The 57,671-nt window shown below is 42.5% G+C and carries 43 protein-coding genes, 1 tRNA gene and 1 pseudogene (2 of these 45 only partly in view); 28 read left to right on the forward strand and 17 right to left on the reverse strand.

What is annotated here, in order from left to right; genetic code table 11:
- Window positions 1-661, forward strand: partial view of an alpha/beta hydrolase family protein gene (locus tag N8A86_RS07990; protein ID WP_273568561.1) — the 3' portion only. The gene continues 233 nt to the left of window position 1, outside the view; 661 of the gene's 894 nt are visible here — the last part of the coding sequence; its start codon lies off the left edge, out of view; it ends in the stop codon at window positions 659-661.
- Between the two features lie 12 nt (window positions 662-673).
- On the opposite strand, the gene N8A86_RS07995 is transcribed toward N8A86_RS07990, so the two are convergent.
- A complete protein-coding gene (locus tag N8A86_RS07995; protein WP_273568562.1) occupies window positions 674-1,519 on the reverse strand; it encodes a universal stress protein in 846 nt (281 codons plus the stop codon).
- 143 nt (window positions 1,520-1,662) lie between these two features.
- Between N8A86_RS07995 and N8A86_RS08000 the strand changes: the two genes are divergently transcribed.
- A complete protein-coding gene (locus N8A86_RS08000; protein WP_273568563.1) occupies window positions 1,663-2,769 on the forward strand; it encodes a DUF6920 family protein in 1,107 nt (368 codons plus the stop codon).
- Window position 2,770: 1 nt separating this feature from the next.
- Here the strand turns inward: N8A86_RS08000 and N8A86_RS08005 are convergent, their stop codons facing one another.
- Complete coding sequence (locus tag N8A86_RS08005; protein ID WP_273568564.1) at window positions 2,771-3,502, reverse strand: sulfite exporter TauE/SafE family protein; 732 nt, start codon at window positions 3,500-3,502, stop codon at window positions 2,771-2,773.
- A 343-nt stretch (window positions 3,503-3,845) separates the two neighbouring features.
- Here N8A86_RS08005 and N8A86_RS08010 point away from each other — a divergent pair, with 343 nt between their 5' ends.
- The 12 genes from N8A86_RS08010 (at window position 3,846) to N8A86_RS08065 (ending at window position 18,400) form a co-directional block, all read left to right on the forward strand.
- Window positions 3,846-5,231: a tryptophanase gene (locus tag N8A86_RS08010; RefSeq protein ID WP_273568565.1), complete on the forward strand. Its 1,386-nt coding sequence runs from the start codon at window positions 3,846-3,848 to the stop codon at window positions 5,229-5,231.
- A 9-nt stretch (window positions 5,232-5,240) separates the two neighbouring features.
- Window positions 5,241-6,389 (forward strand): iron-containing alcohol dehydrogenase, encoded by a 1,149-nt coding sequence (locus N8A86_RS08015; RefSeq protein WP_273568566.1) that lies wholly within the window; start codon window positions 5,241-5,243, stop codon window positions 6,387-6,389.
- Between the two features lie 9 nt (window positions 6,390-6,398).
- Window positions 6,399-7,103 carry a ribulose-phosphate 3-epimerase gene (locus N8A86_RS08020; RefSeq protein WP_273568567.1) on the forward strand — a complete coding sequence of 235 codons (705 nt, stop codon included), beginning with the start codon at window positions 6,399-6,401 and terminating at the stop codon, window positions 7,101-7,103.
- A gap of 4 nt (window positions 7,104-7,107) precedes the next feature.
- Window positions 7,108-7,533 (forward strand): PTS sugar transporter subunit IIA, encoded by a 426-nt coding sequence (locus N8A86_RS08025; RefSeq protein WP_273568568.1) that lies wholly within the window; start codon window positions 7,108-7,110, stop codon window positions 7,531-7,533.
- A 12-nt stretch (window positions 7,534-7,545) separates the two neighbouring features.
- Entirely contained in the window at window positions 7,546-8,604 is a 1,059-nt protein-coding gene (locus N8A86_RS08030) for a PTS fructose transporter subunit IIC (RefSeq protein WP_273568569.1), read from the forward strand.
- A 16-nt stretch (window positions 8,605-8,620) separates the two neighbouring features.
- Window positions 8,621-8,929, forward strand: coding sequence for a PTS fructose transporter subunit IIB (locus tag N8A86_RS08035; protein WP_273568570.1), 309 nt, complete (start codon window positions 8,621-8,623; stop codon window positions 8,927-8,929).
- A 5-nt stretch (window positions 8,930-8,934) separates the two neighbouring features.
- The gene (locus tag N8A86_RS08040; protein ID WP_273568571.1) at window positions 8,935-9,198 is read left to right on the forward strand and encodes an HPr family phosphocarrier protein; all 264 of its coding nucleotides are present in this window, start codon (window positions 8,935-8,937) and stop codon (window positions 9,196-9,198) included.
- A gap of 22 nt (window positions 9,199-9,220) precedes the next feature.
- Window positions 9,221-10,831: a phosphoenolpyruvate--protein phosphotransferase gene (ptsP, locus tag N8A86_RS08045; RefSeq protein WP_273569046.1), complete on the forward strand. Its 1,611-nt coding sequence runs from the start codon at window positions 9,221-9,223 to the stop codon at window positions 10,829-10,831.
- A 112-nt stretch (window positions 10,832-10,943) separates the two neighbouring features.
- Window positions 10,944-14,000, forward strand: a complete 3,057-nt coding sequence (locus N8A86_RS08050; RefSeq protein WP_273568572.1) for a DUF6797 domain-containing protein — start codon at window positions 10,944-10,946, stop codon at window positions 13,998-14,000.
- Between the two features lie 213 nt (window positions 14,001-14,213).
- On the forward strand, window positions 14,214-14,933 hold the full coding sequence (locus N8A86_RS08055) for a hypothetical protein (protein WP_273568573.1): 720 nt from the start codon (window positions 14,214-14,216) through the stop codon (window positions 14,931-14,933).
- A gap of 235 nt (window positions 14,934-15,168) precedes the next feature.
- Window positions 15,169-16,413: a M1 family aminopeptidase gene (locus N8A86_RS08060; RefSeq protein ID WP_273568574.1), complete on the forward strand. Its 1,245-nt coding sequence runs from the start codon at window positions 15,169-15,171 to the stop codon at window positions 16,411-16,413.
- 211 nt (window positions 16,414-16,624) lie between these two features.
- Window positions 16,625-18,400 (forward strand): serine hydrolase, encoded by a 1,776-nt coding sequence (locus tag N8A86_RS08065; protein ID WP_273568575.1) that lies wholly within the window; start codon window positions 16,625-16,627, stop codon window positions 18,398-18,400.
- A gap of 18 nt (window positions 18,401-18,418) precedes the next feature.
- On the opposite strand, the gene N8A86_RS08070 is transcribed toward N8A86_RS08065, so the two are convergent.
- The 7 genes from N8A86_RS08070 to N8A86_RS08100 form a co-directional block, all read right to left on the reverse strand.
- Window positions 18,419-18,823: a hypothetical protein gene (locus tag N8A86_RS08070; RefSeq protein ID WP_273568576.1), complete on the reverse strand. Its 405-nt coding sequence runs from the start codon at window positions 18,821-18,823 to the stop codon at window positions 18,419-18,421.
- Window positions 18,824-19,141: 318 nt separating this feature from the next.
- On the reverse strand, window positions 19,142-21,055 hold the full coding sequence (locus tag N8A86_RS08075) for a penicillin-binding transpeptidase domain-containing protein (RefSeq protein WP_273568577.1): 1,914 nt from the start codon (window positions 21,053-21,055) through the stop codon (window positions 19,142-19,144).
- A 177-nt stretch (window positions 21,056-21,232) separates the two neighbouring features.
- Window positions 21,233-22,111, reverse strand: a complete 879-nt coding sequence (locus N8A86_RS08080; RefSeq protein ID WP_273568578.1) for a hypothetical protein — start codon at window positions 22,109-22,111, stop codon at window positions 21,233-21,235.
- A 2-nt stretch (window positions 22,112-22,113) separates the two neighbouring features.
- Window positions 22,114-22,845: a hypothetical protein gene (locus tag N8A86_RS08085; RefSeq protein ID WP_273568579.1), complete on the reverse strand. Its 732-nt coding sequence runs from the start codon at window positions 22,843-22,845 to the stop codon at window positions 22,114-22,116.
- A 165-nt stretch (window positions 22,846-23,010) separates the two neighbouring features.
- A complete protein-coding gene (locus N8A86_RS08090) occupies window positions 23,011-24,222 on the reverse strand; it encodes a hypothetical protein (protein ID WP_273568580.1) in 1,212 nt (403 codons plus the stop codon).
- 28 nt (window positions 24,223-24,250) lie between these two features.
- Window positions 24,251-24,451 (reverse strand): hypothetical protein, encoded by a 201-nt coding sequence (locus tag N8A86_RS08095; protein WP_273568581.1) that lies wholly within the window; start codon window positions 24,449-24,451, stop codon window positions 24,251-24,253.
- A gap of 290 nt (window positions 24,452-24,741) precedes the next feature.
- On the reverse strand, window positions 24,742-26,970 hold the full coding sequence (locus tag N8A86_RS08100) for a SulP family inorganic anion transporter (RefSeq protein WP_273568582.1): 2,229 nt from the start codon (window positions 26,968-26,970) through the stop codon (window positions 24,742-24,744).
- Window positions 26,971-27,336: 366 nt separating this feature from the next.
- On the opposite strand from N8A86_RS08100, the gene N8A86_RS08105 reads away from it, so the two are divergent.
- The 11 genes and pseudogenes from N8A86_RS08105 to N8A86_RS08155 all read left to right on the forward strand — a co-directional run bounded on the left by N8A86_RS08105 (window position 27,337) and on the right by N8A86_RS08155 (window position 44,168).
- Complete coding sequence (locus N8A86_RS08105; protein ID WP_273568583.1) at window positions 27,337-30,363, forward strand: type I restriction endonuclease subunit R; 3,027 nt, start codon at window positions 27,337-27,339, stop codon at window positions 30,361-30,363.
- Window positions 30,356-31,627, forward strand: coding sequence for a restriction endonuclease subunit S (locus N8A86_RS08110; RefSeq protein ID WP_273568584.1), 1,272 nt, complete (start codon window positions 30,356-30,358; stop codon window positions 31,625-31,627). Before N8A86_RS08105 ends, N8A86_RS08110 begins: the two co-directional genes overlap by 8 nt.
- 3 nt (window positions 31,628-31,630) lie before the next feature.
- Window positions 31,631-32,692: an AAA family ATPase gene (locus N8A86_RS08115; RefSeq protein ID WP_273568585.1), complete on the forward strand. Its 1,062-nt coding sequence runs from the start codon at window positions 31,631-31,633 to the stop codon at window positions 32,690-32,692.
- Between the two features lie 2 nt (window positions 32,693-32,694).
- Window positions 32,695-34,307, forward strand: a pseudogene (locus N8A86_RS08120) (type I restriction-modification system subunit M).
- 315 nt (window positions 34,308-34,622) lie between these two features.
- Window positions 34,623-35,471: an L-lactate permease gene (locus N8A86_RS08125; protein ID WP_273568586.1), complete on the forward strand. Its 849-nt coding sequence runs from the start codon at window positions 34,623-34,625 to the stop codon at window positions 35,469-35,471.
- Window positions 35,468-36,289: an L-lactate permease gene (locus tag N8A86_RS08130; protein WP_273568587.1), complete on the forward strand. Its 822-nt coding sequence runs from the start codon at window positions 35,468-35,470 to the stop codon at window positions 36,287-36,289. Before N8A86_RS08125 ends, N8A86_RS08130 begins: the two co-directional genes overlap by 4 nt.
- 10 nt (window positions 36,290-36,299) lie before the next feature.
- Window positions 36,300-39,173, forward strand: a complete 2,874-nt coding sequence (locus tag N8A86_RS08135) for an FAD-binding and (Fe-S)-binding domain-containing protein (protein ID WP_273568588.1) — start codon at window positions 36,300-36,302, stop codon at window positions 39,171-39,173.
- Between the two features lie 24 nt (window positions 39,174-39,197).
- Window positions 39,198-39,845, forward strand: coding sequence for a pyridoxal-phosphate-dependent aminotransferase family protein (locus N8A86_RS08140; protein ID WP_273568589.1), 648 nt, complete (start codon window positions 39,198-39,200; stop codon window positions 39,843-39,845).
- Window positions 39,791-40,309 (forward strand): pyridoxal-phosphate-dependent aminotransferase family protein, encoded by a 519-nt coding sequence (locus N8A86_RS08145; protein WP_273568590.1) that lies wholly within the window; start codon window positions 39,791-39,793, stop codon window positions 40,307-40,309. The genes N8A86_RS08140 and N8A86_RS08145 overlap by 55 nt, the downstream gene beginning before the upstream one ends.
- 108 nt (window positions 40,310-40,417) lie before the next feature.
- Entirely contained in the window at window positions 40,418-41,701 is a 1,284-nt protein-coding gene (locus N8A86_RS08150) for an APC family permease (protein ID WP_273568591.1), read from the forward strand.
- A gap of 91 nt (window positions 41,702-41,792) precedes the next feature.
- A complete protein-coding gene (locus N8A86_RS08155) occupies window positions 41,793-44,168 on the forward strand; it encodes a GH92 family glycosyl hydrolase (protein ID WP_273568592.1) in 2,376 nt (791 codons plus the stop codon).
- A 2-nt stretch (window positions 44,169-44,170) separates the two neighbouring features.
- Here the strand turns inward: N8A86_RS08155 and lacZ are convergent, their stop codons facing one another.
- Complete coding sequence (lacZ, locus tag N8A86_RS08160) at window positions 44,171-47,314, reverse strand: beta-galactosidase, LacZ type (RefSeq protein ID WP_273568593.1); 3,144 nt, start codon at window positions 47,312-47,314, stop codon at window positions 44,171-44,173.
- 323 nt (window positions 47,315-47,637) lie between these two features.
- Here lacZ and N8A86_RS08165 point away from each other — a divergent pair, with 323 nt between their 5' ends.
- Window positions 47,638-48,912: a PQQ-dependent sugar dehydrogenase gene (locus N8A86_RS08165; RefSeq protein ID WP_273568594.1), complete on the forward strand. Its 1,275-nt coding sequence runs from the start codon at window positions 47,638-47,640 to the stop codon at window positions 48,910-48,912.
- A gap of 32 nt (window positions 48,913-48,944) precedes the next feature.
- On the opposite strand, the gene N8A86_RS08170 is transcribed toward N8A86_RS08165, so the two are convergent.
- The 5 genes from N8A86_RS08170 to mce all read right to left on the reverse strand — a co-directional run bounded on the left by N8A86_RS08170 (window position 48,945) and on the right by mce (window position 54,057).
- Window positions 48,945-50,354: a purple acid phosphatase family protein gene (locus N8A86_RS08170; RefSeq protein WP_273568595.1), complete on the reverse strand. Its 1,410-nt coding sequence runs from the start codon at window positions 50,352-50,354 to the stop codon at window positions 48,945-48,947.
- Between the two features lie 403 nt (window positions 50,355-50,757).
- Window positions 50,758-51,465 carry a c-type cytochrome gene (locus tag N8A86_RS08175; protein WP_273568596.1) on the reverse strand — a complete coding sequence of 236 codons (708 nt, stop codon included), beginning with the start codon at window positions 51,463-51,465 and terminating at the stop codon, window positions 50,758-50,760.
- Window positions 51,417-52,940, reverse strand: a complete 1,524-nt coding sequence (locus N8A86_RS08180; RefSeq protein ID WP_273568597.1) for a flavin monoamine oxidase family protein — start codon at window positions 52,938-52,940, stop codon at window positions 51,417-51,419. The genes N8A86_RS08175 and N8A86_RS08180 overlap by 49 nt, the downstream gene beginning before the upstream one ends.
- Before the next feature lie 587 nt (window positions 52,941-53,527).
- Window positions 53,528-53,601, reverse strand: a tRNA-Ile gene (locus N8A86_RS08185).
- A 51-nt stretch (window positions 53,602-53,652) separates the two neighbouring features.
- The gene (gene mce / locus N8A86_RS08190; protein ID WP_273568598.1) at window positions 53,653-54,057 is read right to left on the reverse strand and encodes a methylmalonyl-CoA epimerase; all 405 of its coding nucleotides are present in this window, start codon (window positions 54,055-54,057) and stop codon (window positions 53,653-53,655) included.
- A gap of 51 nt (window positions 54,058-54,108) precedes the next feature.
- On the opposite strand from mce, the gene rbfA reads away from it, so the two are divergent.
- Window positions 54,109-54,501 carry a 30S ribosome-binding factor RbfA gene (gene rbfA / locus N8A86_RS08195; protein WP_273568599.1) on the forward strand — a complete coding sequence of 131 codons (393 nt, stop codon included), beginning with the start codon at window positions 54,109-54,111 and terminating at the stop codon, window positions 54,499-54,501.
- A gap of 10 nt (window positions 54,502-54,511) precedes the next feature.
- Window positions 54,512-55,714, forward strand: coding sequence for an ABC transporter permease (locus tag N8A86_RS08200; RefSeq protein ID WP_273568600.1), 1,203 nt, complete (start codon window positions 54,512-54,514; stop codon window positions 55,712-55,714).
- On the opposite strand, the gene dusB is transcribed toward N8A86_RS08200, so the two are convergent.
- A complete protein-coding gene (gene dusB / locus N8A86_RS08205; RefSeq protein WP_273568601.1) occupies window positions 55,711-56,706 on the reverse strand; it encodes a tRNA dihydrouridine synthase DusB in 996 nt (331 codons plus the stop codon). The genes N8A86_RS08200 and dusB overlap by 4 nt on opposite strands.
- 156 nt (window positions 56,707-56,862) lie before the next feature.
- Window positions 56,863-57,671, reverse strand: partial view of a M28 family peptidase gene (locus N8A86_RS08210; protein ID WP_273568602.1) — the 3' portion only. The gene runs 415 nt beyond the window's last position; only the last 809 of its 1,224 coding nucleotides appear in the window; its start codon lies off the right edge, out of view — the gene reads right to left on this strand; the stop codon is at window positions 56,863-56,865.

Consider the following 57,671-nt stretch of genomic DNA (forward strand, 5'->3'; position numbering starts at 1 on the left):
GGAAGAACTTTTGTCCGATGATGTGAATGCCATTGCCTATTTTTCAGAACAAATCGGAATTCCATTATCCAAAATTGGCATAAAAGGAAGTAGTCAAGGTGCAACCAAAGTTCCATATATTCTTAATGAGTTACAAGAATTGAGATATGGTATTGCTGTCAGTTGTCCGGGCAGTACATTATTGGAAAGCGACCTGAACGCTTGGAAGAACAATAATCCCGACATAAGTGAAGAAGGGGTGGAATTGCAAAGAAAAGTTTTTAAACATATCGCCGGGGACCTAAATAGGATTGAATTGAAGAAGTCAATCGAGTTGGAAAAATCCAAACCATGGTTTCAAAAAATATGGATTCCGAATCTTGACGAAGTTCAGGTAGACAAAAAATTGTTATACAGTCCGATGCCTTATTTTCCGAAAACCAAACAACCTATTTTGGTCATTCAAGGAACTTTGGACGAAATCATTCCCGAAAAAAGCCATGAGCTAATTTCAACCGCTTTGGAAGAAGCTGGTAACGAAAATTATAAAATTGTACAATTGACGGATGCCAATCATTCCATGTACCATGTCGGGCAGACCGATTTTCCATATTGGGCAAAACTACATAGCACTTATTTGAAAACTATAGAAGAATGGATATATAGTATTTCCAATACATAAATTAACCACTGTTTATAAATTCGCCTTATTAAAACTCAACAACGGAATAGAAATATGTGATTCCATGTGCTTCACAAGGTCTTTGTGGAATAACTTTTTAAAGAACGGCCCCTCATGTTTCCGCTCCATCATGACGAGCATGTCTGCATCATGCAGTTCCACAAAGGCTCGCAGGCCATGGTAAATCGTATTGGCCAAAAACGTGTGGAAATGAATGCCGGAATAATTCACTTTTTTCCGTACCATCGCTTCGAACCCCTCTAATTGTTCCTTACCAACGTATTCATCTATCGTTGGTATATGCACTACCCGAATCTTCGCTTTAAAGGGTTTTGCCAACTCTACTAGCTTTTTAATGGCAAAAATATCGGCCTCCTCAAAATCAGTGGCGTAAATTATCGTTTGTAATTTTCGAAAACGCAACGTATTTGGCACGATCAAAAGCGCACAACCGACTTTTTTCATCAATTTCTTTGCGATGTTCCCAGTAAACAATCCACGTTGTGTGTGCTCATCTTTCATTCCTACTAGTACCAAATCAGGGTTCAAATCCCTTGTTTTCTCCAGAATTCCATCACTTACTGCTGCATGTTCATGAACCTTTATTTCAACACGGTCACGTACCGATTCGTCTTTCAAATGCTTCACACAATAGTTTAGAACCGTGTCTCTTTTTTCGATGTTTAGCCTTTCCTTGATTTGTTTCGCCGACCGAATCGTAGCAACGGTAACAGGAGGAACCGAATATATATGTAGTACGATTAAATTAGCCTTCAAACCATTACTCAATTTATAGGCATATCGCAATGTGTAGACCTCGTGTTTAGAAAGGTCGGTAGCATAGAGCACTGTTTTCATCTTTATACAGGTTTTGATTTTTAATGTATGCGTACCAACAATAAACTACAATGACCAAGGTCATCTGGCCGCATATGGATATGATTCTTGTCATTTTTTCGAAAATTGTTGCCCCTTATTTTTGCGTCAGCATTATAGCAACCATGAGAATAGTCTTCATTATCCTTTTGCTTTTACATGCCTTCATACATCTCATGGGGTTTTTTAAGGCGTTTGAACTGTTGAAAATCGAACAGTTATCACAAAGCATTTCAAGACCAATAGGCCTTCTTTGGTTGTTTACGGCTATTCTGTTTATTTGCTCCGCTCTGGCCTATCTGCTTAAAAAAGATATTTGGTTTCTTATGGCTATTACCGCCGTTGTTTTATCCCAAATTTTAATCGTTCTTTTTTGGAAGGATGCAAAATTCGGAACCCTAGCGAATCTCATCATCCTATTGGTGGGTATTACGGCTTATGGGCATTTCAAGTTTAAGAACAAGGTTAAAACGGAAGCCTCGGAGTTGTTAGAAAGTGCCCTCCTTGAAAATCCATCGTTCATCACTAAAAAGGATATTGAACATCTTCCGCGAATCGTTCAAAAATGGATGGAACATTCCAGAGCACTTGGAAAACCTAGGACAACATCCGTCCGTCTAAGACAAAAAGGCGAAATGAAGACCAAACCTGATGGAAATTGGATGCCGTTTTCCGCGGAACAATATTTTAACACCCGAAACCCCTCCTTTGTCTGGATTACAAAAGTCGATGCCATGCCCTTGATTTATATGGATGGGAGGGACAAGCTCAAAAAGGGCCAAGGCGAAATGCTTATTAAACTATTATCATGGTTTCCAGTGGTCGATGAAGGAAAAAATGAAAAGATAAACTCAGGAAGTATGCAAAGGTATCTTGCCGAAATGTGCTGGTTTCCGAGTGCGGCAACCGAAAACTATGTCTCTTGGGAAACCATCGGAAAGCATTCGGCCAAGGCAATCATGACCATTGACGGGAAGCAAGTTTCCGGCATTTTTACATTTTCAGAAGAAGGTGATTTTGTTTCTTTTGAGACACAACGTTATTTTGGAGGCGGGGAAGCTGCCAAACTAGAAATATGGTTTATCGAAGCTAAGGATTACAAGGTTTTCAACGGAATAAAAATTCCTCATAAATGCAAGGTCACATGGAAATTGAAGGAAGGCGACTTCAATTGGCTAAACCTAGAAATTACCGATCTGGAATACAATCACACCGAACTTTGGCAAAAGTAATTTACCACATTTCTGAAACAATACTGGCAACACCGATTCCCAATATCAAAAAAAGCACAAAGTTTCGAAACTGCTCTTGGGTAATCTTGTCTAATATTTTTTTACCAATCCAGGTACCCAAAATACTGACCACCAAAAGGATGGGCACCAAATACAAATGCTCTTTGTGCATATAGCCATTAAAGTAGTAGATTACTGACCTACTAAGGTCGACTCCCAAATCAATAACGGCGGAGGTGGCGATGAACTTGTTCTTGTCCATTTTAAAAGCGGCCAAGGTAATCCCGCGAATGGCTCCCCCAGTGCCTAAGATTCCAGCGCTTAATCCTGAAAGTGAACCTCCGATCATCGCATTTTTTGTGTTCGGGTTGACGACCAAACTTTTAAATATCAGAAAGGCCAGACTTAAAATTATTAGAAAGGCCCCCAACAAATAGGTCAAAATCGTAGAATCCAAAAACTTGCTCAGCCAAGCCCCGACAGAAACGAAAATCACGGCGGGAATCCCCAAGGTCAACACGATTTTCTTATCGAATCCCTTTTTGAAAATGGCAATCTTTGAAACGTTGCTTGCCAAGTGAAAAAGCGCAGTAATGCCTAATACGGATTGAAAATCAAGAAAAAAATTGGCAATCGGCACAAAATAGACCGAAGACCCAAAACCTCCAACGGTTCCCAAAATCTCGGCCAGTATGGCCAAAATCACAAAAATAGGGAGGTAACGTTCTAGCATTTGCTCTTAAACTTTCAATTCACAAAGTTAGACTTGCGACATCAAGACTCAAATGATTATTATCACCCATGTATTTGTCTATTTATAACCCCTAAAGAAATTTCTTTTTCAGCACCTGCATGCAAATAAAAAATGCCAAGACTACCCTTATCGCTATTTCTCGAAAGTAAAATCAACTGAGTTGCTTTTGTATTGTACCACCCTTACGATTAGTTTAAAATATTTATTCTTACAAAGGTCGTATTAACAAGTTTTGTTACATTTACGATACCTTGTCTTTATGGCAATAATTTGGCAAAAACAGTGTCAGATAAACCAATTTCTAAACAAAAACCCGACTTTAATGAAATTTTTGAATGCCGAACCCTTTCGTATCAAAGTTGTAGAACCAATTAAGAAATCTACAAGAGCAGAACGAGAAAAATGGATAGAAGAAGCCTACTACAATGTTTTTAAATTACGGGCGGAAAATGTTTATATAGACATGCTCACGGATAGCGGAACCACAGCAATGAGTTCAAATCAATGGGCCGGCATGATGAGGGGCGATGAGTCTTATGCCGGGGCCAAAAGCTTTTTCACCTTCGAAAAAGCGGCACAAGATATATTGGGATTTCCTTATGTGCAACCTACCCATCAAGGCCGTGCGGCCGACTTTATCATGTCACAACTCTATGCTAAAAACGGGGGATACATTCCCGGGAACCTACATTTTGATAGCTTCAAGGGGCATGCCGAGTTGGCTGGGTCGATACCCATTGACCTGATTATCGAAGAAGGGAGAACCGCCAATACGATTGAACATCCTTTTAAAGGGAATATGGATGTTGAAAAACTCCAAGCCATTATTGACGAAAAAGGAAAAGAAAATATCCCATTGATCATCATGACCGTTACTTGTAACGGGAATGGCGGACAGCCCGTTTCTATGGCTAATATTCGCGAAGTATCGGCCATTGCCAAAAAATATGAAATTCCTTTTATGATCGATGCGGCACGCTTTGCCGAGAATTGCTATTTCATCAAAAAGAGGGAAGCCGGTTATGAGAACAAGACCGTTAAAGAAATTTCGCTTGAAATGTTCTCGTACGCTGACGGATGTGTCATGAGTTCCAAAAAGGACGGCATGGTCAACATCGGCGGATTTATTTGTACGCGCCATGAAGAATTGGTGCCCATGATAAATCTATTGGCCATTGTGAATGAAGGTTTCATTACCTACGGAGGTCAAAGTGGAAGAGATTTGGAGGCCTTGGCCATTGGACTTGACGAAGGCACCGAAGAGGATTATCTTGAATACCGAATCGAGCAGGTAAAATATTTAGGGGATGAATTGCATAAAAAAGGAATCCCGATTATAAAACCGACAGGAGGTCACGGAGTTTATATCGACGCCAAGAAATTCTATCCCCATATTCCGCAAAGTGAATTTCCGGGGCAGGCCTTGGTCGTCGAACTCTACAAAACCGGAGGGGTACGTGGGGTGGAATTAGGGTCGTGTGCCTTTTCCAAAAAAGACCCTGAAACTGGAGAAATCCATTATCCCGAATTGGATCTTGTACGGCTTTCCATATCGCGACGAGTCTATACGAACCGACATATGGATGTTGTTGTCAATTCACTGGCCGATGTGTATGAACGAAGGGATGAAATGAAAGGGCTTCGTCTGACCTATGAAGGTCCGATTTTAAGCCTACGCCATTTTACGGCAAAGTTTGAACTTGTTTAAAATCAGATTATGAATAGCTTTAATTTTTTTATGCCTTCGCAAATACGATTTGGCGCAGGTAGAATCAATGAGCTTGCAGCCATTTCCTCAGGGTTGGGAAGCAAATGCTTAATGGTCTCAAGACCGATAAATGGTTCACAAAAAGAAACGTACAAAAGAATCAACACCATTTTGGCCGAGGCCGGAGTTACCGTATTTCATTTTGATGAAATCGTACCCAACCCTACGACCGAAGGTGTCGAAAACGGAATCAAAAAAGCAGTTGAACACCAGGTCGATTTTGTATTGGGTGTGGGAGGCGGTTCTGTAATGGACAGCGCTAAACTTATTGCATTTTTCTATAACAAGGACGCAAAATTAAACTGGGATGAAGCCATCGAAAGATACTCGAACCCATTTGCAGTTGGCAAAAGTCCAGGCGAGGCGTTGCCTTTCGTAGCCGTCTCCACGACTTCCGGCACAGGGTCACAATCTACCCAAGCCGCAGTAGTAACCGATACGGCGAACAAGAATAAGGTGACCATTTTTCATTCGGGACTTTTCCCATCCGTATCCATCATCGACCCCGAACTTATGCTTTCCGTGCCCGCTCATGTGACTGCAGCTACCGGGTTTGATGCCTTTACCCATGCCTTTGAAAGTTATCTGGGGAATATGACTTCCCCATTGACCGAGACCATGTCGCTTCAGGCCATCAAAATCGTCTTTGATTATTTGCCGAAAGCGATTGAAAATCCTGCGGATATTGAAGCCCGTACCCAATTGGCGTGGGCCGATACTTTGGCCGGAATGTGTCTTGCGAACGGAGGTGCACAACTCCCTCATCCGCTCGGCGAAATCATCGGGGGAATCTGTCCGAGAGTACCACATGGCGAAACCTTGGCCATTGTGTATCCCGAATTTTTAAAATATAAGGAGCCCTTGGCACAAGAAAAGTTTGATCGGGTCGCGCGATATATCAATTCGGAAAATGATAACAGGTCACTACCTGAACGAATTATTGACTTGCTCGAAACTGTAAAGCTATCCGAAGCGCTCCAACGAACAAAGCTAACGAAGGAGGAATACGAAGAAATCACAAACCATCCGCTTTTGAATCTATTGCAGCCCGACAACGCGGATCAAATTAAAAACATGATGGCCAATAGTTTGGCTTAAAACGCAATTATGAAAAAAATCAAAATAGCAGCCGGCCTCGCCCACGTCGATTATGGTCATTTGGCGGATATTGTCAAGGAAGCCTCTGAAGCAGGTGCGGATTATATCCATTCGGATGCCGCCGATATGCACGATCTTAAGAACATGCAGTTGATGGGCGGCCATCAGGTCATTGAAGGCATTCGGCCCTATACTGATAAGCCCATTGAATGCCATATCTATACCGAGACCTGTGATTTGCTCTTTATCGAAAAGCTGGCCGAGGTCGGTACGAATATGTTGATCCTGCCAGCGGAACATTTTATCGGGGCGCCTTTGGCATATATTATCAATTGGTGCCGGGAGCGAAAAATGAAATTCGGATTGACAATCGGACTGTACACTCCGCTTTCTTTTGTTGAAGAATCGATCTATGACATTGACCGTTTGCACATTGTTGTGCATGGGGTCGATGAGACCGATGGAAAGGATAATTGGGGCTGGAGAAAATCTTGCCTTGATCTCTTGCGAAGGGCCAGGAAAATGGTCGATGAGAAAAATCCGGATTGTGAGATCGCCATCGACGGAGGTATCCGGGCGGATAATTTGGATAAACTGATTGCCTGCGACCCCGATGTAGTTATTCTTTCTTCCGCAATCTTTAAAGACCCGGATGGTATCACTGCCGGAATACAAAAATGTCGGGCCGCTATTGATGCCGCCCAGAAAAAATAATGGTATGATTCCGGAAGTTATCCTTGACCTGAAAGCCAAAAACAAAGAAGAAGCCATTGAAGAACTGGCCCAGGTTCTTTTTGAAAGTGGTAAAATCAATGATAGGGAAGGTTATGTGAAGGATATCATGAACCGTGAAAAAATATTATCTACGTACTGCGGAAGCAATATTGCGATTCCGCATAGCGTATCCGAAGTTGTGAATAAGGCCTCTTTCGCTTTCGGAAGATCACAGGGCCTTACCTGGGACGAAGATGACGATTTGGTCAACTTTGTCATTATACTCGCCATACCTCAACTTAAGGAAGGCGAGGATACCGTACATATTGAAATGATGTCGGCCATTGCCGAACTTGCTTTGGACGATGATATTCGGAAACTATGGGAAGACGCAACCACCGAGCAAGACATCATACATACCTTCAACTAAAGACCACCACTTATGAAATTCTGGGAAGAAACCAAGACCATCTTTAAAAATACAGGGCTCCATTTTCGAACCGGAGTATCCTATATGCTGCCCGTAATCCTTATAGGTGGGGTGGCCGGAAGCTTGGCTGTTCTTGGTGGCACCGAAATTGCAGATGGTACCGTTTGGAAAATCCTAAAGGATATTGGCGAAATCGGACTCCACTATTTTGTGCCTGTAATGGCGGCCTATACTGCATACAGTATTTGTGACACACCAGGTATTGCCCCAGGATTTATAGTCGGCATCTTGGCGCAGCAAATCGACACGGGGTATTTGGGTGCGCTCCTAGGAGGAATATTGGTGGGGTACGTGACCCATATGTTGCTAAAGGTTCAACTGTCAAGTATGCTACAGAGCACTTGGGGCTTTATGGCACCCGTCTTTAGTACGATTATCGTGGGCTTATTTTTGTTTTATTTGGTAGGCCCTCCGATAGCGGCACTCATGATTTTCTTGACCGATTTCTTGACCAATCTTGGCGAAGGGGGATCCGGTATTTTAGGAGCCGTAATGGGCTTTCTCGGAGGTATTGATTATGGCGGTCCTTTTAGTAAAACTCAAAGTACATTTGCCACTGCGGTAATGGATATCGACTTGTTCGTTCCGCTAGGTATTTGTGGGGCCATAGTTACCGTGCCACCTTTGGGCATGTGCTTGGCCACTTTTCTCAAGCCGAAACTATATACCAAGACCGAGAAAGAGTACGCCAAGAGTTCTTGGTTGTATTCAATAATTGGTGGATTCACGGAGATTGTAATCCCATTGGCCGCGGGCGATTTATGGAGGGTAACCGTTGCTACCGCCCTAGGGTCAACCGTCGCAGGGGTTATTGCCGGATATTTCTTGTTGGAATTGAGTACCCCCGTTTTGGGCGTAGCGCAATGGTTTTTCTATAACAAACCCTTAATTTTTGTACTTTCAGTGGTAGTAGGTTCCATTACCGTGGCCTTGGTGGCCAATCTACTTAAGGGTATCAGTAAAAGGGATATTGCCCAACTCGAACGCGAGGAGGAGGAAGAAATGGATTAACACAAAACAGAACACTATGAAAATAGCATTGGTAACAGCTTGTCTTGCGGGTGTCGCACACAGCAAAATGGCAGCGATGGCGCTTAAAAAGGAAGCCAAAAAAAGAGGCCACGAAATTGTGGTGGAAGAACAGGGCGGACATAAAGTTCCTGTAAAATTATCGCAAGAACAGATCGATGCCGCCGATGTGGTCATCATTGCAAAAATGATAAAGATATCGGGAGAATCTCGATTTGAAGGGAAGCCGATTGTCGATGTGAGTGTAAACAAAGCGGTCAGAAATCCCGTTTCGATAATGGATCAGGCCGAGGAACTTTTAAAATAACCTTCATGGTCAAAAATACGGTAACGGTCACTGATGAAATAGGCTTTCATGCTAGAACGGCATCCTTGTTCGCAAAAAAAGCGGGGAGCTTTGCTAGCACTGTTCAAGTCACATACAACGATAAAACGATCAATGGCAAGAGTATGCTGGCCATTATGACTCTCGGGGTAAAGAGCAATGCCACTGTTGAGGTATCGGCAGACGGCGAGGATGAATCGGAAGCCTTGCAAGCCCTGATCGAATTCGTGCAGAACAACTTTAATAGCTAATATTATTCTTATCTTAAAAGGAATACCGGCATCCCCGGGCTTCGCCCATGGTAGCGCGTTCTTGATCGAGAACGCAGCACCGCTCATCGTTCATAAAAAAGTTGTCGAAAATCCCGATTTGGAAATCGAAACCTTTAAGAAAGCACTGGTAGCTATAAAGGTTCAAATTGCCGGGGTTAAAGAAAAGATGGCCGAACGGCTTTCGGCAAATGAGCTTGAAATCTATGACGCCCATATTTCGATTTTAGAAGATCCCGAATTGATCGATAAGTCCATCGAAATCATAGCTGCTGAGCATACCAATGCCGATTTTGCCCTACATGCCGTCGCAAAGGAATTCATGGAATTGTTGGAGCAGCTGCACGACGAATACCTTAGCGCCCGGGCAAAAGACATCGACGAGGTCTCAACTGCCGTAATACGACATCTTCAAGGAAAATCAGATTTACATTTGAACCTTTCGAAGCCCGTAATCATCATTGCGGACAAAATTTCGACACATCAGATCTCAACAATTGATACACAATTCGTACTCGGAGTAGTTACAGCTCAAGGAGGTGCTACCGATCATTCTTCCATATTATACAATGCCATGGGAATTCCGGCGATCGTAGGCTTGGGCGATAGGCTTTTTTCCGTGTTGAAAAACGATACGGTGCTTCTTGATGCGGAAGTCGGAAAGATTGAGGTAAATCCAGATAATGAAATATTCAAGGCATTTCAAAAGCGATATGAAATATACCGTTTGGAAGAAGAAGAAAATCTTGAAAACAGCCATTTGCCCGCCCGAACATTATCCGGAAAGCAATTAAAGGTCTACGCCAATATCGGGGATGCCAAAGATGCCAAAGATGCCCAACTCAAAGGGGCCGATGGTGTCGGTTTATTACGTACCGAATTCTGCTTTTTGGAAAGAACTTCGTTGCCCACCGAAGAAGAACAATACGAAATGTACAAGGCGATGCTGGATGAACTTCCCGACAAAGAGATTGTTGTTCGTCTTATGGATATAGGTTCCGATAAAAAGGTCTCCTATATCGAAATGGAGGAAGAAGAGAATCCAGCTATGGGCATACGTGCCTTGCGTTTAGGTTTCAAACATTACGATGCGCTCCTCAAACCGCAAATACGGGCCTTGTTGCGGTTGTCGGCTTCCTATGATCTTCAATTTTTACTCCCTATGATTGCCACACCTCAAGATTTGCAAGCCGTAAAGAATGTCATTCAGAAAGAAACTTCGGAATTGGAATCCGATGGAATTGAAATCAAAAAATCCATCCCCTTGGGCATCATGGTCGAAATACCGAATGTCGCCTTGCTCCCTGAGTTGTTTGTAGACGATGTCGATTTTTTCTCTTTCGGCACCAATGACCTGGCGCAATACATGATGGCGGCGGACCGAACGAATACCTCTGTTTCGGAATATCTTCCCGAGGCCGTACCCGGCATTCTGAAGCTTTTGGAAAATGTGGTTCGAGTTGCGCACGCCAAAGGCAAGTGGGTCGGCATATGTGGGGGACTGGCGGCAGACATCAACTTAACGGAAACCTTTATTAATATAGGTGTTGATGAATTGAGCATGCCCGCATCCGTGATACCCAAAATGAAGGCTTTTATCAGAAAATTGGAATAGCTAATTTTATGTAGGGCCGTTCTTTACAAGTTCTCAGCAGGGTAAAGTTCTATTAAATGCATTCGTATGCAAAAGGAATTCTCGAAATAAAAGGTATTTTTAAAGGATAAGTATGAAGACCATGCCTAAATTGAGTAGCATTTTAAGATTACTACTAGTCGCCTCAAGTCTCGTTTTTCTTGGATGCACGCCAACCAATATTGAAGGATCTTGGGACTTTGAAGTTTCTTGGGACGAAGACAATTCTTCCTATGGAGTTTTAAAAATCATCAATGAAAATGGTAATCATTCAGCGATTTTGAATTCCTTTCAGATGGGAAAGCTTGAATTACAAAATCTTGCCGTTTCGGGCAGTTCGATTTCTGGTGATTTTGAAAAATGGGGCGATACTTTTGTGCTGGAAGGAAACTTTAGCGGAGATTCGTTCAAGGGAAATTTAAAAAACGAAGATGAAACCCATTCCTTAACTGCCCAAAGACAATCGGAAGACCTGGCAGTAATCGATCGCTCGGAAATCAAATATGTCTTGTCTGACAATGATCTTGAAGAGACCGAACTCAATATCGACCATGCGAAGTTAATAGAAGATTCAGGCCAAGAGTCTTTTCAAAGAGGTGAACGGATCTATAACTCGAATTGTATCAATTGCCACGGTAATCCGGAAATCGAGGGGTCTATTCCACTTTCCTTGAAATTTTGGGAGCAACCCTTTAAGGCGGGCAACGATCCTTATTCCATGTATGAGAGTATTAGTCGTGGCTATGCAACAATGCCCCCTCAATTGACATTAACTCCTCGAGAAAAATATGATGTCATCACCTATATCAGGGAAGCATATGTTCGAGAGAACAATCCCGATCAATATTTTAATGCTTCCGTTGGGTACTTGGCAGGTCTGCCGGAAGGCACTTCAAAAGGCCCTGAACCAAGGCCGTATCATCCTTGGTCGGATCAAGACTATGGCAATTTTTTCATCAATACCTATGAATTGGTGGATGCCGAAACCGGACCTGAACGTTACCACTCGCCTGGCCCGACACCATATGCCGATGAAGATTATTCGAAAAATAATTTTGCTTACAAAGGCATCGCCGTTCGTCTGGATAAAGGCGAAGGAGGCGTTGCTAAAGGAAAGGCATGGATGATCTTTGACCATGATGTCATGCGCGTTGCAGGAGGTTGGACGGGCGAGGGCTTTATCGATTGGGATGCCATTCTGCTTAACGACCGTCATGAAACCTATCCTCGTACAATCGGGAAACTTCATTTTGAAACTCCGGTCGGGCCAGGGTGGGCCAATCCTAAAACGGGAGATTTTAAAGACCCCAGATTCACGGCTCGGGATGGTAGAAAATTCGGCCCTTTGCCAAAGGAATGGGCTGATTACAAAGGCCTATACCATCATGGTAACGATATCATCATTTCGTATTCAGTGGGCGCTGCCGAAATTCTCGAACAATTGGGAAGGGAAGAAAGTGACGACCAAATCGTATTTACCAGAACACTGAATATCAGCCCTTCCTCTTCTTTGTTGAAGTTAAGAGTGGCCAAGGATAATATCAATGTCCGAATTTCAGGAAATGGCGCCACCCTTTCAAAAGAAGATGGCTATGTAATGATGACCGTGCAGCAATCACAAGCGGCCAAAATCAAACTTTTTATTGCAAACGCCACTGTCGATTTAGATGTTTTGGCAAAATCATCCGCTGCTCCGAAGTCGTTAAAACAATATACCAAAGGTGGACCAGCACATTATCCCGAGGAAATAAGCAGTGTTATTACAAAAGGGTCTGACGAAAACCTCTTCGCAGTGGATCAACTGAGTCCGCCCTATGACAATCCATGGAATTGCCGCATGAAATTGAGCGGCATCGATTTTATGAAAGATGGCAACAAAGCAGTGGCCTGCACGACCGACGGCGATGTTTGGTTGATTACCGGGTTGACCGATGGCGGCAACTCCCTAAAATGGAAACGAATCGGGGCGGGCTTATTCCAACCCTTGGGAATAAAAGTGGTCGATGAACAGATTTTCGTAACCTGCCGCGACCAGCTTGTTCGTCTTCGCGATTTTAACGGGGATGATGAAACCGATTTTTATGAAAGCTTCAACCATGACCATCAAGTAACAGATCATTTTCATGAATTTGCAATGGGCCTTCAAGCCGATGAGAAAGGAAATCTATATTACGCCAAGAGTGGGAGACATGCTCGGGAGGCTTTGATTCCACAGCATGGCACATTGATAAAGGTCAGCAAAGATGGTTCGGAATCAGAAATTATAGCCAAAGGATTTCGTGCCGCAAACGGCGTTTGCCTAAATCCCGATGGCAGTTTTTTGGTAACCGATCAACAAGGCTATTGGAACCCTATGAATCGCATCAACTGGATCGAAACGGATGGAGAAGCAAAATTTTATGGAAATATGTGGGGGTATAATCCGCCTAAAGATTCTACTCGGCTTGCCATGGAGCAACCCATGGTTTGGGTCGATATGGAATTCGACCGATCTCCTTCTGAATTATTATGGGTAGATAGTGAAAAATGGGGTCCTTTGGACGGTAGTCTTTTGAGCTTTTCCTACGGATATGGCAAAATTCAATTGGTCCTCAATGAGGAAGTTGAAGGTCAAAGACAAGGCGGAGTCATCGATATTCCGGGAATGAAATTCTATACCGGGGTCATGCGTGGCCGATTTCATCCTGATGACCAACACTTGTATTTATGCGGCATGGAAGCCTGGAGCACTTCGCAGAATATGCGGACCGGAGATCTATACCGTATTCGCTACACGGGCAAGACCATCCCGATGCCAATAGTATTGAACACGCTTGAAAACGGCATACAATTGACGTTTGCCTCAAAATTGGAAGCTGAAAGCGCTTCTACTATTTCAAATTACGAAGTGAAAACATGGGATTTAATCCGAAGTAGCAAATACGGTTCCGACAGGCACAATGTAAAAACCTTGAAAATTTCCGAAGCAAGACTGACCAAAGACGGTAAAGGGATAACACTGCTCACAGATGAAATAACACCTGTTGATGTGATGACCATAAGTTATGATATACTCGACGAATCAGGAGCGCCGTTAAAAGGCACCGTTCAGAACACCATTCATGTTTTGGGAAAAGATAAGTCCAGTAAAAAGTCCATAGCTATGGACTAAAATACCTATTGCCAAAAACCCTTCTGGCCCCCTGATATTTACTACAGTTTCGACAATCATTTTTTTGCCAAATTTTTTGAGCTTCTCCCAAAATATGTTATCAAAGATCCCGTTATAGTATAGTACCCTCTTAAATACTCCCTATTTGGAATTTTTACTTCAAAATCACTTTTAGAAGCATTTTCTAAAAACCATTAGACCAACACATCTAATATGGGGGCCAAACCATCGTACAACACATCGTGGAACATCGTGTATGCTTACCTAAAGGACCCAGGTAATGCCGAAAAACACAAGAACTTTTATCATGCCGTAGAACCGTTGATCAAACATTGGTTGTTACGATTTGAGCTAAAGGATGATCTCGAGGGCCATGCCCGAAGTATTTTTTCAGACCTCTATCTCAAAGAACAAAAAAGATACAAGGTCGGGAAGCTATCTACCGAAAAGTGTACCGCTCAAATTACCACCTATTATTTTCCGGTTATCAAGAATCTGTGTTTCGATTATGCGGGTGTGCTGAATCACAAAATGAAATATACTTCGGAGATTCTCCTTTCCGAAAGTGAATCGGAACCCGGTGTATTTGAAACCTTGTGGGGCGAACACAAGAATACGGTACTATCGGAAATGAGCCGTAGCGTTCAAGACTATATAGAGCTATCGAATTTCGAACAAAAGAAAAAGGAAGTCTTGCGGAAGCGTTTTATTGAAGGGTCAAAATTCCCGGATATTTTTATGGGTGTCGAAAAGAACGAATTTGAGGCGCAACGAAAATGGGCCTGTAGGCAAGGAAAGAAAATTGCGTTGAAAATCGCAAAGCACATACTTCCAGGAATCATCGATTGTTATCGAATTCCCATCAGCAAAAAAATAGATCCGAAAATTATTGAAAAGTATTTGTTGGGACTTCGGACTAAATTGGCTATTTGATTAACTGGAGGTCGATAAAATGATGTTTTTTTCAAACTACTCTTCAAAACGGTTGATTTATAGGACTATACATCCCGATTGAAAAAACATTAAATTCGTATTTCATCTTTTCCCACAATGCCAATGAAGCCCTTGGAGCGAAGGAAAATGTCCATTTAACAAAATGCAATTTTCCAAAATAGTTAGCACAATTTTTCTCTGGATATTATGTTCAGGGGGTTCTGTATTTTCTCAAATGTCATCGAAAACAAATGACCTAAATGTCTTAAGCTATGAACTACTGCTAAGTACGGACATGTCCAACGAAAGATTTACAGGAACCGTCAACATAAGTTTTCTAATCAGTCCGGAGGCAAGGGAGGTAGTCTTTGATTGTGGAAATCTTCAGATTACAGAGATTACCGGTAGCAAGGTCGCGGGCTTTACGCAAAAAAATAAAAAAGTAATCATCTCCTTAAACAGTAGGGACAAGACAGAAAATCACATCCAAATAACGTATTCCGGAAGTCCTTCTCATGGAATCGTTTTCATTCCCAAAAGTCAAAGTATCTATACTGTTTTTTCGACCAGTCAATGGATGGTGTGTAACGACTCCCCAAACGATAGGGCAACGTTTAAGATAGAACTATCTATTCCAAATGGCAGTCTGTGTATCGCTAGCGGGGTCTTAAAAAACACCTCTAATAAGGGTGACAAAACCCAATATTCATGGGTTCAGGATTATGAATCCCCATCGTATACCTACGGATTCGCAATAGGCCCCTTCAACAAATTCCAAGAAACCCATGGAAAAATCTCGCTCAATTACTACTCCACAAATCATACCTTAGAACAACTCAAAACAATTTTTCGGCCAACCGGAGAAATAATCGATTTTTTTGAGGCAAAATCGGGCATACCGTATGTTCAGTCCTCCTATTCCCAAATCCTAATCGGAAACCATTATCAAGAAATGTCTGGATTCTCAGTGTTGAAGGAATCATATGGCGAGTTAGTAATGAATGACAGTACGGAGACAAATCTAATCTCCCATGAACTGGCCCACCAATGGTGGGGAAACATGATTACCTGCGAGGACTGGAACCATTTTTGGTTGAACGAGGGGCTTGCGACCTTTATGTCTGCCGCCTTCAACGAACATAAATTCGGCAAGCACAAATACGAATCGGATATAGATTCGTATCGAAAGGTTTATGAGTCGGTTAAAAACAAGGGAAAGGATAAATCTTTGGTATTCGATGATTGGTTAAATCCCACAAGAGAGGATCGCAATCTTGTTTATTTCAAAGGGGCGTATGTCATACATCTGCTCAGAATGGAACTAGGGGAAAAGGACTTTTGGGGCGGAATAAAATTCTATAGCCAAGAATATTTCGGCAAGTCGGTCAATACCCTATACTTTCAAAAAGCGATGGAGGAATCTACAGGTCGCGACCTTAGCGCATTCTTCAATAAGTGGATAAATAAAACGGAAGGATAAGGACTACTAACATAAGGCGAATGAAAATAGCACCAATTACAACAAGGTAGCATTTTCAATATTTCGAAATTCTTAGCCAACCTTTCAACTAAATTTGTTCAAACCTTTGCAAAAGGACCGATTCAAGGCAAATGACACCTAGATGACACCTAGATGTCGTGCAGCTAACCAAGCGTTATCTATAGCTTTGTGACAACAAAATTTTATTTCAATGGAGAGTCATTCAATAGGAAAAAATCTAGTCTATCAAAGAAAGCGCAAAGGCTATACTCAAGAAGAACTATCGGCAAGAACCGAAGTAACGGTTCGCACCATTCAACGTATAGAGAAGGGCGATGTCAATCCGCATTTACAGACGATAAAATTGTTGGCCACCGCGCTCGACATTAATGTAGACGATCTCTTAGACTTGGAAAACCCCAAAGAGGAGGCCATTCAAAAAAAGTGGTTGCTCCTTTTGCATGGAACACCTTTGTTGGGGTTCATACTTCCTTTTTGCAATGTGCTTTTTCCACTTTTTCTTTGGATACACAAAAGGGAAGACAACGCACTTTATGACAAACACGGAGCCAAGGTTGTCAATTTTCATATCACCGTACTACTACTTTACGTGTTTTCATTTATAGCCTTATTGACCATCGAAAAATGGGGTTTTATAATTTTTGTTTCAGTCATTCCACTTTGCGTTTTGATTGTTTTGGCCAATATCATATACGCCGTAAAAAGTTATAAATGTTATTATCCGCTTTCAATCCCAATTTTGAGGAGTAAAGGTAGAAACGCCGCAAAGTCCTTTATACTCTTATTTGCGCTTTTGGTATTTACAAACTGTGCATCACAAAACACCAAAATGATTACTCGTATTGACGATTCAAAGATTACAACTACGGAATTGAGTCAAAAAATTCAAAAACTTGTTGATACGGCCAACGTTACCGGAATTACGGTTTCTATTTTCAACCAAGATACCCTCGCCTATCAAGAAGCGTTCGGTTACGCTAATTATGACAAAAAAGATAACCTTCAGGTAAATCAGGTATTTTATGGGGCCTCGTTAAGCAAATCGGTGTTCGGATATATCGTGGCACACCTTGTGAAAGACGGAGTCATTGATTTGGACAAGCCCTTACAAAGCTATTTGGACACGCTTATTCCCGAGCTGTATTTTGAAAAGGAATGGAGGGGTTTTAAGAATCTCAAAGAAGATAAAAGATATGAAAAGATAACGGCAAGGATGTGTCTTTCACATACTACGGGCTTTCCAAACTGGAGGTGGATAAGTAGAATAGGTGAATTCCAACGAGAGGGAGAAATCCAAATTTATTCCGACCCTGGAACTCGGTACAGTTATTCTGGAGAAGGAATTCGCTTGCTGCATATCGTGATCGAAAAAATTACGGGCAAAGGCTTGGAAGAACTGGCCCGAAAAATTGTTTTTGACCCATTGAAAATGGATATGACCAGTTACGTATGGCAACCTCGTTTTGAAGGAAAATACGTTCTTGGGCACACCATTGATCAAAAAACCATTCCTAAGGACACCGAAGACGAAGCCGGTGCGGCAGGTTCTATGGAAACCACCCCAGTAGACTATTCAAAATTCTTGGAGCACATACTTGCTTTAGAGTCACAAGATTCTCCAATAACCGAGCTGCTATTTTCTCCCAATATTGAAATCAAATCAAAAATGCAATTTGGGCCACAATCTCTGGAAACGACCACTGAAAATGAAAAAATCGGATTGAACTATGGTATGGCGTGGGGGTTGATCACTAAAACACCCTACGGAAAAGCAGTTTTTAAGGAGGGTCATGGCGAAGGTTTTCAACATTACTCCATTCTATTCCCCGAACAAAATATAGGGGTGCTTTTGATGTCCAATAGCGATAACGCAGAAAGTATCTTTAAGGAATTATTGGAAATCACCATTGGAGATGTATATACGCCATGGAAATGGGAAAATTATATTCCTTTCAACGCAGAATAATCTTCGATCGAACTTGCATTACCCTGTCGACCTCAGCAAGTCCATAATTTCCTTTTTATACTCCTGTATTTGACTTTCGCGTTCAGCAGTCAAAGCATCCTGAAGTTCAAAATCTTTTATGGGGAAGAGACTGTCCTTGACGGCATCCCATGGGCAATCGAGATTATCCGTTTCAAAACCCAGATATTCTAATTGCATCATTCGAATCTTCGTGGGGAAACCCTCCTGAAACTGTACCATTCTCCAATAGGCTGCTTTGATTTCAGGTGCAAGCACCGTTTCTTTCTGCAAATAGGCTTGGTAGAGCAACAACAAATAGGCCCCTAACTTTTTATAAAACAATCGCGATTCTTCATGCGGACTGTTCCCGGTCGTTTCAGAACCGTTAAAGTCATTCTCCTTTTTTTCGTGCAAATCGTTCATTGCCTTGATTTGTCCGATACCCTAGAAATGATTTCTTAATAGCGATAACACCAACAATCTCTTTGGTTTGCAGTTTGGCGGTAGTAAGGAAAGAGAAAGTAGTTATTATCTCGAATAGGTGTCGGTTTCTATTTTAAATTGGTCGTATTGAACTCGTGCGAATCTGCGAAAATTAGATTTAACCGCAAGGGGCGCAATGGTTTACGCAAAGGTCGCAAAGTTTTTTTGTTTTCCGAAGTTCTTTGCGCCCTTTGTGCCTTCTTGGCGCGCTTTGCGGTTAAAGAATTCAAATCGAATAGCTCAACACAGTCTCTTAAACTACTTATACAATTTGGAGTAGGCCATGGCGGCGAGAATTCCCGCAGAACCTCCACCTGACTTTGAGGGAATGGCGGGAGCACCTTTTCGTTGCAAAATCCCATTGTCATTTTTCACATAGCCTACCCAAACCACCACTAATTTTTTTCCATCGCTTAATACTGTCCAGCCGTCTTTGGCTTTTCCGGTCGTGCCCGTTTTGCCGTAGAATTGTTTTTCTTTAGGTAAAAATTCCACTAACCTGTGACAGGTACCCCCCGGTTCAAAAGCTGCTGGCAGCAAACCTTTTATGCCGTTCGCTTTTTCTTCGGAATACAATTGCTTTCGTTTTCTCGAACTGCCATCGTAAATCGTGTCTTGCAGATGCGGGTCGATGATATATTTCCACGGACTCAAGGGCACTGCTTCGCCTTTGTTGAATAGCATTTGATAAGCCTGGGCAATCTCCCATGGGGTCATGGTCTTGGTGCCGAGAATATAAGATTCCCCCAAACTGTACGGCGGATTTGAAGCCACCTCCAACTTCGAAAGTTTCGTCTCAACTGCCCTTGCGACTTTCAAAGGGTCGGCCTTGACCCGATAATTTACAGCAGCTTTGTTCAGGCTGTATTTCAAAACGTCGCCAACCAGCACTTCTTTGTTCAACAACTTCTTTCCGACGTTGCTGGGGTTGTATTTATAGTCTTTTAGGTCGCCATTGAACAAAGTCGTGTTCTCATCAAAATCATGGTTTTCGAAAAGCTCCAGAAAAACCAGAGGTTTCAAAACAGAACCGCATTGAAACCCCTCGCCATAATCCACAAAATTGGCCATGGCACCGCTGTTTTTTCTATTCCCAAGGGTCGCTTCTATTTGTCCGGTTTTGATATCGATGGTAATCAAGGAAACTTCCAAATCGAATCCGTTGACGGACAATTGCTTTTGAAAGCGTTTCGAAAATTGTTCCACGGCCTCTTGCAATTTCACTTGTTTCTCTTGGCTGATCGATGAAATATATTGTGTAGCAAAACGCTTCGAACCTTTTCCGCGATTGCTTTTGAGAAATTGGGTAAAGGCAGTGCTTCGACGAAGTTTGTTGCTTTTGCTGAAATCAAGATTTAGCTTCCGCATGGCCTCCAATTTTGCTTTGTCAGTATCGGTCTCTGCAATCAGTTCAAAAAAATTCAGAATGTGTTCTTTGATTTCCTTTTGGTTCGAGAAACGGTTATTACAGAGCCATCGCAAATCGCTTGCGCCTTTTAAAGTTTTAACGGTCAACAACATTTCGAGATCGTTCAGCTCATTTGGCGAACGCCCAAAAATGGCATAAGAGGCGAGAATCAGTCCAGAGAAATCGCGCTCGTACCAGAAATTACCCGAATAATTGGTGTAGGCCACTAATATTTCTTCGGGACTGGCGGACTTTACCATCTGAAACGCCGCCAATTGTTCCCCATATTTCCGGGATAGATAAATGGTTCCGATACCTTCCTTTTTATGGATGGCATTTTTTAAAAGCTGTTGTGGAATATTCGAACCTCCGTCTGCCTTGCCTTTGAACAATCTCGCTATCCCTGAAAAAGACATTCCGTAGAAATTATCCTTCCCGATTCCGAAGAAATTCTTGCTCTCGACCTTGGTCAAAAAATAGACATAATTCTCGGGGAGTTCTTCATAGGAAAGCACCGGCACGATCGGAAATTTATTCAACATCCCTTTGGCATCCATCGCCGCCAATTCTTCGGTTGTGAGATTATTATTGAGAATGGTATTATCCCCGAAAACGGCCAACAGTTTATGATTTTCATCCCGCACCGCGGAAACAAAATTCGCTTGGGGTTCCATCTTCATTTTTAAGGGCCAAACAATATGGAACAGGATCAGCGCCAAAAAAATACCCCCAACAATCTTTAATGCTTTTAGCCAATCTTTCATTTGTTCTAATTCTATTGTTTTTTATTGACTCTACTTTGATGGCCCTTCGACTCACCTGCTGTCATGCTGAGCTTGTCGAAGCACTTCAGCAGTACTTCGCTGACCCTTCGACAAGCTCAGGGTGACACAGAGATTTTATTTAAATTTTCTTCATGCTCAACTCTTTGGCTCATTTCATCACGCCTTTCGTTTTTCAAAATCAGTGATAAATCGAATGAGATGATACATCGCCGGCGTGACCCATCGCCAAAAAACAAAGAGCAAGCCGCCATTGAATACCAGTGCGACGAAGAGTCCGAAATTGGAGGGGGCGTACATCCGCAGATAGGCCGGAAGCAGAAACAGCGACCCCAATGCGACAAAAAAGGCAATGACATTCCTTGGCGACGAAAACACGCCTGAAAGCCAATGAAACTTGACCGATAGGGCCTTTACCCCCAAGGCCATTTTCACCCATGGATAATGAAAATACAACCAAGCCGCAATAAACAGGCAAGCCGTGAAATGCAACCGGGCAATAAATACCGCAAAGAAGTTATGAAAAATGCGCCAGCCACTCTCAAAGGTCTGGAAGGGGTACGAAACGTACAGCAGTGTTTCAAAAAACAAGAACAGCCCCAGACACATGAACTGCAATTTCAATCGATCATGCGATAGGTTGTAGCTCGAAACGATGTTCAACTTGCTCAAACAAAAAAGCACGGCATACAATCCCGAAAAATAGGAGATGGCATGAAGTCCGAAATACGAAAGCGGATATTTAATACTCCGCAGGGGAGAAAGCATTTCGGAATCGTACCAATACACATTGTTCATCAAGATATTGTACTCGATAACGCTTGACGAAATGCTCAAACAAAAAGCGGAAAAAAGCAGCTTGCTAAAGACAAAACATAAAAAACTGGTACCCATACCAATCAAAAGGACTTTCAAAGTCCCCCAACCTTCTTCTTTGGCAACTTGGGCATTGAACCAGTTTTTTCTAGGGATATAGAATAGCACACAAGCCACTAAGGCCGCGAATAGGAGTATTGGATATATGACGACCGCGGGCATGCTTACAGGGTTGTGATTCCGTCGGCAAATGAAACTTTGAGGCCGAGATGTTCTTCCAAAGCATACTTCCAGAAAGCCCTGGCCTTATGAACCACCCCAGAATTTTTGGGTTCCGACATCACGATAAAGACCACTTCCTTTTGTGCGGTCTCCGAAACCCGATCCGGCAAATAATAGCCGACCATGTCTTTATAGGTTTTCTCCATTTGCTCGGGCGTCGTGGGCGGGTTCTTGTAAAAATTCACCACAGGGTTATTCTCGATCAGGTCGCTGACCACGATCACGGTACCCTCCGTTTTGTTAATCGCCTTCATCAAAGTCGGGAATAGCGAAGTGTTTTCCATTTCCCCCAAGGAATCCAGGCTATGCAAGTTTTCTTCATGGGCGGCATAGAAATCCCGCCACCCGATGACCAGTTTGTTTCTTGCTTGGCCCCAATCGGTATGGGATAGCGCCGTCGAAGTCGGATTGTAATAGCTGTGCGTTGAAATAATCCCGAAATCGTAGTTTACCGTAAAACACTTCGGTGTTTCGGTCAGCCCCAATTCGTGATTGACCAATTGTTCGAAATTTTCCTTCCGTAGTTCGTGCTTGGCCTTATCGATAAGTAACGAGTCGGTAGCATCGACCAAAATGGTGATGTTTCGGGTGGTCACGGTTTCGCATTCGGTGTTGCAGCTTGTGAATAGTAGGGTTACTATCGCTAGGCCACATAAAATAATTCGCTTTTCCATTTTTATGTTTTTGTTCTTTAAAGTGTCACCCTGAGCTTGTCGAAGGGCGGTTGAAGCGCATTCTCTGAATTAACCAAGTCTTCGACGAGCTCAGACTGACAATTCGTAGTAGTATTATACATAGCGGCCGGTCTCGATTATTTTTAAGTAAATGCCCATTATGGGCTATATTTCCGTAAAATCATAGTCCTTCCAGCTGACGGGTTCGTTTTTACCGAGATAATGCTCGAAGTGTTCGCGGTACTTGTTGATTTCCTCGAACGAATTGATTTCCAAGGCGCTTAACTCTTTTTGGTAATCGGATATTTGTTCCGATAGGGCCGAGGCTTTGGCCTCAAGCACGGAAACATCGCCCAAAATTCGTTTGAACTCGACCTTGCCCGCTATATGTGATTCGCCTAGCTTTTTTTCCAATTTTCCAAGTCGTTTGTACGAGCCTTTGAGCTCGCTGAATTTTAGGTCCAAGTCTAACTGTTGTGGTGAAGCTTCAACCGTCCGCTTGGGCGTTTTCTCCTTTTGGACTTTTACGACCACCTCTTTTCGCCCATAGATGCTCCTTACCGCATTGGTCAGAAAAAGGGCCAAGGTCACCATCATTATGGCGCCTAGAATCAAGAATCCGTTTTTAACAAAGAATGCTGAAAAGGTCAAGGTCTCGTCTAGGGCCTGCGATTCAAAAAACCACTCCATCACCGTAAAGGAAAGTATGGCATAAACACTCAGAATCAACAAGGTCGGAAGCCAGACCCATCGCAATGAAATCTTTCTCGAGGTCAAAAAACTGGCTGCAAATACAATGGGAATAAAGAACACCGATCGCAAAATGATTTCGGGCAGGTCGTGCGTTTCGGTCAGGATGTTATAGAACAAAACCCCTTCCCCAAAAATGAAGATTACTTCAATGATGTACAAAACCCAATACGGAAACCGCTTTGTTTTCGGTTCCTTCTTTTCTTGCTTTTTTGGTGGCTCCTTTATGGGTTCAAAATCTTCGGCGTCGATAATCTCGTCGACATTATATTGGGGTACTAAAGTGTCACCGTTTAATTGACAGCGGCGAATATGATTTTTGATGTCCGTTTTTTGATGGGTGATGAGCCCTTTTAAATCCGAGATTTCTTCTTCAATGGCGATGGTGTTCGATTTATTGATGGCAACCACCTCTTTTGATAATTGCCCTTTTACGATTTCCATTTTATGAATGTGCTCCGATAACGATTCGCTGAGTTCACCGATCCGTTCGTTCAGGCCGTACTTTTGGGTCTTGTACCCATTGATGATCTTCTTCTCGTCTAAAATGAAATTTTGGTGCGGCATCATGCCCAGATTCGCCGCGCGATAGGCCATATCTTTTAACTGTTGATTTGAAAAGACCATTTTTTTTAAAGGAGTTAGGGGTTAGGGGTTAGGAATGTAACATTAAGTACAGCTCGGTCTCTAGGGAAACCCGATGGTCGCGCGTGTCGGAAAATATGATTTTTTCTTCGCCGTTTTCGATGGCTTGGATCTCTGAAAACAGCGCATCCATTTTGGTTTGATCATATTCGATAATGGGCTTGCCCCAGATCGATTGATCCTTTTTAAAGAGTTTTTGTCCCAGTTTCATTTGTTGATTTTTAATGTTCCTTTATGGTCAAATGTAATTCGCCAATAAACTTTCTTGATCATGTCAAGCATTTTCATGGCTCATTTCATAATGTGTGTTTATGCGGTTTGTAGGTTAATCCGCTAAACAGAAATTTCGGGACATTTTATTTTGAAGTTTTTTATGGAAAGTGAATTTTGAGCCTATAAAATTCCGGCTATTTCGCCGAATAGAAGCTGCGTCTTAAACAGGGAGTGGATTCCTAATGCATCCTTTTGTGAGCTGTAGAATCCCTATAGCTATCGGGAGGACTACGATTTTTCTTTTAAGAGCTTGGCCAGTGCTGCAGCATACTCTATAAATGCCATGGTTTCATCGGTACGTGCCAATTTGATTTTATCAAAAATGACCAGGGCCTCACCATTACTTTCTATATGATAAATCTGATGATTTTCGAAAAAGCGAATGATTTCAGGGGTAAAAAATGACCGAATCTCAGATTCATTATTCCCCATAAGTAGGAACTTTTTGGAAAAATCCGGATACATCTCAAAATCAATGTCTTTATAACCCGTAAATGCCATCACTCGGTCAAATATTTTTTCTAAAACTCCTTCTTTTTCCATCGTGAAAACAGGTATTTTCTTATTCAATGTTAAGACCATGAGCGTGGTATTAAACGTCTCAGCTGTAAAAGCCTGGCCTTCATTGAAGGTTACATCCGCAATTTCCCAAGACACATCCAGATCTTTAAATTTTCCTTTCAGACAATTCGTTTTTCGTTCGATAGGTCTAACTTCAAAGAAGTGGAAATTCTTTAGATAGGTCGTATTCCAATTTACTTGATTCGCGTATTGATAATCCCTTTCGTTGGCTAAGTTTTGCAATCGAGTTTGCCTAGGTGATAATTTTGCTACGGTATTGTTCAAAGAAATTTTCAAAGCTCTATTATAGGTGGATGACGAAACGTGCGCATCCAATCCATTTATGACCACCTTACCGCCGGTATCATTTTGCGTTTTTAAGTAATCCACTAGAAAATCCATATAGGTTATGCCTACCAATTTTGTTTCCGATAAATCAATATTGACATCAGCTCCTGAAGGAATTTGAGCCACCAATTTATCGACTTTCAAAATGCCCAAAAAGTTCGCGATTCCTTTGATATTCAAATCGTAACTGCCATCTGAATTTGTCACCAAATTTGAACCCGATTTATAGATCATCTTAAAAAATTGAGGAATAGGCACTCTCGCCAATAGCATATGACTGATCATGGCCAATACCAATCCGCCAAGTAGTCCGATCAAGAGATTCGTATACAGGGTCAAGACCATTGTGGCAACAAAGAATATCAATTGTTCGGTTCCTTGATTATAGACTTGTTTGAAGACGGCGGGCGAAGCCAATTTAAATCCGGTATAAACGAGTAAAATGGCAAAAGCACATAAGGGCACTAGTCTCATTACCGGGCTCAATACCACAATAAATAACAACAACAGCAGCCCTTGATACATATTGGACCATTTGGTCTTCGCGCCATTATGTATATTGACCGTTGATCGAATAATCACGGCAATAATGGGCAAACCCCCGATCAACCCTGCTACGACCGTACTCATTCCGATACCGATCAAATCTTTGTTCAGATCGGTCTTTCGCTTGTACGGGTCGATTTTGTCAACGGCTTTTGCAATGGCCAATGACTCGATACTGGTGATGATCAAGATGGATACAACGGTCGTCCAGAATTCAAGGGTATTGATTTTGCCAAAATTAGGATGCAGTATTGAATCCATAATGTTATCGGGAATGTCCAACAGTAGTGTAGGCCCTACCTCGTAAGCCTTTCCGAAGAATGAAAGCGTGTGTTGGTCAAAGAAATTGAAAAAATAAACAAACGGAATGGAAAGCATAACGACCCACATGGGCGCCGGCAAAATATGGAAAAACCGATTGGAAATCTTGGATTGAAACAATAATAAAAGTAGACCTGTCATAGCAATGATCACCACAAAAGGATTGGCTTGAGGTAAATATACGACCGCATCAATGAGGTTTTGAACAATACTCGGGCTATCGGAATGCGTGCCGAGGGCAACGTGTATTTGTTTTGCAAAAATGATAATTCCGATGGCTGCCAAAAGGCCATGAATCACTGAAGAGTGAAAGATATCTGCCAGTCGGCCTAATTTCAAGACACCTAATAAAACTTGAATGGCACCTGAAACCACCACGGCTGCCAATACATAATTGAAGGCTTGCCCCGTACCATCATCCATCAGGGCAATACCCAAAAGAATGACCGCAATAACGCCTTTGGCAGGGCCGTTGACCGATATATGACCCCCGCGATACAGGGTGGTTACAATACCGCCCACAACCGCTGATAGAATGCCCGACATTGCCGGAGCCCCAGCGGCCAAAGCAATGCCCAATGAAAGCGGTAAAGCAATGAGTGATACACTGACCGCTGCGATCAGGTCACTTTTCCAGTTTTCCACTAAGCCCTGAAAGCCTTTTTTGGGAGCGGTTTCCATGTATTCAAAAATTCTAGGGTTGGTAGCAGCTAAATGCAAACGCGCAAAATAGTGATAATCCATTTATCGCGGGAGATAAACAAATCAAAATACAGCGAAGAATTTAGATAGGAGTGTTTAGATATGAGATTTGAGAAGTTAGATATGAGTATTGAGTAAGGGGTAAGGAATTTAGCATGAGGTATAACTCTTTACAGAAGGTGCGTTCTGTAAAGAGTTATTGCTTCTTTATTCGTAAGTTGTTGAATCCGCTACACAGTAATTTGGGGCATTTTATTTTTAAATATCTAAAAATCTATTCTTCTCTGTTAAAACTGTGAGGGTTTTAGTACATTGGGATTTTATTCAGAATCTTCCAAAAAGTTAATGACCAAAGAGCACCAAATAGAACAAAATCTAATAGAGCAGCTCAAAGAGTTGAAATATACTTATCGAGCTAATATTGTCGACAGAAAATCGCTGGAGCAAAACTTCAAATCCAAATTTGAAGCATTGAACCGTGTGCGCTTATCGGAAAGTGAATTTTTACGCTTACGAGAAGAAATCATCGAACCTGATGTATTTGCTGCTTCTAAAAAGCTACGAGAAAGACAATACTTTCAAAGAGAAGATGGAACACCACTACATTACACTTTAGTCAACATCAAAGACTGGTGTAAAAATGACTTTGAAGTAATAAGTCAGTTACGCATCAATACAGAAAATAGTCATCAGAGATATGATATCATTCTTCTTATTAATGGACTACCAGTAGTTCAAATTGAATTGAAGAAGTTGGATGTTTCACACCGTAAAGCCATGCAACAAATTGTGGATTACAAAAATGATCCAGGCAATGGCTATACGAATACCTTGATGTGTTACATGCAATTGTTCATTGTGAGTAACGGTTCAAGAACCATCTACTTCTCAAACAATAAAAACCAACACTTTCAATTTAATGCAGATGAACAATTCTTGCCTGTTTATGAATTGGCGGATGTAGAAAACAAAAAAATCAATAACCTAAATAGTTTTACTGAAAAATTTCTTGCCAAGTGCACACTTGGTGAAATGATTAGCAAATACATGGTATTAGTAGAAAGCGAACAGAAGTTGCTCGTGATGCGACCATACCAAGTATATGCCGTAAAGGCTATTGTGGATTGTATTCACCAGAACCGTGGAAACGGCTATATCTGGCACACCACAGGTAGTGGTAAAACACTGACTTCATTTAAAGCCTCTACGCTACTAAAGGACAATGCAGATATTGAAAAATGTTTGTTTGTAGTTGACAGGAAAGACCTTGACCGACAAACTCGTGAAGAGTTCAATAAATTTCAGGAAGGTAGTGTAGAAGAAAATACCAATACCGAAACCTTGGTAAGACGATTACTTTCTACCGATTATGCCGACAAAGTAATTGTTACCACCATTCAAAAATTAGGCATTGCATTAGATAGCACCTATAAGAAAAACTACAAAGAGCGTTTAGAGCCGTTGAGCGACAAACGAATTGTTTTCATTTTTGACGAGTGCCATCGCTCGCAGTTTGGTGAAAATCATAAGGCGATTAAAGAGTTCTTCCCCAATGCACAATTGTTTGGATTTACAGGAACGCCCATTTTTGACCAAAATGCCACGTATAGGCAAATAACAGGTGAAGAAGAAACATTAAAAACCACAGACGCCATTTTTGAAAAGCAGTTGCACGCTTATACCATTACGCATGCCATAGATGATAGAAACGTTCTTAAGTTTCATATTGACTATTTTAAGGCCCGCACTGAGCCTGCCGAACGTGGTGAAGGAACCGTACAAGCTAAACCTGGAGAAGCAATTGCCCAACAAGCCGTTGCAGAAGCGATTATCGACAAACACAATGCAGCTACCAATCAACGCAAATTCAATGCGGTATTGGCAACTGCCTCTATCAATAATGCCATTGAATACTTCCGTTTGTTCAAAGCCATTCAGGAACGAAAGAAAAGTGAGGATGAAGATTATGTTCCGCTCAATATCGCTTGCGTGTTTTCTCCGCCTGCTCAATTGATTGCACAAAATGGCGACCAACAAAGCCAAAAGAATGCAGCTGACATTAAACAACTTCAGGAAGATTTAGCGCAGGAGAAAGAAGACAACAAGCAAAATCCTGAAGAGAAGAAACAAGCTCTGATAGAAATTATTGCCGATTATAACCAGCAGTTTGGTACCAATCACGACATCAACAATTTTGATATCTACTATCAGGATATTCAAAGACGAATCAAAGACCAGAAATTCACCAATAAGGACTATCCGCACAAAAACAAAATTGATATTACCATAGTGGTAGATATGTTGCTCACAGGTTTTGATTCCAAATACTTGAATACGCTATATGTGGACAAGAACCTGAAATATCACGGATTGATTCAGGCATTTTCACGCACCAATCGGGTATTGAACGATACCAAGCCTTACGGCAATGTGCTCGATTTCCGATCGCAACAAGAAGCAGTAAATCAAGCTATAACACTCTTCTCTGGTGAAGATGGAAGTAAAGCCAAAGAAATTTGGATGGTGGATCCTGCTCCAGTGGTGATTGACCAATACCAAAAGGCAGTGGAAGCGTTGGGCGATTTTATGAAAGAACACAACTTGGTAAATGAACCACAAGAAGTTTACAACTTGCGCGGTGATGCTGCGAAGATTGCTTTCGTAAAAAACTTTAAGGAAGTACAGCGATTAAAAACCCAACTCGACCAATACACCGATTTAGATGAGCAGCAGAAAGAATCCATTGAAGCCATTCTGCCTAAAGACAATTTGCAAGAGTTTAGAAGCTCGTATTTAGAAACGGCTAAGCAACTGCGGGAAATACAGCAAAAAGAAGGAGAAGACGCTCCTGAAGATATACAACAACTGGATTTTGAATTTGTACTCTTTGCCTCTGCGGTAATTGATTACGATTACATCATGAGCTTGATTGCCGACAGCACACAGCAAAAGCCTTCTCAACAGAAAATGTCCAAATCTCAAGTAATTAGTTTGCTAAAATCCAACTCTAACCTGATGGAAGAAGAGGAAGATTTGACAGACTATATCAACAGTTTGGACTGGGAAAGCGGAAAAGATGTAGAAGCGCTTCGCCAAGGCTATGAAACCTTTCGAGTAGAGAAATACGACAAAGAGTTGGCCAAAATTGCCAACGACCATGGATTGCAAACAGCAGCCTTAAAAACCTTTGTAGAGCAGGTTATGAACCGAATGATTTTTGATGGAGAAAAACTCACCGACCTGATGGAACCCCTGGAACTGGGTTGGAAACAACGCAGTAAAGCAGAGATAGCCTTGATGCAGGATTTGGCACCCCAATTAAAAAAACTTGCCCAAGGGCGTGAAATTTCAGGATTAGCAGCTTATGAGTAAGGATAAATTGATACCAGAGTTGCGTTTCCCTGATTTTGAGAAGGATGGTGAATGGGATGATAAGGTTCTAGGTGAGATTTGTGATGTACGGGATGGCACGCATGACAGTCCCAAATATGTTTCGGAAGGATATCCCTTAATTACCTCTAAAAACTTACTTGAAAATGGGGAAATGGATTTTGACAATGTTAACTACTTGTCAAAAGATGACTATGATAAAATCAATGAGCGTTCTAAGGTTGATATTAATGACATCCTATTTGGGATGATAGGAACAATAGGTAATCCAGTTATCGTAAAAAGAGACGGGTTTGCAATAAAGAATGTAGCCTTAATTAAAACTAAAGGTGAGCTGAATCAAGAATATCTTATTCAGCTTATGAAAAGTGATTACATCGATAAACAGTTTCAAAAAGCAAATGCGGGAGGTATACTAAAATTTATTGCGTTGGGAATGATACGGAAACTTAATATTCCGACACCCCAACCCCGAGAACAACAAAAAATCGCCTCCTGCCTTTCTTCTTTAGATGAGCTATTGGCAGCCCACAACGAAAAGCTGGACGCCCTCAAAGACCACAAAAAAGGCTTGATGCAAAACCTTTTCCCGCAAGAAGGCGAAACTTTGCCGAAGGTTCGTTTTCCGGAGTTTGAAGGTGATGGGGATTGGAAGAAAAAGGAATTAGGTGACTTGATAACAATAAAAGGAAGAATTGGCTATCGCGGTTACACGAAAGAAGATATTGTAGCAAAGGGTGAAGGAGCTATTTCAATGAGCCCAAGTAATATTAGCGCACAGGGTACTTTAAGTTTTGAAAAATCAACCTATATAACTTGGGATAAATATTATGAATCTCCCGAAATTATGTTAGAAAATGGTTTTACAGTTCTTGTGAAAACAGGCTCAACTTTTGGTAAAGTTGCATTTATCACTAACCTAGTTGAAAAAGCAACAATCAACCCTCAATTAGTTGTTTTAAAACCAAAGGACATCAATAATTTCTTTTTATATCTCATTGTTTCAAACAATGCGGTTCAAACTCAAATAACAGCAACTGTTGTTGGCGGTGCGATACCAACTTTATCTCAAGACAGCATTTCAAAATTTGAAGTGATGATACCAAAAGAAAAAGAACAACAAAAAATCGCTTCCTGTCTTGCGGCTGTAGATGAATTAATCAATGCCCAAGCAGATAAAATTGAGCAATTGCAACAACATAAAAAGGGTTTGATGCAGGGTTTGTTTCCAAAAATTGAGAGTTAAGAGATGGCGACAATAAAGGAAATAGCACAGCAAATTAAAGATGGTAAACAGCCGATAACGCTGATTTATGCTTTTAACTCTACTGGCAAAACCAAACTATCTGTTGAGTATAAGAACCTTACCAAAAAAGAGGATGGTAAACATGCTGGTGTTTATTACAATGCCTACAGTGAAGATTTATTCAGATGGGATAATGATGAACCCAATGGAAACGAAAACATGCGGCTTGAAATAATGAAGAGTAGTTTGAACCCATATTTCAGCTCCATTGTAGAAAATCCCGACCTATTCGAAGAAAAATTAGCTCCTTATTTACCAAAATACACGTTTGAATTTGACAAGAATAAAAATCCAGAAATAGGAATTGATGCTATTCGATTTTCCAGAGGAGAAGAACCCAATATTAAAATATCCAGAGGTGAAGAACGGATTTTCATCTGGTGCTTTTTCCTTGCCTTGTTTGATGCAGATGCATGGACTGGCGAACAAGATTCCCACTACTTCATTGATGACCCAGTTTCAAGTTTGGATGACCATAATGTTTTTCTTACCGCTGATTCGCTTATTCGAATTATTGACGAAAAAATCAAACCCAATACTGAAAAGCGATTTATCATAACTACCCATCACATCGGTCTTTTTTCTATTCTGTCAGATAGATTGATGAATAGCACACATAGAAATAATACCAAGCGGAGCATTCTAAGTATTCAAAATGACGAGTTGTCTTTAAAGAATCACGACAAAGATGTATTTCTATATCACTTGTATCTAATGCAAGTATTGAATGAGAATATTACTGAGAAAAAAGCAATGGGATACCATTTCGTTCTACTGCGGCAGCTTTTGGAGATCATTTCTTCATTCCTTGGCACTGGTGGAATAAAAAAAGCTTTAGAGAGTATTGGTTACAAGGATGACCTTGAAAAGGTAAGTAATCAAGTAAACGCTTTATCTCATAAAGATGCAAGGCAACAACCAGCAGAATTAAATCCTGAGGATGCAGACTTGCTGAAAAAGATATTCCGTGATATTCAAACCAAATTCGAATTTATAGTTCACTAAGAATGACACAAAAAGAACAACATAAAAAACTAGGCGATACCCTTTGGGGCATTGCAAACGATTTAAGAGGAGCCATGAATGCGGATGATTTCCGTGATTACATGCTGTCGTTTTTGTTTTTACGCTACTTATCGCACAACTACGAAGAATCGGCCAAAAAGGAATTGGGATCTGATTACCCAAAAGTAGCAGAAGATGATGGTCGCACGCCTCTTGGTATTTGGTATGCCGCCAACGAAGAAGATGTACCCGAGTTTGAAAAGCAAATGCGCAGAAAAGTGCACTATGTTATCAAACCAGACCATTTGTGGAGCAACATTTCAGAATTAGCTCGCACCCAAAATGGAGAATTATTGGTCACGTTGGAAGAAGGTTTTCGCTATATAGAAAACGAATCGTTTGACAACTCTTTTCAAGGGCTGTTTTCAGAAATCAACCTAAATTCTGAAAAGCTTGGCAGAACACCAACCGAAAGAAACAAGAAGTTGTGCAACATCATCCAAAAGATTGCAGAAGGCATTGCTGATTTTTCCACCGATACCGATACACTTGGAGATGCCTATGAATATTTGATTGGTCAGTTTGCTGCAGGTTCGGGAAAAAAAGCAGGTGAGTTTTATACGCCACAACAAATTTCCACCATCCTTTCAGAGATTGTCACATTAGACAGTCAAGACCCATCTACAGGCAAGAAAAGCAAGTTGGAAAAGGTGTTGGACTTTGCTTGCGGTTCAGGTTCCTTATTGTTGAATGTTAGAAAGCGTATCAAAGACAATGGCGGTACAGTAGGTAAAATTTACGGCCAAGAGAACAACATCACCACCTACAACTTGGCAAGAATGAACATGCTTTTACATGGCATGAAGGACACGGAATTTGAAATCTATCATGGTGATACTTTAAAAAATCAGTGGGATATTTTGAATGAAATGAACCCTTCCAAGAAAACCGAATTTGATGCCATAGTTGCCAATCCCCCTTTCAGTTTGCGTTGGGAACCAAATGATACATTGGCAGAAGATTTCCGTTTTAAAAGCTATGGTTTAGCTCCTAAGTCAGCAGCTGATTTTGCTTTCCTATTGCACGGTTTTCATTTCCTTGGAAAAGAAGGCACAATGGCTATCATTTTGCCTCATGGTGTATTATTCCGTGGTGGTGCAGAAGAGCGAATTCGTGAAAAGCTACTGAAAGACAACAATATTGACACAGTAATTGGCTTGCCTTCAAACCTATTCTATTCAACAGGTATTCCGGTTTGTATTTTGGTACTAAAAAAATGCAAAAAGAAGATGATGTGTTATTTATCAATGCCAGTGAGCATTTCGCTAAAGGTAAGAGACAAAACACTCTTGCGAAAAAGAACATTGCTAGTATCGTAGAAACGTATAAGTACAGAAAAGAAACAGAACGCTATTCTCGAAAAGTCTCAATGGACGAGATTAAAAAGAATGGCTACAACCTGAACATTTCAAGATATGTAAGTACAGCTGAGGATGAAGTGCAAATTGACTTAGGGGAGGTAAATGAAAAGCTGACTTCTATCAACGAACGAATTGAACAGAAGACACTAGAACACAACGCATTCTTAAAAGAGTTGGGACTAAAAATAATTTAAAGAAAGCCGAGAGCAAGTTTAATCATGCCATCTTACTAAATTTAATAGGTGTATTTAAGACCACCTTTTTTGAACTCTTTACATTAATCCTATTAAACTTGATTTCATAATAGCCACTATAACCTCTAAAACAAACTTTAAAAACCCAATACTCTTTACAAAATCCGCTTTTTGTAAAGAGTTATAATTTTGTCAAATGTTGATGCGGACCAAAAAATTGTCTCCCCCAACACCCAATTATTGACGCTCGATATTGCATCGTATCTTTTTGTATTTTCAATAACTCCTACAAAACCCTTGTAAAACCAAACCCGTATGTCTGGATCCGTCCTTGCGCTATTGGCTTTTTCGCCCATACTATTGGCTGCCATTCTGCTTGTAGGTTTTCGGGTACCCGCCAAAAAAGCCATGCCAGTCTCATTTTTGGCCACTGCCGCAATGGCCCTAGCGATTTGGGATATTCCGATTTTGGATCTAGTGGCATCGACTATTCAAGGGCTGTTTATCACATTTGACATTCTGTATATCATTTTCGGCGCTATTGTGCTCTTGAACCTCCTCAAATATTCAAGGGCCTTGAAAGTGATACGTGAGGGCTTTGCAGACATATCGAACGATAGAAGGGTGCAGGTAGTGATCATCGCCTGGCTGTTCGGTTCGTTTATCGAGGGCGCCGCAGGCTTCGGTACCCCTGCGGCCATAGTCGCACCCCTGCTGGTGGGCTTGCGGTTTCCTGCATTTTGTGCAGTAATGTTGGGCATGATGGTACAGAGTACGCCCGTATCTTTTGGCGCCTTGGGCACTCCGATATTGGTAGGGGTCAGTGGGGGTATCCAAAGCCCTGAACTCACGGCCGAACTCCTCGCCTCCAGTTTGGAATTTTCTGAATATATTCAATTGGTAACCGTAAATGTGGCGCTCTTGCATGGCATAACGGGCATTTTGATGCCTACGCTGATGGTGTGTATGATGTGCCGTTTTTTTGGTAAAAACAAATCTTGGAAAGAGGGCCTGCGCATACTGCCCTTCACTATTTTCGGGGGTCTCGCCTTTACGATCCCCTATGTGTTGACAGGTCTTTTTTTGGGGCCTGAATTTCCTTCGTTGCTCGGGTCCTTGATCGCTATACCCATTGTCGTACTTGCCGCAAAACGGGGGTTTTGATCCCGAAGAAAACATGGGACTTTGACGAAGAAAAAAATTGGCCTAAATCATGGTTCGGTACTTTAGACGTAAAATTGAACGATGAGGGCGGGCATAAAAAAATGCCCTTGGCCAAAGCATGGTTGCCCTATTTACTCATGGCCGGGCTGTTGGTAGTATCGCGACTTCCGCAACTGCCTTTTAAATCCTGGTTGACCAATATCAAGATCGCATGGCCAGAGATATTGGGTACTTCCATTTCGGCATCGAGTAGTCCGCTCTATCTGCCCGGTACTATTTTGCTTCTAGCGGGGATCCTGACCATTGGACTGCACCAAATGAAGGCCGCCGATGTCAAGACCGCTTTTGGCGATAGTGCCAAAATGCTTTTGGGTGCCGGGTTCGTACTGGTTTTTACGGTTCCCATGGTGCGAATCTATATCAATTCTGGTGTAAACCCGTCTGAACTTCCTGGCATGCCCATCGCCATGGCGGAATGGGTGGCGGGTGCCGTGGGCGATGTGTACCCCATGTTCGCTCCTTCCATCGGGGCCCTGGGTGCCTTTATCGCTGGTAGCAATACGGTAAGCAATTTGATGTTCGGCTTGTTCCAGTTCGGGGTGGCGACGAAACTGGCGATGCCCCCGGTTATCATTGTGGCGTTGCAGGCCGTGGGCGCGGCAGCGGGCAATATGATCGCGATCCATAACGTCGTGGCCGCTTCGGCCACCGTCGGCTTTCTTGGAAAGGAAGGTATGGTACTCAGAAAGACCATAGTGCCCACCATTTATTATTTGTTGGTAGTTGGCATTTTAGGACTAATTTTTATTTACTTGTAAACGAATGGAAGTGACAGCTATATTCGACAGTTTAAAAAATTCGATCAAGGGGGATGTGCTCGTTGACGATTACTCTTTGGGCATGTACGCCACCGATGCCAGCATCTACCAAATACGCCCCATTGCCATCGTACTGCCGAAAGACGATCAAGATGTAAAGGAAGCCGTTGCCTTGGCCTATAAAAATGGAATAACGATACTCCCCAGAGGTGCAGGAACCAGCTTGGCAGGGCAAACGGTCGGGGAATCCCTCATTTTGGATTTCTCAAAGTATATGAACTCCGTTTTGGAAATCAATTCGGCCGAAAAATGGGTGCGGGTGCAACCGGGCATGGCCAGGGATGATCTAAATGCACTATTGGAACCACATGGGCTACACTTCGCGCCAGATCCCGCAACAAGCAGTCGGGCGAATGTCGGTGGCATGGTCGGCAACAATTCCTCGGGCACCAAAAGTATCTTGTACGGTAAGACCGTCGACCATGTGCTGGAAACAAAGGTGCTGCTTGCCGAAGGCACCGAACTGCATTTCGAAAATTGCCCGCCCGAGACCTATCGAAAAAAAGCAGCTCAAAACAATAGGGAGGGGGAAATTTATAGCGCTTTCGAGAACCTGATCAAAAGCCATTCCGAGGAAATCAAAGAGCGCTTCCCTAAAGTGATGAGACGGGTCGGCGGCTATAATCTGGATGAATTCGTGTATACCGACCAATGGAACCTGGGCAAGCTGGTCTGTGGTAGCGAGGGCACTTTGGCAACTACCTTGGAACTCAAACTGAATTTGGTGGATCTGCCCAAACATAAATCGGTCTGTGTCGTTCATTTTTCGGAAGTTTTGGAGGCCATCTCGGCGGTTGAGGGTATGTTGAAATACAAGCCTTCCGCAGTGGAAATATTGGATAATACGGTTGTGGATCTGAGTCGGTCGAATCTGACCACCAAACACCATTGCCATTTTTTGGAAGGGGATCCCGCAGCTATTCTGATCGTTGAATTCTACGGTAATACTTCGGAGGATGTTCTCGACCGACCAAAAAAAATGATCGAGGAACTCAAGGCCAAGGGCTTTGGCTATGCTTATCCCCTTTTCCCGGAAGGGGAAGCTTATAATGACGTTTGGGTCATCCGCAAAAAGGGGCTGGGGTTAATGCTCGGTTTAAAGGGAAATAAAAAACCCTTGGCTTTTATCGAAGATGCGGGCATTCCTTCCGAACATTTGCCCGAATACATCGATCGCGTCTTGAAGGTCTGTGAAAAACATCAAACCAAAGCGGCCATGTATGCCCACGCCAGTGTTGGGGTTATTCATGTGCGCCCCATTCTCGATTTGCGGCTGGCCAAAGATATCGAACGCCTAAAGCACATTGCCGAAGACACTTTTAAATTGGTAATGGAATATGGAGGGTCTTGGAGCGGGGAACATGGCGATGGCCTCGTACGAAGCGCCTACAACAAACGCTTTTTTGGGGTACCCCTATACAACGCTTTTCTTGAGGTCAAAAAGCTGTTCGATCCGAAGAATTTGATGAACCCCGGTAAAATTTTGGAAGCCCAGAGCATCGAAAAAAATCTACGTTATGGTACATCCTATAAAGATGATGCCGTAAAAACGGAATATAATTATAAGGAGGAGGAAGGTTTTGAGTCTGCGGTACATATGTGTTCAGGTGTTGGGGAATGTCGCAAGGTCTTGGGCGGAACCATGTGCCCGAGTTTTAAGGCTACCCGCGACGAGGAGCACTCTACCCGCGGACGCGCCAATGCATTGCGAATGGCAATGTCAAATCAGTTTGGGCCTGAAGGATTATCAAGTGATCGTTTGCATGATGTGATGGATCTATGCCTTTCTTGTAAGGCCTGTAAATCGGAATGCCCCAGTAATGTGGATATGGCCAAAATGAAAAGCGATACGCTACAAATGTATTATGATGCCCATGGTATTTCTTTACGGGATAAACTCATTCGAGATTCTGCCAAAGCGTCAAGCACTATCTCAGGATGGAAAGCGGGGATCGTAAATTCAGTTCAAAAAAGTGGTTTGTTCAAGTCCGTTTTAGAACGTACCGCCAAGTTCGACAAGCGAAGAACTTTGCCCGATTTTGCAAAAGAGCCCTTTTATAAATGGTTCGAGAAGCATGCGAAAAAGACCAATACAGGTGCTAAAAAAGTGGTCTTGTTTGCCGATACCTATTTGAACTATCATGAACCCAATATCGGGATCAGTGCTTTGGCACTTTTGAATTCCTGTGGCTATGAGGTGATCTTGGCGAATGTCGGATGCTGTCAACGGCCAAAGATTTCACACGGTTTTCTAAGGGATGCCAAAAGAGATGGTCAAAAGACCATCGACAGACTAAAGCCCTTTTTAGACCAAGGGTTGAAAGTGGTGGTCTGCGAACCAAGTTGCGCTTCCGCATTGAACGATGACCTACCCGATCTGATCGCCGATCAGGAAATTGCCGAACAATTAAAGAACGGGGTCATGATGATCGACGTATTTTTAGCGGACGAATATGAAAACGGCCGTTTGGATGTTGATTTTGAACCTATATCAAATGGTGTCGTGATCCACGGGCATTGTCATCAAAAAGCCCTGTATGGTACCAATAGCATGAAGTCCTTGTTGAAACACCATAAAAACGCGATCAGTGAAATTCCATCTGGATGCTGTGGAATGGCAGGCTCCTTCGGATACGAAACAGAGCATTATGAGCTGTCAAAAAAAATCGGTAATGAAATTCTTTTCCCGGCAATAGAGCAATTGAACGAAGACCACGAATTGGTGGCCTGCGGTTTTAGCTGCCGCCATCAAATAGCACATTTTACCAAGGCAAGACCCAAACATTTTGTCGAAGTAATAAAAGCGACAAAAACCTTAATTTAGAAACCGATTAAAATACATACACCCATGGAGAATTTTGGAGAAATGAAAACCAGTACAAGAGTTTTAATGGGCCCAGGGCCTAGTGATGCACATCCTAGGGTTTTGAGGGCAATGGCAACGCCCTTGATCGGCCATTTGGATCCCGAGTTTTTGGTCGTTATGGATGATATTAAGGCCATGGTACAAGAAACCTTGCAGACCAAAAACCCATTGACCTTTGTGGTTTCGGCTCCAGGTAGTGCAGGTATGGAAACCTGTTTGGTAAATTTATTGGAACCCGGTGATGAGGCGGTTATTTGTATTCATGGGGTTTTTGGCACCCGCTTGGCGGATATCGCGGAACGTTGTGGCGCAAAGGTTATTACCGTGGAAGCAGATTGGGGAACACCTATAAATGCGGAGGATGTAAAAAAGGCCTTGGCCAGTTGCAATCCGAAACTACTCGCCATTGTACATGCCGAAACTTCGACGGGCGTTTTACAACCCTTGGAAGAAATAAGTAAAATGACCAAAGAAGTAGGCGCTTTGTTGGTGGTCGATGCAGTTACCTCCTATTGTGGAACCGCGCTGAAAGTAGATGAATGGGGAATAGATGCCCTGTATTCAGGAAGTCAAAAATGTTTGAGCGCACCCCGGGACTTTCCCCGGTTACCTTTAGCCAAGCAGCAATAGATGTGCTCGACAATAGGAAAACAAAGGTACAGAGCTGGTTTTTAGACCTGACGATGGTCAAGAATTACTGGGCGGGTGCCAAAAGGGCCTATCATCATACCGCTCCCGTTTCTGCTATGTTCGCAATGCGGGAAGCACTCCGTATTGTCTTGGAAGAAGGTTTGGAGAATCGATTCAAGCGCCATCAGAAAAATCACGAATTATTACGGGATGGTCTAGAAGCAATGGGCTTTGAGTTTCTAGTGGAAAAACAATATCGGCTACCCATGTTGAACGCCGTGGTCATACCCGATGGCGTCGACGAGGCTGAAGTGAGAAAGCGTTTGTTGAACGAATACAATATTGAAATAGGAGGTGGCCTTGGCCCCTATGCCGGAAAAATATGGCGCATCGGACTCATGGGTGAAAGCTCGACTCCCAATCATGTAAATATGTTATTGGCCGCCTTGAAAGCAGTTATGTAGACCCTGAGCGGTTATACTAAAAGGATTGCTTTTGATTGATCTTACAAAAAACGATCTCTCGCAATATCTATTTTCCGATTTCCTTGTTTTTTATAGCTTATTAAAACCATGAACCCAAAACAAAAAATAGGTTGGAAAACGGCAGCGGCCTTGGTCATCTCAAGTATGATCGGTACCGGCGTATTTACCAGTCTGGGTTTTCAATTGGCCGATATTCAAAATACTTGGAGTATCGTATTGGTTTGGGGGTTGGGTGGTGTATTTGCACTAATAGGGGCCTTTACCTATGCCGAACTGGGTACCAATTTCGATGAATCGGGCGGAGACTATATTTTTCTTTCCAAATTGATACACCCTTTGGTGGGCTATGTCTATGCTTGGATATCTTTAACGGTCGGTTTTACAGCTCCCATTGCGATTTCGGTAATGGCGATGAAAAGTTATTTGAGTCCGATTAATCCATCGCTTTTTACTGATTGGTTTGGGGTCGGGGTCATCTTTATTTTAGCCGCGATGCATTCTGTAAGCATTGGTCAAAGTGGAAAATTTCACAATATTTCTACAGGTATTAAAATCGGTTTTATTCTTATTCTCATCATACTAGGGTTTAGTTATGCTCCTGTTCATGAAAACGCCATTGACCTGAGTACGACATGGCAGGAGGAAATCTTTCTTCCGGGTTTTGCGGTTGCCTTATTATACGTGACCTATGCCTATACCGGTTGGAACTCTGCGGCTTATATTGTTGATGAAATAAAAGATGTGCGGCGCAACTTACCGAAGGCTTTGATTATCGGTACGGCCTTCGTTACCATTTTGTTCGTGCTGTTACAAATTGTCTTCTTGAAGCATGCTTCCGTAGATCAACTATCGGGCAAAGTGGAAGTCGTATTTATCGCATTCAATAACTTGTTTGGTGCTGAAGGGGGCAATTGGGTCAGTTATTTTATCGCCATTCAGCTTATCGCAACCGTTAGCGGGTATATGTGGATCGGTTCTAGAGTTACTTTTGCCATGTCAAAAGACCACTCGTTATGGAGCAAACTGGCCGTAAAGAACACCAATGGCATACCCGTACGAGCGCTTTGGTTTCAGGCGGGAGTTAGCATTCTACTCACCTTGACCGGTACTTTTGAGGAAGTGCTTTTATATGCCAGTTTTGTGCTGCAGCTCATGGGAACCTTAACCGTTGCCTCGGTCTTTTGGTTGAAGGGAAGAAAAGGCGCTTATAAAAGTCCGTTCAAACCTTTTCTTCAAATCGCCTTCATACTTTTTAGCATTTGGATATTGGGGTATATGCTGTTCGAAAGGCCTCGGGAAAGTGCGATCGGGTTACTTTTTGTTGCCACGGGGGTGGGGACGTATTTTATGTCAAAAAGGAAGTTGAAATAATCTACTATTGAACCGTTCTTTCCCTTTTGATAGTGACACTATGTTTTTCGTAACAATAAATTTTACCTTTAAAGGGTAATCCATTGCTTCTATGAAAAACAAAACTCCCACTTACTTTAAAATCAGGCGATTTACAAATAACGATACTACTCGGCCTTTCCAAATTCTTGGGACTTTTATCCTATTCATATTGCTAGGGGCTTGCAATGATGGTAAAACAGCAGCCCCAGAAACTCAGGAAGTGGCTGATTTTAGTCCCGCTGATTTGGTATACCCGCAATTGGACACCGAAAATTCACGGTGGTTTTTGTTCTCCTCGGCCTGTCGCCCTTTCGGAATGGTCAATTTGAGTCCTGATACCCAATTGGGCGGTGCCTGGGGAAGTGGGTATCGGTATAAAACTGACACCATAAAAGGGTTTAGCCATATTCATGCCTGGCAACTTTCCGGACTTTCGGTCATGCCGGTTTCCATTTCCGAGGAAAATCGAACCTCGGTTTTCAACGATTTTGAATCAAAATTCAGTCATGAGACCGAGAGAATTGCTCCGGGTTATCATTATGTTGAACTCGATAAACATAAAATCACCGCTGAACTAACGAGTACAAAACGAGTAGGGTTCCATAAATACGCATTCCCAAAAAACGGCACTCCGGCCATCCTATTTAACCTGAACGGAGTACTGGGGCCTTCGAAAACCGTAGACGGGGTGTTGGCACAAAAAGACAATACGACATTATCTGGGTCCTTGACAGCCGAGCCGACACGACGCAGGCCAAAACCAGCAACAGTGTTTTTCGAAATAGCATTGAACACCGAAATCAAAAATTTGGAAAAAGATTTGGAAACCGGTAACTATTTGGTCGTACTAAAAAATACCGAGGCTCCGGTTTTAATGAAGGCGGCCATCTCCTATACCTCCAATGAAAATGCCAAAAGCAACTTGGCGGCCGAGCTTTCACATTGGGATTTTGACAAAGTGGCCACCGATTCAAAAGCCGAATGGAATGCCTTATTGGGACGAATAAAAGTGAAAGGCGGTAGTGCCCAAGACCAGCGCCGATTCTATACCGACCTGTGGCATGCCTTGCAGGGGCGCAGGACGATCAGCGATGCCAATGGAGCGTATCCCGACAATACAGGAGACTCGTTTCGAATCGGGCAATTACCGCTCGATACCAATGGAAGCCCTAAATTCAACCATTACAATTCAGATTCGTTTTGGGGCGCGCAATGGACGATCAACACCTTGTGGGGACTCGTTTATCCCGAAATTATGGAAGAATTTACCCATTCACTCCTTCAATATGAAAGGGATGGTGGGTGGGTTCCGAGAGGACCGTCAGGGGGCAATTATACCTACGTGATGACGGGGGCGTCAAGCACCCCTTTTATCGTTAGTGCCATTCAAAAAGGAGTTGTCAAAAATGATATGGAGTCGATGTATCAAGCGCTAAAGAAAAACCATGTGGCCGGCGGTATTATGGAAAAGGCAGGCTATGAACACCAAACGAACCTCGGCGGGGGTTTTCAATATTATTTGGAAAAAGGATATGTGCCCTACCCTATCCCGGAAGGGAAATTTGGGCTACATCAAGACGGGGCAAGTCTTACGCTGGAGTACGCCTATCAAGATTGGACCTTGGCCCAGCTTGCTAAAAAATTGGGTCACAACGAAGATGAAGCCTATTTTTTAAACCGTTCAAAAAACTACGCCAATGTTTTCAATTCCGAAACAGGTTGGATGCAGCCCAAAGATGTTTCCGGAAGCTGGAAAGCGGCCTATGACCCCTATTTATATGAAAACGGATTCAATGAATCCAACGGCGCGCAGTCGACTTGGTTCGTTCCACATGATCTTGATGGCTTGGCAACATTGATGGGTGGCAATGACAAGGCCATTGAAAAGTTGAACACACAATTTGAAACGGCCGAAAATCTAGGTTTTACATCGGGCAATTCACATGAAAAGGAACTGCACCCTGAGTATAGTCGCATTCCCATAAATTATGGAAATCAACCCTCCATACAGACCGCTTTTGTTTTCAATAAATTGGGCAGACCAGACCTAAGTCAGTATTGGTCTCGTAAAGTGATTGATTCTGTTTTTAGTGGTCTATCCCCCGCAACGGGTTACAATGGAGATGAAGATCAAGGACTCATGGGAAGTTTGGCGGTGTTGCTAAAAATAGGTCTGTTTCAAATGAATGGCGGTACTGAAGAAAACCCAGTTTATGAGATAGGAAGTCCAATCTTTGACGAAGTGGAAATTGAACTTCATCCTGCGTACCACCCGGGCAAATCTTTTCGAATAAAAGCGACAAATAATTCAAAGGCAAATTGGATGATCAAGAAAGCAGTATTCAATGGAAAAACAATCGAAACATTCACCATGCAACATGATGAATTGATAAAAGGAGGTGAATTGTTACTTGAAATGTCCGATCAACTAAAAAAAGATAAGTAGCTTTAGTTTTTTGCTGGCTGAATCGCAAACGAATAGGTATATCGCTGTGGTGGAATGGTATATTCATCATGTACAGGAGCTCGCCATGAATTGTCACCACCGACTCCCATTTGAAGATAATCGATATTCCATTGCACGGTATTACCGATTTTAATGTCTGCGCCATGCTTTTTGGTTACGGGCACCAAACCCGATGCGGATGCGGCACCATCTGTTGCGGAATTGAAATCAAGTTCCGGCATAGCGAAGGGCCAAACACTCGCATTTAAAAAATGACCTTCAGATCGTGCTTTGAGTGAAATTTGTCCGTTGGAAAGGGTCATCCAGCGCACATCGGTTTTATTTCCGGTTTCTTGTGGGCGGGAATATCTATGGAATTGGTTTACTACTTTCCCGAAATATAGGCCCGTTTTTTGTCCTGTTTTTCTATCCCAATAACTTTCTTCAGGACCCTTGCCATACCATTCCACTGTGGTAAAATCTTTGGGAAGCGTCAAATACATGCCCAGCCTCGGAATATTCGGCAATTCGCTCTGTTTGGGTTGAAAATCAAATTTGGCATGAAGTACTCCGTTCGGTTCCAGGGTATAATCAACGAGTACCTCGGCTTCATTGTTCGGGGTACCGTAGCGCACTTTAAAAGCTACCGCCCCTTGTGATTTATTAGGAGGCTCAACAAGTTCTGCCTTGTAATTATAGGTGGCATCTTGCCAAATCTTGGCCCATTTGTCCATTCCATTTCCCAAGTCGTTATCAGTAGGTGGGCGCCAAAAATTGGGGCGAATGGGTCGGTCGGTAATTTCCGTTCCTTCAAAAGTCCATGAAATTACCTCACCGGTTCTAATGTCGATGCTAAGATTCGTTCTATCGTTTTGTATTGTGATATCCTCTCCGGAAGTCTCTATTCGCAATGGCGTTCGATGCGGAATCGAGGCGACGTTGTTTTCACCGTTATTGAGAATGAACTGGTCCCAAGCTATTTCATGTCCTGCGGGAATCATAGCTGTTTCCTTTTTCTGAATAAGGCTTACCTCTAAAATAAACTCCTCCTCAGGAACAAAATCATCGGGAATTTCCGGGATTTCAATTTGTTGCGTTTGCCTTGGTAAAACGTTGATCGCAATATTCGCTTTTTGAAACACTTCAACTCCGTTATTCAGAATTTTGATGCGCATTTCCTTATCCGAGAAATCGGCAAAGAAGTTTTTATTTTCGATTGCTATGATTCCACCCCCCTTATAGTAAAACTGTGCGGGTTCATATACTTTTTTAACTTCTGAAAGATGCGGATGCGGATTTCGATAGGGATCAACGAGGCCATTGTTCAGGAAATTTCCATCCGTTGGCAAATCGGGGTGAAAATCATGACCATAAGCTAAATACGGCTTTCCGTTCTCGTCTTTGTATTCCAAGCTTTGGTCTACCCAGTCCCAAATAAAGCCGCCCTGAAGGTTCGGGTATTTTTCGATGATGTCCCAATAATCTTGAAGGTTTCCGACCGAATTCCCCATAGCATGCGCATATTCGATAATAATCGAGGGTTTGTCGGAATCCGATTTTCCGTGTTCGATCAAATAATCGAATTTGGGGTACATGGGGCAATACAAATCGGTGTAATCTTCTTTTCCGGCTGGTTCGTATTGCACCATTCGATTATCGTCTTTTTCCTTTAGCCATTTATAGGTAGTTCGAAAAATTTCGCCCTCTCCGGCTTCATTGCCCAACGACCAAGAATATATCGACGGATGATTTCTATCCCGATAGTACATGCGTTTTGTGCGTTCCATGTGTGCGGGGAGCCAACTCATTTCATTACCAATCTGGGTTGTTGAATCAATGGCCAAGGGGTGGCTCTCGATGTTCGCCTCGTCAACGACGTAAAGTCCATATGTATCACAAAGGTCCAACCAATACGGGTCGTTCGGGTAGTGCGAACTTCGTACCCCATTGATATTGTTCTGCTTCATCAATTTGATGTCCTTTTCCATGGAAGTCCTAGATACCACGTGCCCTGTAAAGGGATCGGTTTCATGCCGATCAACCCCTTTGAAGTAGATTGCTTTGCCATTGAACAGCACTTGGCTGTTTTGAATCTCTATTCGTTTGAATCCCGTTTTGCGATTGATGAATTCATTGTTGCCCGAATTATTCTCGTCTACCAAAGCGATTTTAAGATGGTACAGATTCGGAGCCTCCGCCGACCACGATTTTACTTTTTCGATGATTTTATCCGCTTGGATATCAACTGTGCTTTCTTTCGGGATTTCCAATAAGTGTGTTGTTTTATAAACGGATTCCGTTTCGTCTAGCAATTCAAGTGATACATTTCTAAAGACTTTTTCTGAAGTCGTATTGGTTATTGAAACCGTTCCTTTAAAAATACCTTTTGAATAGGTGTCGTCTAAATTCGCATCGGAAAAATAGTCTGAAATATAGACCTTGGGTCGTGAATAGAGATATACATCGCGTTCGATACCGCTCATGCGCAACATGTCTTGACTTTCAAGATAACTGGCATCGCTCCATCGGAATAGTTGAAGGGCAATCCGATTTTTTCCTTCGGATAAGAAAGGCGAAATATTGAAGTCGGCAGGAGTTTTGCTTCCTTGGGAATAACCCACATAGTCGCCGTTCACATAAACGTACATGGCCGATTTGGCACCTTCAAAATGCAGGATGATATCTTCGGATAAAAATTCGTCAGTAAGATTTATTTCCTTGCGATAAGTCCCCACGGGATTATAGTCGGTTGGCGCATCGGGCCATTTGGTGTCAAAAGGATAACGTTCGTCTAAATAAATGGGGTAATCGTATCCTTCTACCTCCCAATTTGCCGGAACCGGAATCGTTTTCCAATCGGAATCGTCAAAATCGGAGTTTTGAAATGTTGTTGGTCTTTGTTTGGGGTCTTTTACGAAATGGAATTTCCAATCGCCATTTAGGTTTAAATACCGACGAGAGTTTCTTTTGGATTCTATTTCAGGGGATTCCACAGCAAAAAAAGTTGCTCTAGGAGGTAACTTGTTTTCCTCAAAGATTTCATGATTAAAATGATTGACTTGCTCGGTTACGGCTTTAAGGGGTTCTTGTTTGCAGCTAGTTGTTGCGTACAAAAACAGTATAAGAAGAATACAATTCGATTTCATTGTGCCTCTTTAAAACTTATTGTTCTTGCGCCAATTTACAAATAAAGACACCCATTGATCGGTTCCGTCGGAAGATTTCCGTAATCCAAAACCATGGCTCCCCTTAGGAAATATGTGAGTTTCCGCCAAAACCTGATTGACAATCAACTTTCTGGCTTAGCTAAAATGTAGATCAATAAAAACAAAAGGGTGCTCATAGCACATGTCGTTGTTGTCATCTTGATATCATTTAAATCTAAATTCACAGGCCAATTTTGAGTTTTTGTTACAGAAATGATATTGAAACACTAACTTTAGCTACTACCAACCTAATGAAGCACATTATGAAAATCGTACAAGCCATCCGAAAATTATCCCTATGGGCCGCCACGCTACTATTGGCATTCTTTTTAATGCAATGCAAAAGCGAAACCAAAACAGTGGTTAAAGTACAAGTCAATGAAACAATTTTAAAAGCACCTGAAGGATTTTCAGTGGAAGAAATTGGTAAAGAATTGGGGGCAGTTCGTCATTTGACCGTCGCAAAAAATGGGGATGTCTATGCGAACAGATCCGTGGTCAAAGAAGGCGGAAAGGCCATTATTTTGCTCAAGGACACAAACAATGACGGTACCATCGACGAACAAAAAGAATTTGCAGATCTTCCCGGAACCGGTATTCTGGCAAAAGATAACTACCTCTATGCCTCTTCAAACTCGGGCGTTTTTCGCTATGCATTGAATGACAGCCATGAGGTTATCGATACCGATAATCCCGAAAAAATAGTCGACGGCCTAATCGATATGGGGCGAGATAATGCAAAGCCATTTGCCATTGATGATGATAACAATCTATATGTAACCATAGGTGCTTGGAGCGATGTTTGCAAGGACAAAGAAACGGAAACAGGAATGATGCCTTGTACGATATTGGATTCTGCAGCAGGTATTTGGAAATTCAAGGCCAATAAGCTAGATCAGACCTATGCCGACGGAAGCCGATACGCAACCGGACTTAAAAATGCGGTCGGTATTACATGGAACTCCAAAACCAATTCTTTATTCGCGACCGATCATGGACGCGGCGGGTTGAGTTTTTATTCTGAGCTTTTCACTGCGCAACAAAATGACGAATTGCCTTCGGAAACATTTTATGAACTAAAAGAGAACGATGATGCGGGTTGGCCATCCACCTACTATGACCATCAAAAGGGTAAAAGAGTACTCGCCCCTGAATACGGCGGGGATGGTGAAAAAACAAGTGATGAAAAATTCGTTGATCCCCTAGTGGGTTTCCCGGCGCATTTAGGTCCGAACGATGTGCTGTTCTATACCGGTGATATGTTCCCTGAGCGCTATAAGCATGGAGCGTTCATTGCGTTTCACAATCAGTCGAAAGAAATTAAAAAGGGCTTTTTCGTCGCTTTTGTTCCGTTTAAAAATGGAAAGCCAGATGGCGATTGGGAAATTTTCTTGGACAACTTTGCCGGAATGGATTTGGCAAACCCAAAAGAGGGAGACGAACTAAAACACCGACCCTGCGGTTTGGCCCAAGGACCCGATGGTGCCCTATATGTCTGTGATGATTTTGGTGGAAGTATTTTTAAGATAACGTCTTAAGTCGACCAATTTTTATTTGAAGGGAAAAAGAACTATTCCTCTTTTACAAAGTCTTTTCTTAAACGAATAGGAGTGTCAGGCACTTTATTGATCAATTTCTTTTTACCATTTTTCTTGATGAGTTCAAAAGCGTCATAGAGCGTTCCAATAGGGGTGTACGCTCCATATTTTATAGAATTCTTGGAAACCGTAATGATTTGGAACAGCTGAGTGTATTCTCCTCTTCGCACCATCCATTCTTGGTCTTTCGACTCGTACATTTTAGGTCCGCTTACGGAAACCGCATAAATGGTGCCCGCATCTTTGACTACGGTCAGCCCTTTTCCCTCATTCTTTACAAAACCCCTTGCATAGGTATGGTCATGGCCCTGCAGTACCAAATCGACCTTGTATTTGTCCATCAAAGGTTTTAGCGCCTCGCGTAATTCTTTGTTGTCCCTGCCTTTGGCCGTGGAGAAAATCGGATAATGCAACGTCAAGGCCGTCCATTTTTTGGTGTTGTTGTTCAACACCGAATCGAGCCATTTCACTTGGGCCGCACGTGCCTCGAGATTCTCGTCAAAAGCTTCAGCATCGATTGATATCAATTTCATGTTTTGATAATCGAGGGTATAGCAGGTCTCCTTTACAACATCGATAGGGCCGTTTTCGGGTAGCGTAAACTGGGGCCTCCACAAAGAGGACAATTGCCCATTGCGATATTCGTGGTTGCCGGGGGTCATGATACTGGGTATCGTCGCATGTATAAAACTTCCGGCATGAAACCATTCGCCCCATTCCAAATTGGCATCCCGATCATTGATTAAATCCCCGGCGTGCAACATAAAATCTACATCGGGGAATTGCCGATATGAATTTCGAATAACGCGAGACCATAACGATTTCACGTCATTTTGGGCATCGCCGAAATAGATAAAACTGAATGGTGCATCAATGTCATCATGTGCTGTGGTCGTCTGGTACCATTCACTCCAATAACCATCTTCTTCAGATCCATTTCCGACACGATAGACATAAGTCGTATTGGGTTGAAGATTTGAAATCACTGCCGAATGAAAGGTCGCTTTGACCAAAGGCTCCCTGCTATTTTGGTTTTCGAACTGTTGTGAAATCGCCTTCACTTTACGTACATCTCGCAAGAGAAATTCCGGGCCATCGGTAGCCAGCGTAACTTCAACAAAACCCAAATCGATTTGCTGGTTCGTTCGCCAATTGACCGCAAAACTGTGAGCCGGATCCACGGTAAGGTTTGCGATAACACGATCGGGCGTCTTTGACGGAAAAATCAATTTATGGGAAACTACGGTATCATGTTCGACATAATGAGAATGAGGATGGTCATGTTCGGCAGGCGATTGACCGTATGCCGTTTCTTGGTTTGTCATAAAACCAAGGATCAACAAAATAATGCTCAGGGCACCTGAAAAAAATCGCTTTCCCATTTCCATATGATTTGATGTCTGCTAAAATAGTTTTATATGGGGTATTAATCCAATTTCTTAGAAGATGTTATTGTTAAGAATATAAGTATACAACATAATCAAAAATAAAAAAAGCGAAGCTTTGCAGCTTCTCTTTGTGGTCCCACCTGCCCCGAGGCCTCGAGGGAACCAGGGACGGTAACACCTTAATATCCAAATACTTATCAAATTGCCCACGTAATGGGTAACCGAATGGAAAATATGAGTAATAATTGTATCGCCTGCTATATGCCCGTCACCCCATAAGAAGCAATGAAGGTTCAACTGAATAGAGTGGATAGTTTAGAAACCTCCTTTTACATTCGGTCACACCTCATAAAAATTTACGCGGATAAGGTATCGAGCACACCCTAATACATCTATTTCATTTTTGCCGTAATAGTATTGTGTGCGAACCTGTCTTCGAACTATCAGTATTCCCGTTTACGCCTTCGTCAGTATAGAAGGCAGTTAACGCATAAGACGCTGTGTCTTTCCCATTAGCGGCATTGCGGGTTCTGAATGCCCCGCTCGTTCCCGTAAAGAAATTGAAATCTGCGTCGGAACCATTCTTTAGAATCCAACTGACCATCTGATTGGCCTCTTCTTGGGTAATATTCAGGTGTGCAGGCATTATCTGATCTCCCCAAGTTCCTTGTGCTCCCCTTAGAATTTTTTGCGCAATGGGTTCAACCGATTCTGTATGATTACCATATCGTTCAGCAATTTCGGCAAAAGATGGGCCGATAAGTTTTTCCTTGGCTTTATGGCATGTAAAACAATCCAAAGTACCCATGAAGGAAAGTGTTTCAATTGTTCGATTGAAATCTGCGTTCAGGTCTTTTGACGCTTTTTCACCATCAGATAGATATTGAACCGTTAAAATTACTTTATTAGGTGAGATTTCTTCGTATTCCGTATATCCATCTTCCTTGTCCTTTACACCAATCTCAAAAGGAATCAATGTACCCCAAGAAAATTTTTCATTTGCTATAGGAGTAATAATTCTGACCTCTGGTGGTTCATTTTCTTGACCGGAAATCGTTACACAAGAAATTGCACATGCGATAAAAACAAAGAGCCTAAGGTACATAGGTAATTATTAAGCCTGATCGATTTCTTTCGCAACGCGGTTTGCGATCGTGTTGCTGCTTCAGTACCCCAATTCAGGTTGTCGGCATAGGCTCCTGCAAAGTGAATACGCCCCTCAGGCTGCATAAGTATAGGCCAGAGCTTTTTCAATTCTCCAATGGGAAACGCCAGCCGCTCACAGGTAGGAGCATATTTTTGCTTGGTCCAGTCCCTTCCCAGAGCCTGTTCTATGGTGTCTTTTTTTCCCGGATAAGCTTCCCTAAAAGCAGCGAGTGCCCTTTGAGGGCTGATTCCGCCAGGTCCTGTACCTAATATAATTACGCGATGGGTATCTACTTCCTCGGCCGACTGCCAAACACTCCAAAGATCCGGATGTCCCAAATCCATATTGATGGTTTCTAAACCATCTTCTAACCAAAACTTTGAACTCGCCTGAAAAACAAATCGTTGGTAAGAATCGTAAGTTACATTATCGAGAGCATGCTGCTTTTCTTCTGAAAAGGCCGGTTCGACGGGTAGTTTTTTAAGGGCTGGCGGCGGAATACAATTCACATAGTAATCTGCTTCGATAGTTTTGCCCTCTTTGTTTTCGTTATAGCGAACAACAACTTTATTTGTTTCATTTTGAATAGACGTGATTTGGCGATTTAACCAAACTCGAGAACCCAATCTTTTGGCAAAGGCATTAGGCAGCATCTGATTGCCCCCTTTTAGGTGATAAACATCGATGGGGAATTCAGCCACGCCCCTATTCTTTAGAATAAATGAGTACCAAAGCTCATACAGGGCTGAAGAGTTGTTTCCGCCTAAACGTTCTAAGGCTTTCTCTGAAGCACCTTCCTTTTTATAAATATCGGACATAGGAATGGTATCCATATCATCATATCCAATTCCGAATGGTTGGTATTCGTCTTCAAATTTGTCAAGATAAGAATCAATAAATAGTCTTTTCAGCTCGCCCCATGGATGTGTAGCAAGAAAGTCGACCTCCTTTTTGTTGAATCCCATTGCTGTCAAAACGGAAGGGTCGTTTAGTTCTTTTTGATCATAAAACGTACCGTTGATGTTCCTAAGTAAATTTTTTCTTCGTTCATACGGAAGCGCGGTAAGTCCGAACTCTTCAATATAGTGCCAGTATAATTCGTAACCTGGTTTGGTGATATGTTCTTGGCCCCCATCACCATATAGGCCATCGGAAAGTTCATCGTATACGGTAAACACGTGCCCGCCATGCCTGCCCGATGCTTCCAAAACAGTAACGTCATGACCGAGCCTCATAAGTTCATAGGCACAGCACAGGCCGCCCATACCAGCTCCGCCAACTACTATTTTTTTCGGATTTATGTTCTTCTTTATTTTTAGTGGCCGCGGTGCCTTGGCTTCAGTAGCGTTAGCATTTTCGATGCCAAGCAACGAGAGACCCACCCCTGCCTGAATGGTGTTCTTTATAAAACCCCTTCGTTTGTTTTTCTCCATAGCTAGATTGTTTTCGCTTCTTAAATTTACATACTTTAAAATTGATTTTGAAATCTATTGCGAAAACCCGTAAAATATTGATACTACTATTTTTACACTTCTCTATTCATCAAAATTTCACCAAGAATTCGAAGCAATTTTTTTTCAGCAGATACATCTAGCTTTTCCAAAACGGTAAAAGCCTTTTTGGTGCAAGCGGCAATGACTCGTTTCGTATTCTCTGCCGAACCACTTTCTTATCGGGAGAGTCAGGTATTTTTCATTTCATTAAAAATCTTTTCTCTCATCTCAGGGTAGCGATTCACGTTTTCGATATATTTCCTGCTTTTCATCGATTTGATTTTTCGTTCTAAACGAACAGCATGTGGATAATCCTCACATTCGAAATTTACAAATATTTTCCAGTCAGTAACTTGAGAAGTGAACGTTTTGGATCCGTATTTGCCATTGTTGCGGTTTTCTATCGGGATCTCGAGTTTTTCGTAGCAAGCGCCGGCATAGAATTTGTTCAACGATGCGCTGTGAAGAATATAAGTATAAGACTATGGTCAAAAATAAAAAAAGAGAAGCCTTGCGACTTCTCTTCGTGGTCCCACCTGGGCTCGAACCAGGGACCCCCTGATTATGAGTCAGGTGCTCTAACCAACTGAGCTATAGGACCGAAAATGAGGGCAAATTTAAAGCTTTGTGCCAAGTACGCCAAACAATACATTCACTTTTCAATCTCTTGGCATAATTCAACAAGAATCCCATTCGCAGTTTTAGGATGTACGAAGGCCACCAACTTGTTATCAGCACCTTTTTTAGGGGTCTCGTTAAGCAATGTAAATCCCTCCTTGCGCAAGCGCTTCATTTCTTCTACTATATCATCAACGGCGAATGCAATATGATGTACCCCCTCCCCTTTTTTGGCAATAAATTTTGCAATGGGGCCATCTTCATCGGTAGATTCCAATAGTTCGATTTTATTTGGTCCTGACTTGAAAAATGATGTTTTTACACTTTCGGATAAAACTTCTTCCATCTTGTAGTGTGATGTGCCCAACAATTTTTCGAAGAGTCGGTTCGACGTATCCAAGTCTTTAACTGCGATTCCGATATGTTCGATTTTATCCACTATCTCTGTTTAAACCACTAAAATACACAATATTGTGCGTATTTTTGCCCCATGGAAACACAGCGTCAAAAAAAGATTTCAGGGGTCATTCAAAAGGATATCGTGGATATTTTACAGCGCGCCGCGATTGATGGAGGGCTTCGCAATACGTTGATTTCGGTGACCAAAGTATCGGTAACGACGGACCTATCGATTGCCAAGGTATATCTTAGTATTTTTCCCAATAAAGATGCCAAGGAACTTATGGAAGGCATTGCATCGAACCAGCCCTTGATCAAACACGAACTCGCGCAGCGAACACGACATCAACTGCGTAGGGTGCCTGAACTGTTATTTTTTCTTGATGATTCCTTGGATTATATTGAAGGGATAGAAAAATCTTTAAAACGGGAAGAAAACCCGATAGAAAATCGTGACCTCTTGCCCAAAAGAAAAAAATCGTAATCGGCCTAATTTGAATTTTCCCTTATACATCGCCAAGCGTTATGTTCGTTCGAAAAGCAGCCAAAATGCGGTGAATATCATCAATTTCATCACCTTTCTTGTTATCGTTATTGGCTCAGCGGCCTTATTTATTGTTCTTTCGGGATTTGCCGGATTAAAAACCTTCAGTCTCTCTTTCAGCAATGCGTTCGACCCCGATTTAAAAGCCCTTCCTGCCACCGGAAAATTTTTTTCGATTTCGCCGGAACAGGAAAAGGCTTTGGAAAATGTTGAAGGAGTCGCAGCCTACTCCAAGGAAATCGTAGAAAGGGTCTACCTTGTTCATAAAAAGTTAGGGCATATAGCCGAAATCAAAGGCGTTGACGAAAACTATACCAAAGCTACCGGAATTGACAGTACCATTGCCATTGGAGGTTGGTCAATCGGTCAAAACCAAGGGGTAGCAGGTTGGGGCATAGTCGATATTCTAAATCTGACACCCAACCAAGTCCGGAATCCGTTAGAAGTTATCGCTTTCAAACCTGGAAAAGGTTCGATATCGCAAGCAAACCCTGCCAATTTGTACAATTCCACACCTCTGATTATCAGCGGCGTATATTCCGTTGAGGAAGACTTAGATCAAAAATATGTCTTTGCCGATCTACCCTTGGTCCAGGCCATGCTCGAAAAAGACGATACGCAGATTTCAGGTATTAATTTCAAACTGCTTGAAGGTGCCGATATTGCCGATATAAAAAAGCGAATAGAAACGCTCTTTGACAACAAGGTGGAACTTCGAGATCGACAAGAGTTGAATAGTTCGTTGCACCGTATGTTGAATACGGAGAACTTGGCCACCTATCTCATCTTTACCCTAGTCTTGATCATTGCCCTGTTTAATGTGGTGGGCGCCATTATCATGATGATTTTGGACAAACAACAGAACTCTAAAACACTATATAGTTTAGGAACTACTATAAAAGATATTCGGCGGATTTACTTTGTGCAAGGTATATTGGTCACCAGTTTGGGTGGCCTTATCGGAGTAATACTTGGCTCTCTTTTAATAGGCTCTCAATTGGCCTTCGGATGGCTCAAAATCACCCCTTCGCTAGCCTATCCCGTGGCCTATCAATTCATCAACGTAGTGATCGTGATGGCCACCATTGTGGTATTGGGAATTATCGCCTCAAAAATTGCGAGCAGTAGGGTAACCAAGAAATTATTGGCCTAACCCACAAATTCGTAGTCCCCAAATTTCTCAAGTACCTCATCAAAAGCCGCAAAAACGTCTGCAGCATCATCACTGGTAACCATTTTCATGCGGTATTCCTTGAAGTTCGGTATGCCTTTAAAATAATTGGTATAATGACGGCGGGTTTCAAAGACACCTAGTTTTTCTCCCTTCCAATCGATGGCCATTTGCAAATGTCTTCGTGCTGCATCGACCCGTTCTTCCATGGTCGGGGGCGCCAAATGGGTTCCTGTTCTGAAATAGTGTTTGACTTCCTTGAAAAACCAAGGGTAACCGATACTGGCCCGGCCAATCATTGCGCCATCCAGTCCATATTCATCACGCATTCTTTCGGCGGCTTCGGGTGAATCGATATCCCCATTACCAAATACCGGAATATGCATTCGTTGATTGTTCTTTACTTCGGCAATCGGTTTCCAATCGGCGTTTCCCTTATACATTTGTGCGCGGGTGCGACCGTGTATCGCGATGGCTTTACAACCTACATCTTGCAATCTTTCGGCCACCTCTACGATCTTGATCGAGTTTTCGTCCCAGCCCAATCGGGTCTTAACAGTAATCGGCAATTTGGTTCGCTCGACCATTGCTTTGGTCAGGGAAACCATCAAATCAATATCTTTCAAGATTCCGGCCCCGGCACCTTTGCTGACCACCTTCTTTACAGGGCAGCCAAAATTAATATCTATGATATCAGGGTTTGATTTCTCAACGATATCGACCGATTGTAACATCGAATCAAGATTGGCCCCGAAAATCTGAATGCCCACAGGGCGTTCTTTTTCATAGATATCGAGTTTCATGACACTTTTGGCGGCATCGCGGATCAACCCTTCTGATGAAATAAATTCGGTATACACCACATCGGCACCCTGTTCTTTGCACAAGGCACGAAAGGGCGGGTCGCTGACATCTTCCATAGGTGCAAGAAGCAACGGAAATTCTGGTAGTTGTATGTCGCCAATTTTGGGCATTTTCTATTTTTCTTTTTAGGGATGGCAAAGTTATGGAATTTTGATGATTGTCAGTCTGAGCTGTCACAATGAGCCCTTCGGCAAGCTCAGGACACGCACTGTCGAAGTGCTTTATAACTCGAAAAGTTCTTCGACTGCGCTCAGACTTACAAATAACTAAAAGGTAATCGCTACTTCGATTTTCTCTCCATCACGATCTACAATAACCTTGCTTGAATTTCCTTCCTCAAAAGTGGAGAGGGCCCGCATATAACTCATCATATCGGTCACTAGGCTATCGCCCAATTGAACGACCACATCACCTTTTTGTAGTCCGGCTTTCTGGGCGGGTTTGTCTTCACTGACCCCATCTATGCGCATGCCCTTGCCATCAAAAAGATAGTCGGGAACAACACCCAATGCAACTTTGAACCTTGGGACTTCCTCACTTTCGTTTTTCGTTTTCTTGAAGGTCAATTTAGGGGCATCATCCAATTCCGCGATAACATCCAAAATGTAGCTCGTTATCATTTCCATTCCCTCATAGTTCAACTTCTCCGAATCGTCGGTGGGCTTGTGGTAGTCTTCGTGCTGCCCGGTAAAAAAATGTAGCACGGGAATATCCTGTAAATAAAAAGAGGTATGATCCGATGGCCCTACACCCGATTCTTGAAGCACCAATTTGAACCCGGGGTTCGTTGAATTCAGTACCTGAGGCCAAATTGGGGCCGTGCCTGTTCCGCTGACCGAAAGGGTCTTGTCTTCCCGAAGTCTTCCGACCATGTCCATATTGATCATATAGTTGGTCTTGGAAAGGTCGATGGTCGGGTTTTTCGCAAAATAATTGCTGCCCAACAAACCCATTTCCTCCCCTGAAAAGGCCATGAACAAATAATTGTTGCCTTTGTATGCACGCTTCGCAAGACTGTCGGCCAATTGCAACATCACGGCAACACCACTGGCATTATCATCGGCACCATTATGAA

The organism is Maribacter halichondriae (assembly GCF_027474825.1).
Lineage (GTDB): Bacteria > Bacteroidota > Bacteroidia > Flavobacteriales > Flavobacteriaceae > Meishania > Meishania halichondriae.

Excerpts from the sequence above, each read along its gene's own strand:
- rbfA (WP_273568599.1), top strand. The coding sequence starts at position 54,109 with ATGGAAACACAGCGTCAAAAAAAGATTTCAGGGGTCATTCAAAAGGAT.
- N8A86_RS08155 (WP_273568592.1), top strand. The coding sequence starts at position 41,793 with ATGAAAAACAAAACTCCCACTTACTTTAAAATCAGGCGATTTACAAAT.
- N8A86_RS08005 (WP_273568564.1), bottom strand. The coding sequence starts at position 3,502 with ATGCTAGAACGTTACCTCCCTATTTTTGTGATTTTGGCCATACTGGCC.
- N8A86_RS08035 (WP_273568570.1), top strand. The coding sequence starts at position 8,621 with ATGAAAATAGCATTGGTAACAGCTTGTCTTGCGGGTGTCGCACACAGC.
- N8A86_RS08075 (WP_273568577.1), bottom strand. The coding sequence starts at position 21,055 with ATGAAAGATTGGCTAAAAGCATTAAAGATTGTTGGGGGTATTTTTTTG.
- N8A86_RS08140 (WP_273568589.1), top strand. The coding sequence starts at position 39,198 with ATGGAGAATTTTGGAGAAATGAAAACCAGTACAAGAGTTTTAATGGGC.
- N8A86_RS08145 (WP_273568590.1), top strand. The coding sequence starts at position 39,791 with ATGTTTGAGCGCACCCCGGGACTTTCCCCGGTTACCTTTAGCCAAGCA.
- N8A86_RS08060 (WP_273568574.1), top strand. The coding sequence starts at position 15,169 with ATGTCATCGAAAACAAATGACCTAAATGTCTTAAGCTATGAACTACTG.
- N8A86_RS08165 (WP_273568594.1), top strand. The coding sequence starts at position 47,638 with ATGAAAATCGTACAAGCCATCCGAAAATTATCCCTATGGGCCGCCACG.
- N8A86_RS08115 (WP_273568585.1), top strand. The coding sequence starts at position 31,631 with ATGGCGACAATAAAGGAAATAGCACAGCAAATTAAAGATGGTAAACAG.
- lacZ (WP_273568593.1), bottom strand. The coding sequence starts at position 47,314 with ATGAAATCGAATTGTATTCTTCTTATACTGTTTTTGTACGCAACAACT.
- N8A86_RS08015 (WP_273568566.1), top strand. The coding sequence starts at position 5,241 with ATGAATAGCTTTAATTTTTTTATGCCTTCGCAAATACGATTTGGCGCA.
- N8A86_RS08080 (WP_273568578.1), bottom strand. The coding sequence starts at position 22,111 with ATGCCCGCGGTCGTCATATATCCAATACTCCTATTCGCGGCCTTAGTG.
- N8A86_RS08150 (WP_273568591.1), top strand. The coding sequence starts at position 40,418 with ATGAACCCAAAACAAAAAATAGGTTGGAAAACGGCAGCGGCCTTGGTC.
- N8A86_RS08055 (WP_273568573.1), top strand. The coding sequence starts at position 14,214 with ATGGGGGCCAAACCATCGTACAACACATCGTGGAACATCGTGTATGCT.
- N8A86_RS08070 (WP_273568576.1), bottom strand. The coding sequence starts at position 18,823 with ATGAACGATTTGCACGAAAAAAAGGAGAATGACTTTAACGGTTCTGAA.
- N8A86_RS08180 (WP_273568597.1), bottom strand. The coding sequence starts at position 52,940 with ATGGAGAAAAACAAACGAAGGGGTTTTATAAAGAACACCATTCAGGCA.
- N8A86_RS08030 (WP_273568569.1), top strand. The coding sequence starts at position 7,546 with ATGAAATTCTGGGAAGAAACCAAGACCATCTTTAAAAATACAGGGCTC.
- dusB (WP_273568601.1), bottom strand. The coding sequence starts at position 56,706 with ATGCCCAAAATTGGCGACATACAACTACCAGAATTTCCGTTGCTTCTT.
- N8A86_RS08170 (WP_273568595.1), bottom strand. The coding sequence starts at position 50,354 with ATGGGAAAGCGATTTTTTTCAGGTGCCCTGAGCATTATTTTGTTGATC.
- N8A86_RS08085 (WP_273568579.1), bottom strand. The coding sequence starts at position 22,845 with ATGGAAAAGCGAATTATTTTATGTGGCCTAGCGATAGTAACCCTACTA.
- N8A86_RS08050 (WP_273568572.1), top strand. The coding sequence starts at position 10,944 with ATGAAGACCATGCCTAAATTGAGTAGCATTTTAAGATTACTACTAGTC.
- N8A86_RS08100 (WP_273568582.1), bottom strand. The coding sequence starts at position 26,970 with ATGGAAACCGCTCCCAAAAAAGGCTTTCAGGGCTTAGTGGAAAACTGG.
- N8A86_RS08175 (WP_273568596.1), bottom strand. The coding sequence starts at position 51,465 with ATGTACCTTAGGCTCTTTGTTTTTATCGCATGTGCAATTTCTTGTGTA.
- N8A86_RS08020 (WP_273568567.1), top strand. The coding sequence starts at position 6,399 with ATGAAAAAAATCAAAATAGCAGCCGGCCTCGCCCACGTCGATTATGGT.
- N8A86_RS08025 (WP_273568568.1), top strand. The coding sequence starts at position 7,108 with ATGATTCCGGAAGTTATCCTTGACCTGAAAGCCAAAAACAAAGAAGAA.
- N8A86_RS08090 (WP_273568580.1), bottom strand. The coding sequence starts at position 24,222 with ATGGTCTTTTCAAATCAACAGTTAAAAGATATGGCCTATCGCGCGGCG.
- N8A86_RS08065 (WP_273568575.1), top strand. The coding sequence starts at position 16,625 with ATGGAGAGTCATTCAATAGGAAAAAATCTAGTCTATCAAAGAAAGCGC.
- N8A86_RS08125 (WP_273568586.1), top strand. The coding sequence starts at position 34,623 with ATGTCTGGATCCGTCCTTGCGCTATTGGCTTTTTCGCCCATACTATTG.
- N8A86_RS07995 (WP_273568562.1), bottom strand. The coding sequence starts at position 1,519 with ATGAAAACAGTGCTCTATGCTACCGACCTTTCTAAACACGAGGTCTAC.
- N8A86_RS08040 (WP_273568571.1), top strand. The coding sequence starts at position 8,935 with ATGGTCAAAAATACGGTAACGGTCACTGATGAAATAGGCTTTCATGCT.
- N8A86_RS08000 (WP_273568563.1), top strand. The coding sequence starts at position 1,663 with ATGAGAATAGTCTTCATTATCCTTTTGCTTTTACATGCCTTCATACAT.
- N8A86_RS08010 (WP_273568565.1), top strand. The coding sequence starts at position 3,846 with ATGAAATTTTTGAATGCCGAACCCTTTCGTATCAAAGTTGTAGAACCA.
- N8A86_RS08095 (WP_273568581.1), bottom strand. The coding sequence starts at position 24,451 with ATGAAACTGGGACAAAAACTCTTTAAAAAGGATCAATCGATCTGGGGC.
- N8A86_RS08110 (WP_273568584.1), top strand. The coding sequence starts at position 30,356 with ATGAGTAAGGATAAATTGATACCAGAGTTGCGTTTCCCTGATTTTGAG.
- N8A86_RS08105 (WP_273568583.1), top strand. The coding sequence starts at position 27,337 with ATGACCAAAGAGCACCAAATAGAACAAAATCTAATAGAGCAGCTCAAA.